Below are 57,671 nucleotides of genomic sequence, written 5' to 3'. Positions count from 1 at the left end.
AATGCCGCCAGCTTTTTTATTGCTCCCGGCCATTGCTGTCCCACAAATTTTGATGGTTCTGAGGTTTGACCGCGGAATCCATGGCCGTGGCCAGTCTATTGGTCTTGGAGATATGAAATCGCGCTGTATTCGCTGCCAAGGCAGCTTCCCACAGCGGCTCCGTAGCGTCCTCTGTGGGAAGCTGCCTTGGCGGCGAATACAGCGTGTCGCGCGTAAGCCGCCTGTTCCACATCTGTGGGACACTAGTGGCAGCCGGCAATTTTTTATGACCGCCGTCCATGGCGGTCACCCTTCGGGCCGTCGCGGGGCGACGTTAAAAATTGCTCCCGGCAATTTTTTATGACCGCCGTCCGTGGCGGTCACCCTTCGGGCCGTCGCACAGCAACGTTAAAAATTGCTCCCGGCAATTTTTTGCCCAGACCGTACAGGATGCCAGCCATGTCTCAGCCCTTCCCCACCATCGTCGGCCACCGCGGAGCCCGTGGCGAAGCGCCGGAAAATACACTGGCGGGCTTTCAGGTGGCGGTGGCGGCAGGGGCCGGAGAAATCGAGCTGGATGTGCGCCTTTCCGCCGACGGTCATCTGATCGTTCTGCACGACAGCGACCTGAAGCGCACCACCGGCCAGAAGGGCCACGCCCGGCATTTCACCCTGGCCCAGCTCAATCTGATGGACGCCCGCGTCAACACACCCGGCTGGCACAGTCCGGTAGCGGTGCCTTCCTTGAATGAAGTAGTGGCCCTATGCGGCCCGGCCATGCGCTTTCAGTTCGAGGTGAAGGGTGCCGACCGTGCCATCCTGCACCAGTTGGCTCATCAACTGACGCATATGATCGATCAGGACGGCCTGCGGGAGCGGGTTGTAATCACCTCCAGTCATACCGGCTTCCTGCGCATGGTGGCCACCATGGCTCCGCATCTTGATCGCGGCTATGTCAGTGAATACCGCTACCAACAGCCCACCCGTCGCGCGGCCGCGCTCGGCTGCCGCTGGTTGATGCCCCATCACAGCCTGGTCTCGCCGCGGCTGATGCGCAGTGCCCGCCGGCGCGGACTCAAGGTCTCCACCTGGACCGTCAACGATCTCAATGAAGCGGAACGGCTGGCCCGGCTGGGGGTGGACGGTATCATCACCGACTTCCCCACCAGCTTTCTGGCCCACTTTCGCGGCAAGGATCAGCGCCAGGTGGCGGCCCCCGCCGCCCAGGCTGAATTGGAGCCGAGCCTCAGGGATCCTTGAAGAAGTCGCGGATTTCCTGCTCCCTGGCCGTCGCGTCCCGATACCCCAGTTCGATCAGCTCACGGGTAAAACCGGGCTCGAACAGCAAATAGCTGAGCGCGCCGGCGCCCGGTGAACGGGTGGCGCCGGAACCGCGCAAGAAGAACCGCAACGTGCGTGGCAATTCGCGCGAGTGCCGGCCGGCTATCTCGTCGATGGGCTCGGAAGGATAAATCTTAAGGACATCCACGGGCCGCAGCTGAATGCCACGCTGGCGCCGCTGGCCGGCGTCAGTGGCGGTCAGGGTGTTGTTAATGCGTTCAAGGCGCTCGACGTCCCCTTCCAGGGTATCGACGAACACGCTGTTCAACACATGGCCAAGCACCTGGGCCAGGGACGGATAACCGCTGAGTGCCTGCTGCTGGCCCGGACTGTTGCCGCCGGACACGCCGATCACCAGCAGGCGATTGGCCCCCAGATGCAGCGCCGGGCTCACCGGAGCCAATTGGCGCACCGCGCCATCACCGTAAAAACTACCGTCCACCTGCTCCGCCGGAAACAGCAACGGAATCGCCGCCGACGCCAGCATGTGCTGCACGCCGATCACGGAGCGGCGCCCGAGGCGGCGGGCCCGGGTCCATTCCCGCAGGTCATCGGCGCCCTGGAAAAACGATACCGATTCGCCAGTGGCGTAACTGGACGCGGTGATCGACAACGCCCGCAGATGGCCCTTGTTCACGCTGTCGCCGATGCGCTGGAAGTTGATCAGCAAGCGCAGCAGTCGTTTCAGTGGCGTGTTGTCGAGCAAGGCGCTGCGGGTCTTGGCCTGGCCGCCGGTGGCGGCGGAAAACATCCAGCGCAGCAGGCTGCTGGTGAAAGCGAAAATATCGGTGCGGTAAACCTGCTCGGCGGTCATGTTGGACCACACCCGGTCCAGGCTGTGCACCGCGGTGGCGTAGTTGTGAGCACCGGCGGCCAGACCGGCGGCGTTGATGGCGCCGGCCGAGGTGCCGCAAATGATCGGAAACGGATTGGGTGATTGCGCCGGCAGCATTTCCGCCATCGCCCGCAATACGCCCACCTGATAGGCGGCTCGAGCGCCGCCACCGGACAAGATCAACCCCCGCACCGGGGGCGTTGGTGATGCCATGAATCGTTCTCCTTGAAGCGCCTCAGTATGCCTATGGCGTGCCTCAGCGTCATCCGCTGGCGTCACTGTTTCGGCTGTCTTATGCTGCCGTCGTGGCCGCCTTCCGCGGCCGCTGACGAGCACCCGCTAACATGGCATTACGCACCGCCCACGCCGATGATCTGGACGCTCTGTGCGCCCTGGAACAGCGCTGTTTCAGCAGCGATCGGTTATCCCGCCGCAGTTTCCGCCATTGGCTGCGGCAGAGCCCTTGCGGCCTGATCGTGGCGGAGGAAGAAGAGCACGGTCTGGTCGGTTACGCCCTGGTAATGCTGTACAACGGCACCCGCCTGGCGCGCCTCTACTCCATCGCGGTGGACGCCAGCCAGCGCGGCAAAGGGCTTGGCGAGCAGTTACTCGACGCCGCCGAACACTACGCGCACCGCCACCGCCGGCTTTACCTGCGCCTGGAAGTCCGCAAGGACAACGCCGCCGCCATTCGTCTGTATGAGCGGCGCGGTTATCGTCTGTTTGGCGAAACCGCCGACTACTACGAGGACCACCAGCACGCTCTGCGTTTCCAGAAGCGGCTGCATTATCGGCCGGACGGCGGCGAACGGCTGGCGGTGCCCTGGATCCGGCAGAGCACCGACTTCTCCTGCGGCCCCGCCTGCCTGATGATGGCCCGCGCGGCGCTACAGGGCGAACCGCCCAGTGACAGCGAGGAACTGCTGCTCTGGCGCGAAGCCACCACCATCTTCATGACCGCGGGCCACGGCGGCTGCCATCCGCTCGGCCTGGCCCTGGCCGCGCACCGTCGCGGGCTCGCCGCCGAGGTGTGGTGCAACCAGCGTGGCCCTCTGTTTCTTGATTCGGTCCGCGACCCGCATAAGAAAAGAGTGATGGAAACCGTCCACGATCACTTCGTCGAACAGGCACAGGCGCGGGCCATCCCGGTGTACTACGCGGAACTGAGCAGTGAGCGGCTGGATCAGGCGCTGGAAAACGGCGAGGTCGCCATGGTGCTGATCAGCACCTGGCGGCTGGACGGGCGCAAGGCGCCCCACTGGGTGGTGGTGGCCGGCGGCGACCGGGAATGCTTCTACATCCACGATCCGGACCCGGCGGAGGATCAGATTCCCCTGGACTGCCAGTACATCCCCATCGCCCGCGACGGCTTCGACAAAATGGCCCGTTTTGGGCAGTCTCGGCTGCGCACCGCAGTCATAGTAAAAGCAGTTAAGAGTTAATAGTGAATAGTTAACAGCGAAAAACAAAAAACAGGTAACCCTAAATCACTGTGGGAAGCTTGCTTGCAAGCGAATATTGTTAAACGCCTGAGCGAAACCATTCGCTTGCAAGCAAGCTTCCCACAGCGGCTAAAGATCAGGCTGTTCCGCGATCTTTTCTATTTCTTTCGCTGTTAACTATTCACTATTAACTCTTAACTGCTTTGTCTTTAGGTTTTCAGCACGTCCTTGCCCAGTGTTCCGGCTCGTTTGGCGCTTTCCTGGCGGGTGTTTTCCTCGCAGGCGTCGCGGTCGCCGCCGCAGATTTCGCAGCCGTCCTTCATGCCCAGCGTCGCCAGGCCGCCACAGGAGCCCTTGATCGGCTTGTTGGAGAAGATCACGCCAACGGCCATGGCGGCGAACAGGATGCCAATAACGACAAAGGTGGCAATCAGAGTGGCAAACATATCACTTCTCCTGTTTCTGGCTGTCCAGAACGGTCTGGAAAGCCGGGGTCAGAATTTCTTTCGGCCCCTCATGGGTTCTGACAATGAACAGCACCGGCAGTTCATGCTCGCGGGCGAAGGCCACGCCCTCTTCCGGCCCCAGCACGGTCAGCGCGGTGGCCAGAGCATCCGCCATCATACAGGACTTGTGCAGCACGGTAACCGATGCCAGATGATGAGTAACCGGGTAACCGGTACGGGGGTCGATGGTGTGGGAGAACAGCTTGCCGTCCTCCTCAAAAAAATTGCGGTAGTCGCCACTGGTGGCAATGGCGACATCGTGCAGTTTAAGCACTTTCTCCACTTCCCGCTTGCCCACTTCCGGGCGTTCAATGGCCACACGCCAGGGCTGACCGTAGGGCTTGGTGCCGGATGCCGCCAGTTCGCCGCCAACTTCCACCAGATAGTTGCTGATGCCGGCGCCTTTAAGCACCCCTGCCAGCTTGTCCACGCCGAAGCCCTTGGCGATGGAGGACAGGTCCACATACAACCCGCCGGGCTGAGTGGCCTCCCGGCCCTGGAGCGTCAGCCGTTGCCAGCCGATTCGCTTGAGCGCGGCCTGAACCTCCTCCTCCGCCGGCGGTTCGAAGCGGTCCGGATCCGGCCCGAAGCCCCACAGATTCACCAGCGGGCCCACCGTAACGTCGTAGGCGCCGTTAGTATCCCTGGACAGGCTCCGTGCCGCCGCCAACACCTTGGCGAAATCCTCCGGCAGGGTCTGAACGGTTCCCGCCTCCGCCTGATTGAAGCGAGACAGGTCTGAATCCGGCCGGTAGGTGCTCATCTCCTGGTTCACTTGTTCCAGGGCCGCTTCCAGCTCGGTTTTGAGTTTGGGAATGCCGTCACGGGGAGAGCCGGTGAACTTCACCGACCAGGTGGTGCCCATGGTCGGTCCGGACAATGCCGAAAGCCGCTGTTGAGCGTCGTCGCAGGCGCTCAGCACAAACAGCAGCAACAGCGTGAAGGGAATCAGAAAGAGACGGGATGTCATGGCTGCTCCGGGGACAGGGCCCAAACGCCAGTACGCAGTATCGGTAAACGAAGCCCGGCGGCCAGCCGGGCTATCATCTTGCCAGCAGGGCTGGCTCCTACAGGAACGTCGAAGCCCGCGGGAGCGGCTTTAGCCGCGAATGGCCCTGGGCGTGCAAGCGTGCCCGCGAATTGCCCCCGGCCCGGCCTTCCCTGGCCGGTCGTAAATCATGCTGCGATATGCCACTGGCATATCGGTGGTGGATGCCACCGGACTCGGATTCGCCATCCCTGGCGCGACGTCGGGAGTTTCGCCAACCCCCGGCCCGGCCTTCCCTGGCCGGTCGTAAACCATGCTGCGATATGCCACTGGCATATCGGTCATGATTTACCCGTCCATGATTTACCCACCAAAGTCATCGAGCAGGATGTTCTCGGGCTCCACGCCCAGATCTTCCAGCATCTTGATGACCGCGGCGTTCATCATCGGCGGACCGCACATGTAGTATTCGCAGTCCTCCGGCGCCGGGTGATCCTTCAGATACTGCTCGTACAGCACGTTGTGGATGAAACCGGTGAGGCCGGTCCAGTTGTCTTCCGGCTGCGGATCGGACAGCGCCAGGTGCCATTGGAAGTTGTCGTTCTCCTCGGCGAGTTGATCGTACTCATCGTTGTAGAACGTTTCACGCCAACTGCGCGCGCCGTACCAGAAGCTCATCTTGCGCTTGGAATGCAACCGCTTGAGCTGGTCAAAGATATGGCTGCGCATCGGCGCCATGCCCGCGCCACCACCGATGAACACCATCTCCGCGTCGGTTTCCTTGGCGAAGAACTCACCGAAGGGTCCGAACACGGTGATCTTGTCACCCGGCTTCAGGCTGAACACATAGGAGCTCATCAGGCCCGGCTGGATGCCAGAGGAGCCCGGAGGCGGCGTGGCGATCCGGATGTTGAACTTGAGAATGCCCTTCTCTTCCGGATAGTTGGCCATGGAGTAGGCGCGGATCACCTCTTCGGTGTTCTTGGTCTTCAGGTCGAAGAACTTGAAGTGCTCCCAGTCGCCGCGATACTCCTCGCCGATTTCGAAATCGGAGAAATTCACCTCGAACGGCGGTGCTTCCAACTGCACATAGCCACCGGCACGGAACGCCACTTCCTCGCCTTCCGGCAGTTTCAGTGTCAATTCCTTGATGAAGGTGGCGACGTTGTCGTTGGAGATGACCTCGCACTCCCACTTCTTCACGCCGAAGAACTCTTCCGGCACCTTGATCTTCATGTCCTGCTTGACGTTCACCTGACAGCTCAGGCGCCAGCCGTCGCGGATCTGCCCCTTGGTGAAGTGGCCTTCCTCGGTGGGCAGGATGTCACCGCCGCCATCGAGGACCTGGCACTTGCACTGGGCACAGGTACCGCCGCCGCCGCAGGCGGAGGACAGGAAGATACCCTGGTTGGCCAGGGTGCCCAACAGCTTGCCGCCGGCGGGCGCATCAATGCCCTTCTCCGGATCGCCGTTGATATCGATGTGCACGTCCCCGCTGGCCACCAGCCGGGAGCGCGCCACCAGAATCACCGCCACCAGCGCCAATACAATGGCGGTGAACATGGCGACGCCAAGAATGATCTCAAAACTCATAGTCTGGCTCTCCCCTTTCCCTTAAAGCTGCACGCCGGAGAACGACATGAACCCCAGGGACATCAGACCCACGGTGATGAAGGTAATGCCCAGACCCTTCAGACCATCGGGCACATCGCTGTACTTCAGCTTTTCCCGGATTCCCGCCAGCAACGTGATCGCCAGCGCCCAACCGGCACCGGCGCCAAGACCGTACACCAGGGACTCACCGAAAGCGTAGTCACGTTCCACCATGAACAGGGAGGCCCCCATGATGGCGCAGTTCACCGTGATCAGCGGCAGGAATACACCCAGAGCGTTGTAAAGCGCCGGCACATACTTATCCAGGGTCATTTCCAGGATCTGCACGATTGCCGCGATCACACCGATATAGCTGAGCAGCCCCAGGAAACGCAGGTCCAGAGTGGCCAGCGCGGGAATGCCGGTCCAGGACAACGCCCCTTCGTTGAGCAGGTAATGCAGGATCAGGTTGTTCACCGGCACGGTGATGGTCAACACCACGACCACGGCGATGCCCAGGCCGATCGCGGTGGAGATCTTCTTGGAGATAGCGATGAAAGTGCACATCCCCAGGAAGAAGGCCAGCGCCATGTTCTCGACGAAGACAGCGCGGACGAACAGACTCAGATAATGTTCAAACATGCGGCTTCTCCGTCAGAACGCGTCGCTGGTGCGGGTGTGCGGCTTCATTTTGAAGACGTCCTCTTCCACCTGCTCCGGTTTCCAGGCACGAATCGCCCAGATGAACAGACCAATCAGGAAGAAGGCGCTCGGCGGCAACAGCATCAGGCCGTTGGTGTTATACCAACCGCCGTCCACGGTGCGCTCCAGAATCTGGTAGCCGAACAGGCTGCCAGAACCCAACAGCTCACGGGTGAAACCCAGCCCCAGCAGGATCACGGAGTAACCCAGGCCGTTACCAACACCGTCGAGGAAGGACGGAATCGGCGGATTCTTCATGGCGAACGCTTCCACCCGGCCCATCACGATACAGTTGGTGATGATCAGACCCACGAACACCGACAGCTGCTTGGAAATGCTGTAAGCGTAGGCGCGCAGGAACTGGTCCACCACGATCACCAGCGAGGCAATGATGGTCATCTGCACGATCATGCGGATGCTGCCCGGAATCTGGTTACGGATACAGCTGACGAAAAAGTTGGAGAACGCCGTCACCGCCGTCAGTGCGATACACATGGTCAGCGTGGTGTTCAGATTACTGGTTACCGCCAGGGCGGAGCAGATACCCAGGATCTGCAGCGCGATGGGGTTATTGTCGAAAATCGGACCAAACAGGATGTCCTTCGTTTTCTCCGCCATTACGCTTCTCCTCCGTTGTCGGCCTCGACGGCGGCGGAACCGGCGCCGTCATCAGCCCCTTTCATGCGATCCAGATACGGACCGAACCCGTCTTCCCCGACCCAGAAACGCACCAGATTGTTGACACCTTTACTGGTCAGGGTGGCACCGGCCAGGCCGTCCACCTTGTGTTCGGCTCCGGCGGCACCGGAATCGACAGTGCCCTTGACCACCTGAATGGCCACGTCACCGCTGTCGTCATGCAGTTTTTTGCCCGGCCACAGACCCTTCCAGGCCGGGTTGTCCACCTCACCGCCAAGGCCCGGGGTTTCACCGTGCTGATAGAAGCCCAGGCCGGATACCGTCTCGGCATCCGCCTCCAGAGCCAGGAAGCCGTACAGCGTGGACCACAGACCGTAACCACGCACCGGCAGAATAATACGGCTCAGGTTGCCGTTATCATCCCGTGCCAGATACACCTCGGACACCTTTTCCTGACGCTTGATGCTGGCGATGTCCTGATCAGCGCTCAGACGCTCGCTTTCCGCCGGATCCTTGGCCGCTTTCAGCGGGTCATAGGATTCCGGTTTGTCCACGTACTCACCGGTTTCCAGGTCAACGAATTTGCGTTCGATGGTATCGAACGCCTTCTGCACGTCCATACCCGGCTGATACAGACCCGCGGCCTGGAGAATGTTCACCTGGCGGTCGAGTACCTGGTTTTTCTGCTGTACCGGTCGCAGTGACACGGCGGCGGTGGACACCACCACCGCGCACACCAGACAGACCAGCAGGGCGACCAGCAGCGTTCTGCCTACACTTTCGCTTTTTCCAGCCATTACGCGACTCCCCCGGTCCGACGCAGACGACGACGCACGTTCGCCTGGGTAACGAAATAATCAATCAACGGCGCGCACAGGTTGCCGAACAGGATCGCCAACATGATGCCTTCCGGGAAGGCCGGGTTGACCACCCGGATCAACACCGTCATCACACCGATGACAATGCCAAAGATCAGCTTGCCGGTATTGGTCATGGCGGCGGACACCGGGTCGGTGGCCATGAACACCAGACCAAAGGCCAGACCGCCCACGGTCAGGTGCCAGTACCAAGGCATGGCGAACATCGGGTTGGTGTCGCTGCCGATCAGGTTGAACACGGTGCTCATCGCCGCCATGCCCAGCAGCACGCCCAGCATGATCCGCCAGGAGGCGATCTTGGTGAACAACAGGAAGATCGCGCCCAGAGCGATGGCGATCAGGGAGGTCTCACCGATGCTGCCCTGGATACCGCCCAGGAAGGTGTTCATCCAGCTCAGGCTCTGGCCGCCATCCGCGCCGATCAGGGCGTTCTGGGCGAGGCCGGCGGAAAAGTCCAGATTGCCGCTGGCCGCCAGCGACAGTGGCGTGGCGCCGGAGAAGTTGTCCACCGCGGTCCAGATGGCGTCACCGGACATTTGCGCCGGATAGGCGAAGTACAGGAACGCCCGGCCCACCAGCGCCGGGTTGAGGAAGTTCTTGCCGGTACCGCCGAACACTTCCTTGCCGATCACCACGCCGAAGGAGACACCCAGCACCACCTGCCAGAGCGGAATCGCCGGCGGCAGGATCAGGGTGAACAGGATACCAGTGACGAAGAAGCCCTCGTTCACTTCATGGCCGCGTTTCCAGGCGAACAGGGCTTCCCAGAAGAAACCGGTCAGGTATACGGCGATCAGAATCGGCACATAGTAGACCAGGCCGTGGACCATGTTGGCCCAGAAGTTCTCCTGGCTGAAGCCGGTGAGCGCCGCCACCAGCTCGGTGCGCCAGCCCGGGATCGGGTCGAAACCGAACTCGGTGATTTGCAGGTTGGCCTGGAAGCCGGTGTTGTACAGGCCGAACAGGATCGCCGGGAAGGTGGCGAACCAGACCGTCATCATGATGCGCTTCAGATCAATACCATCACGTACGTGGGCCGCGGACCGGGTCACCGAGTCCGGGCTGTACAGCATGGTGTCGAACATCTCGTAGAAGACGTAGTACTTTTGCAGCTTGCCACCCTCGTGGAAGTGGGGGGCGATTTTGGTATCAAGGTAATTCCGCAGACCCATATCAGCTCTCCACTTCAATGGTGGTCAGGTTGTCGCGGAGGATCGGGCCATACTCGTATTTGCCGGGGCATACGAAAGTACACAGGGCCAGGTCCTCTTCCACCAGTTCCAGCGCGCCCAGGGCGGTGGCGCTGTCGGTATCCCCCACCACCAGCGCGCGCAACAGCTGGGTCGGCAGAATATCCAGCGGCATCACTTCCTCGTAGGCGCCGATCGGCACCATGGCGCGCTCACTGCCGTTGGTGGTGGTGGTGAAGTTGAAACGCTTGCCGGGCATCAGCCTGGAGAGGTAGATATTCATCACCGAGAAGCGGTTGGCGCCTGGAGAGATGTAACCCAGCAGCTCGCGCTCATTCCCTTCACGAAGCACGGTCACCTGATTGCACAGCCGGCCCAGGTACGCCACCGGGCCACGGGCGTGGTGACCATTGAGCACGGAACCAGAGATCACCCGGTTTTCGCCATCCTTGGTTTCGCCACGGCAGAAATCCTCGCTCTGCGCACCAACGCGGGTGCGCAACAGGCGCGGCGTTTTCACCTGCGGGCCCGCCAGAGCCACCACCCGCTCGCTGCTGATGCGGCCTTCGGTGAACAGTTTGCCGATAGCGATCACTTCCTGATAGCCCACGGTCCACACCCGTTTGTTCAGGCCGACCGGATCAAGGAAATGAATATGAGTCCCGGCATTACCGGCCGGGTGCTTGCCAGCGAAGCTCTCTTCGCGGATCTGGCCCTGGGCGAAGGACGGCAGCTTGGACTGAGCCGCCTTGCACACCCACACCGGCCCTTCGGTGAGACGAGACAGCACGGTCAGGCCGTGGCGGAAGCTCTGCTCGTTCTCCTGGATCACCACTGACGGATCCTGACACAACGGATTGGTGTCGATGGCGGTGACGAAAATGGAATTCGGCACGCTCTCCGGTGCCGGCACCTTGCCAAAGGGGCGGGTACGCAACAGAGTCCATTCACCGGAGTCGACCAACTGAGTCACCACGGCTTCACGGTCCAGGGAAGGCAGTTGATCCGGCTGGTAAGCGGTGAAGGTCACCTCTTCTTCCTGGTCGGCCACTTCGATGACCACGGACTGCAGGACCCGCTTGTGGCCCCGATTGATGGCGACCACCTTGCCTCCGGCCGGCGCGGTGTATTTCACGCCGTCGGTTTTTTTGTCCGTGAAGATCAACTGACCTTTCTTGACTTGGTCCCCTTCGCGGACTTCCATAGTGGGTTTCATGCCCACGTAGTCGCCGCCGAGCACGGCGACAGAACGGACCTGGTGGCCTTCCTCTATCGCCTGGCGCGGCGCGCCGGCGATGGGCAGGTCCAGTCCCTTCTTGATTTTGATCATAGTGTCTCGCCCACGTTGCGTGTTGCTGATGTCGGGCTGCGCCTTCCTCGGAAGCGCTGCACAGGCAGCGGATGGGGGAATTCGCGCAATAACCGGTAATAGCGTCAGGATCACCCGTGAATGAGGATTCAAGGGCCCGGCCCGTCGGCCGGCGCGCGACATTATAATGACCACATGAAAAGTATGCCAGAGAGGCGAGCCCCTCCGATGGTCCCGTATCGCTTCCCGATCGCTTCCCCGCCCCGTTTTACGCCGATACCGGCGAATTTCGGGAACGGACGAAAAAAAGCCCGCTAAAGCGGGCTTTCCGTGCCTGACTTATTCCGCCGGATACACCGGGTATTCCACCCCGGAGATCTGCTGCAGGATCCGCAGCACCTGGCAGCTGTAGCCGAACTCGTTGTCATACCATACGTACAGCACGCAGTGGCGGCCGTTGACGATGGTGGCCCCGGCATCGATGACGGAGGCATGACGGGAACCGACGAAGTCGGTGGATACCGCGTCCGGGCTGCTGACAAAGTCCACCTGACGCTGCAACGGAGAGTGCAGGCTCACCCAGCGCAGGTACTCGTTCATCTCCTCCAGGCTGGTTTCCTTCTCCAGGGTCAGATTCAGGATCGCCATGGACACGTTCGGAGTAGGAACGCGGATGGAGTTGCCGGTCAGCTTGCCGTTCAGGGACGGCAGCGCCTTGGCGGCGGCGGTGGCGGCACCGGTTTCGGTCAACACCATGTTCAGCGGCGCGGCGCGGCCACGACGAGGCCCTTTGTGGAAGTTATCCAGCAGGTTCTGGTCGTTGGTGTAGGAGTGCACCGTTTCCACGTGACCGTATTCGATGCCGAACTTGTCCTCGATGGCCTTCAACGGCGGCACGATGGCGTTGGTGGTGCAGCTGGCGGCGGAGATGATCTTGTCGCTGTCCTCGATCATGTCGTTGTTGACGCCGTGCACGATGTTCTTGAGGCTGCCCTTGCCCGGCGCGGTCAGCATCACACGGGCAATACCCGGACATTGCAAATGCTGGGACAGGCCTTCCTGGTCACGCCATTTACCGGTGTTGTCGATCAAGACGGCGTTTTCGATACCGTACTGGGTATAGTCCACGGACGCCGGATCGTTGGAGTAGATCACCTTGATGTAGTTACCGTTGGCGATGAGAGCGTTGTCCTCCTCGTCCACGGCGATGGTGCCGGCGAACGGGCCGTGCACGGAATCACGGCGCAGCAGGCTGGCGCGCTTCTGCAGGTCGCCCTTGCCGGACTCACGCACCACGATGGCCTTCAGACGCAGGCCATCACCGGAACCGGCTTTCTCGATCAGCAGACGAGCCAGAATACGGCCGATACGGCCAAAACCGTACAACACCACATCGGTGCTGCCAGCCAGTTCAGCTTTGCTTTCCACCGCTTCGGTGAGCGCTTCGCGGACGAAGTCTTCCACCGACAGGCCGCGATTGTCATTTTTGTACTCAACCGCCAGCTTGCCGATGTCCAGACGGCAGGGGCCCAGGTCCAGCTTGACCGCTTCCTGGAGAATGGGGAACGAATCCACCACGGACAGACCGCTGTCGGACAGGCCGTCTTCAATCTGCTTAACAAAACGGTGGGTCTTGAGAATCTGGATAACGGACTTGTTCACCAGGGAGCGACTATAGACCGTGGTGGTCACGTTCTTTTCCCGGTACAGCCGACCGATCATCGGAATCATCGCCTCGGCGATTTCCTCACGGTTTTTCCATCGTCCGAAGTGGTCTTCCAGTTTGTTCACGGATGAGCCCCTCTCAATTGGGTTCCTGGGGGCGCGCATAATAGCGCCTATGGGGGCGCATATCCACCCAATGCGGAGGCATTGGCCCTCTCCTTGGATCAGAAGAATCGCGGTCCGTGGACCATTGGTGTCCCACAATTCGCTGGCACGCTTACACGCAACACGCTGGCACGCCAAATCCAAGGCCCGCTTGCGGGCCTTGGGGGTATGAATTCAGAGCAACCCCGGGATGACCGGGTGTTTTCAAAGCGTGTTAGCGTGACGGCGTGTTAGCGTGCACGCGCGTCCTTTCACACCGGCTTGGCGCTGGGCCGCAGCCGCATCAGCCCTTCCTGGGCCACCGAGGCCACCAGAGTACCGTCCTGGCGGTAGATGGCGCCGAAGGTCAGCCCCCGGGCACCGGCGGCGCCGGGACTCTGGCAGTCATAAAGCAACCATTCGTCCACCTGGAAATCATCGTAAAACCACATGGCGTGGTCGATGCTGGCGCACTGGATGTCACTCTGCCAGAAGGTCATGCCATGGGGCTGCATGGCCGTGCCCATGAAACCGAAGTCAGAACAATAGGCGAGCAGCGCCCGCTGGGTCATACGATCGGCGGTGATCCTGTCGCTGACCCGGAACCAGAATCGCTTGAGCGGCTCCCGGCTTTCCGGCGCGAACAGGTCCTTGGGGGTCACCGGACGGAATTCCACCGGCCGCTCGCGCAGGAACGCGCCCCGGAATTGCTCGGGAATCTGCTCCACCACACGCATGCGGGCGCTCTCATCGCTTTCCAGGCTGTCCGGCGTCGGCACGTCCGGCATGGTGTCCTGGTGGCGGCCGCCCTCTTCCTCCACCTGAAACGACGCGGACAGACTGAAAATCGGCCGGCCATGCTGGATCGCGTTGACCCGGCGGGTGGTGAAGCTCTTACCGTCGCGGATCCGGTCCACATCGTAGATCACCGGCACCCGGATATCCCCGGGGCGCAAGAAGTAGGCATGCAGGGAATGGGCCGGCCGCTCCTCCGACACCGTCAGAGACGCCGCCAGCAAGGCCTGTCCAGCCACCAGGCCACCGAAAATACTGCGCTGGCCATTGGCCTCGGTCTGACCGCGAAACAGGTTGTCCTCCAACCGTTCCAGGGTAAACCGGTTCATTAATTCCGCGACGGACTCTCTCATAGCTCTCCCCAGCTTTGGTGCGCGCATAGGGGCGCAATAGTACCGCAAAACGCGGGGCGGGCTCTAAAGTAAAAGAAAGGCCGGACGCCGATAATGCAAAACCAGGCCCAACGCCCTGGCAAGCACTAACAACGCTTTTTTATGGTTCATCGCGGCTTAGCGGGAAGCGGCGCTTCAATCATGGGCACGGGTCTGTAACGGAAGGGGTTACCAAGCCGCTATATTCGCCAGCAAGCTGGGCTCCCACAGATCATGCCACGAAGCCGCTGTGGGAAGCTTGCTGGCAAGCGAATCTCCCAACACCAGAGGGCCGGAATTCGCCAGCAAGCGGGTCTCCCAAAGATCCGCCACGAAGCCACTGTGGGAAGCTTGCTGGCAAGCGAATCCCCCAACACCAGAGGGCCGGAATTCGCCAGCAAGCGGGTCTCCCAAAGATCTGCCACGAAGCCGCTGTGGGAAGCTTGCTGGCAAGCGAATCGCCAACGGCCCAGGGCATTCGCGACCAAGCGGAGCGCCACTCGGGCCTCTTCCCACAGCAGCGCTGTAGCCACCTCTGAAAGGGTATCTTCGAGGTAACCGAGGAATACGGGAAGCCGTCGCCGAGCAACGTTAAAAATTGCTCCCGGCAATTTTTTATGACCGCCGTCCATGGCGGTCACCCTTCGGGCCGTCGCCAAGCAACGTTAAAAATTGCTCCCGGCAATTTTTTATTTCCGCAATGCCCGCAGCCCCAGGTTTTGACTTTAGCGTCCGGCGCCCGGCGTCCGGCGTGTCCCTCCGCCCCGCCCCTGCTACAATGCGCCCGCGCTGGAGGCCCTTGATGACCCTGTTACCCGATTCTTCCCTGTTTTCCACTGGACGTGAACACTACCGCGACTGGCGCCATCCCGGCGCCGGTGGTCTGGCGGCGGTACTGGCGGAACTGGCCCGCCGCGAGGAGGGCCTGCTGTTGGTGGCCGCGCCGTCCAGCAACCGTGCCCAGCAACTGGCGGACTCCCTGTCCTTTTATCTGGCGGACCGGGAAGTGCCGGTGCGGCTGTTTCCGGACTGGGAGACCCTGCCCTACGATCTGTTCAGTCCCCACCAGGACATCGTCAGCGACCGCATCCAGGCGCTGCACTGGCTCGGCCAGGCCCGTGGCGGCGTTCTGGTGGTACCGGTGAACACCCTGATGCAGCGGCTGGCGCCGCCGATCCATATCAATGGCAATCATTTCCAGCTCAAGGTCAATGACACCTTCGACATGGAAGCCACCCGCCAGCAACTGGTGGCCTGCGGCTACCGGCAGCGCGACAACGTCTACGAGCACGGCGAGTTCGCCGTGCGCGGCGCCATCATGGACATTTTCCCCATGGGCGCGACGCAGCCGTTCCGGGTGGAACTGTTCGACCAGGACATCGAATCCCTGCGTCTGTTCGACCCGGAGACCCAGCGCTCCACCGGACAGGTCCAGGACATCAATCTGCTGCCGGCGGCGGAGTACCCGCTCAGCCAGGACGGCATCCGCCATTTCCGCGGCGCCTTCCGTGAAACCTTCGATGTGGAGCCCAGAAAAGTACCGCTCTATGAAGAAGTGTCCGAAGGCATCGCCAGCCCGGGGCTGGAATACTATCTGCCGCTGTTCTTCGATCAATTGGCCACTTTGTTCGATTACCTGCCGGCCAACGCCCGGGTGGTGGAACTGGCCGAATGCGAAGAGGCCGCCAACCACTTCTGGGACGAAGTCAATCAGCGCTATGAATCCCGCCGCCACGATATCCGCCGGCCGGTGCTGCCGCCGCACAGCCTGTTCCTGCGCCCGGACGAGTTGGCCGGCGCCTGGAAAACCCTGCCCCGCGCCCGGGTGCGCGACTCCGAACAGGCACTGACATTCAACCTGGCGCCCTCGCCCCGACTTGCCGCCGACCCGCGCAGCGGCAATGTACTGGCGCCCTTGCATACTTTCTCCGATGCTCACCCGGACACCCGCATCCTGGTGGTGGCGGAAACCGCCGGACGCCGCGAGGCGCTGCTCGAACTGATGCAAAAGGTCTCGATCCAACCGGCATTGAAAGAAGGCTGGCGGGACTTTCTCGACGCCCCCGAGCGCTGGAATCTGACCCGGGGCGAGCTGGACGCCGGCTTCTACGCGCCGGACCACGACCTGCTGGTGGTCAGCGAAAGCGAGCTGTACGGCGAACGGATCATGCAGCGCCGCCGCCGGCGCACCAGCGAGGACAGCGGTCAGGACCTGGCGGTCCGCTCCCTGGGCGAACTCACCATCGGCGCTCCGGTGGTGCACCTGGACCACGGCGTCGGCCGCTATCAGGGCCTGGTGCATATGACCGTGGATCATCAGCCCCATGAATTTTTGCTGCTGGAATACGCCGGCGGCGACAAGCTCTACGTGCCGGTATCCTCGCTGCATCTGATCAGCCGCTACGGCGGCGGCGAACACCCGCCACTGAATCGCCTGGGCAGTGAGCAATGGAGCAAGGCGCGGCAAAAAGCCGCGGAAAAAATCAACGATGTGGCGGCGGAGTTGCTCAACACCTACGCCCGTCGCGAGGCACGCGAAGGCCGGGCCTTCCCGCTGGAACAAGAGGATTATCAGCGCTTCGCCAGCGGCTTCCCGTTCGAGGAAACCCCGGACCAGGAAAACGCCATCAACGCGGTACTGGCCGACATGCAGCGGCAAAAGCCGATGGACCGGCTGGTGTGCGGCGATGTCGGTTTCGGCAAGACCGAAGTGGCCATGCGCGCCGCCTTCGCCGCCGTCCAGAACGGTACTCAGGTGGCGGTCCTGGTCCCCACCACCCTGCTCGCCCAGCAGCATTACGAGTCTTTCGTCGACCGCTTCGCCGACTGGCCGGTACAGATCGAGGTGCTGTCCCGATTCCGCGGCGCCAAGGAAAAAAGCCAGGTGCTGGAACGGCTTGCCGAGGGCAAAGTGGATATCGTTGTCGGCACCCATCAGTTGCTGCAGGAAAGTGTTGGCTTCAAGGACCTGGGCCTGATCATCGTCGATGAGGAGCACCGTTTCGGCGTGCGCCACAAAGAGCGGCTCAAGGAAATGCGCGCCGAGTGCGACATCCTCACCCTCACCGCCACCCCGATCCCACGCACCCTGAACATGGCGCTCAGCGGCATGCGCGACATCTCCATCATCGCCACGCCACCGCAGCGGCGCCTGTCGGTGAAAACCTTTGTACGGCAGCGGGACGACACCGCTCTCAAGGAAGCGATCCTGCGGGAGTTACTCCGTGGCGGCCAGGTCTACTACTTGCACAACGATATCGATACCATGAGCCGCGCCGCCGAACAGATCCAGTCGCTGGTGCCGGACGCGCGGGTCGGCATCGCCCACGGCCAGATGCGCGAACGGGAACTGGAAGCGGTGATGGGCGACTTCTACCATCGTCGTTTCAACGTGCTGGTATGCACCACCATTATTGAAACCGGCATCGACGTGCCCAGCGCCAACACCATCATCATCGAGCGCGCCGACAAGCTCGGCCTGGCGCAGTTGCACCAACTGCGGGGACGGGTCGGCCGCAGCCACCACCAGGCCTACGCCTATCTGGTCACCCCGTCCCCCAAGGCGATGACCAAGGACGCGCTGAAAAGGCTGGAAGCCATTGAACAAGCCACCGATCTGGGCGCCGGCTTCGTGCTTGCCAGCCAGGATCTGGAAATCCGCGGCGCCGGCGAACTGCTCGGAGAAGAACAGCACGGCAACATGGAAACCATCGGTTTCACACTCTATATGGAAATGCTTGAACAAGCGGTGGAGGCGCTCAAGCGCGGCGAGCAACCGGACACCGCCAAGCCATTGTCCGGCGGCCCGGAAGTGAACCTGAGGGTGCCGGCCCTGATCCCGGAAGACTACCTGCCGGATGTGTTCACCCGCCTGACCCTGTACAAGCGCATCGCCGGCTGCAAAACCGGCGACCAGTTACGGGAATTGCAGGTGGAAATGATCGACCGTTTCGGCCTGCTGCCGGAACCGGTGAAAACTTTGTTCCGCATCACCGAACTACGCCAACGCGCCGATGCCCTGGCCATCACCCGGGTCGACGCCAACGCCGCCGGCGGCAAACTGGAATTCGCCGAACGCACCCCGGTGGACCCGCTCACCGTGGTCAAACTGATGCAGAACGCGCCCAACCGCTACCGCCTGGAAGGCGCCCACACCCTGCGTTTCCAATTGCCGTCGGAAACCACCGATGAACGGGTCGAACTGGTGGAACAGCTGCTGGCGCATTTGGCGGGGAATGGGAAAGCGCCATAAAGAAGTTGATAGTTGACAGTGGACAGTTGACAGCTCGCGGAACAGGATGAACCAGTCTGAAAATAATGAGGCCGCGCCCAAAGTTTGGGCGTGGCCACATTACGTATAAACGATTAAATCCGACCATGGGCAGGGGCTGCGTACATGCAAACAGGCTATGCAAAAACGCAATCTCTTTTTCTTTTCGCTGTCAACTGTCCACTGTCAACTATCAACTGCATTTCCCGCCGCCACCGCGCTGGCCCAGGCCCATTGGAAATTGAAACCACCGAGCTGGCCGGTGACGTCGAGGACTTCGCCGATGAAATACAGGCCGGGAACGGTTTTGGTTTCGAAGGTTTTGGAGGAGACAGCGCCGGTGTCGACACCGCCGAGGGTCACTTCGGCGGTGCGGTAGCCTTCGGTGCCGGAGGGTTTGAAACACCAGCCCTTGAGCACGGCGGCGATGCTGGCCAGGCGCTCGTTGCTCTGATGCTGGAGCGGTCCTTTCCAATCGAAGTGCGCCACCAGGGCCGCCGCCAGACGTTGGGAAAAAAAGGCGCGCAACCAGCGCTCCACGGTTCCGTTGGGATGTTGCTTGCGTTCTTCCAGCAGAGCCGCGTACGGGTCCGCCAGCATCGGCAACCAGTCCACGGTGACATCGGCGCCCGCTTGCCAGAACGCGGACACCTGCAGCATGGCCGGCCCGGACAAGCCCCGGTGCGTGATCAACATGGGCTCGGAGAAAGATTGTCCCCCGGCTTCCGCTCGAACCTCGGCGCTGACACCACTGAGTTCCGCCAGCCACGCCTTGTCCGCCGGCTGCAATGTGAACGGCACCAGCGCGGCGCGTGTGGGCAATACCGGCAAACCGAATTGTTCCGCCACTTTATAACCGAACGGGCTGGCCCCCATGGAGGGAATGGAGAGGCCGCCGCTGGCGATCACCACCTTGCCGGCGCGCACCACGCCATCGTTGGTGCGTAGCGTGAAGCCGCCTTCCATTCGCCCTGATCCAGGTGTGCCCACCGGCTGATCGTTGATGTGGGTTACCGCCGTGTTCAGCCGGATCCTGACGCCGGCCCATTCGCACTCGGTGAGCAGCATCGCCACAATCGCTTTGCTGGAGTCGGCGCAGAACAACTGCCCCGGCGCTTTTTCCACATGCTCGATGCCGTGCCGTTCCACCAGCTCGACAAAATGCCAGGGCGTATAACGGCTCAATGCGGATTTGCAAAAGTGGGGATTGGCGGAAATGAAATGCGCCGGGGTGGTGTTCAGATTGGTGAAATTGCAGCGCCCACCGCCGGACATGAGAATTTTCTTGCCGGGTTTGTTGGCATGGTCCAGCACCAGCACCGAACCGCCGCGATAGCCGGCGGTGGCGGCGCACATCAGCCCGGCGGCACCGGCACCAATGATCACCACGTCGTACTGTTCCGCCATGCCGTTACGCCCTCCTTCATCGAAGCCGCGCAGCATAGCGGGATGCCGGCGGGGGTGCCAGAGCACGGATCGCGCTGACACGCAACACGCAACACGCAACACGCTAAAAACCCGGAACCACGAATCAGTGCCCTGTTCGCTGCCAAGGCAGCTTCCCACAGCGGCTACGTAGCTCTCTGTGGGAAGCTGCCTTGGCAGCGAATGACCACGGCATGTCTCTTGTCGCGCGCGAGTCGCCCCGTCATACCCAACCCCGCTAACCCCTCCCCGCCATATAACCAATCGATCCAAGCACCCTCTCCAAACCCGCGCTATGGTTTAAGCAAAGGGGCCGTGATCCGGCCCCGGAACCGCCCACAGCGGGCTTACCGGCCCCCGGGACGACAAGGAGAGCGTTGCCATGTTCGCTAACCTCGAACGGACCAACGTTGCCGAGCTGCACCTGCATCGTGATCCGCACTCCGGGCTGCGTGCCCTTATCGCCATTCACTCCACCCAACTGGGTCCCGCCGTCGGCGGCTGCCGCTGCCTGCGCTACGACGACGAAAACGCCGCTTTGGAGGACGTCACGCGTCTGGCCCGGGGCATGAGCTACAAGGCCGCCCTGGCCGGGCTGCCCCTGGGCGGCGGCAAGGCGGTGATTCTGGAACCCACGGACGGCTATGACCGGGGCGCCCTGTACCGGGCCTTCGGCCGCGCCGTGGACAGCCTCAATGGCCGTTACACCACCGCCGTGGACGCCGGCACCGGCCTTGAAGATCTGGACCAGGTGGCCCGTACCACCCGCCATGTCTGGGGCTACAGCGGTGACGGCCTGGACCCGTCGCCACTCACCGCTCTGGGCGTGTTCGCCGCCCTCGACGCCAGCGTCCGCCACCGCCTGCACCGCGACAACCTGCGCGGTCTGCACTTCGCCGTGCAGGGCGTGGGGCATGTGGGCAGCCGCCTCGCGCTGCTGCTGACCCGGGCCGGCGCCCGTCTCACCCTGGCCGACGCCGATGCCAAACGGGCCGGCGAACTGGCCGCCCGGCTGGGGGCCCGGATCGTGGCTCCCGACGCCATCTACGACGTGCCCTGCGACGGCTTCGTGCCCTGCGCCCTGGGCGCCGTGCTCAATCGCGACACCATCGCCCGGCTGCGTGCGCCGCTGGTGGCGGGCAGCGCCAATAATCAACTGGCCGGGGACGAGGACGGTGAACGGCTGCGCCAGCAGGACATCCTTTATGCGCCGGATTACGTCACCAATGCCGGCGGCCTGATCGACCTGGCCCTGGGACACGCCGGTGTCGGACCGACCCGCATCCGCCAGCACGTCCTGGCCATCGGCACGACCCTGACGCGGATCTTCCGTGAAGCGGAACAGGCCGGCTGGTCCACCAGTGCCACCGCTGACGATCTGGCGGAACAACGGCTCAATGGCCATCGTAACGTGGCCTGAGGAGGTGCTATGAGAACCGACCATGACCACCGTCGAGTGGCGGGTTACAAGACCATGGCGATGATCCGTCACTTCGATAAGAAAGCAGTGAACCTGCAACGCACCGGGCGGCTGGGCACCTACGCCTCCTGCCTGGGCGCCGAAGCGATCGGTACCGCCGCCGGGCTGGCGCTGACCCGGGACGATTACTTCGTGCCCTACTACCGCGACCACGCCACGCTTTATCTGCGCGGCGTGCCGCTGCATCAAATTCTGCAGTACTGGGGCGGCGACGAGCGTGGCAACGCTTTTCCCGCCGACAGCGACGCCCGCCGCGATCTGCCCTACTGCGTGCCCATCGCCACCCAACTGACTCAGGCCGCCGGCATCGCCAGTGCCGCCAAGCTGCGCCACAAACACGCCGCCGTGCTCGCCACCTGCGGCGACGGCGCCACCTCACGGGGTGATTTTTACGAAGCGCTCAACGTGGCCGGCGTCTGGCAGCTGCCGCTGGTGGTGCTGATCAATAACAATCAGTGGGCCATCTCCGTGCCCCGGGGACTGCAGACCGCCTGCGCCAGTCTGGCCGACAAAGCGGTGGCCGCCGGCATTCCCGGCGTGCAGGTGGACGGCAACGACCTGGATGCGCTGCTCAAGGTACTGGACGACGCCCTGGAACGGGCCCGTGCCGGCAAGGGCACCACCCTGGTCGAAGCGATCAGCTACCGACTCAGCGATCACACCACCGCCGACGATGCCAGCCGCTACCGCAAAGCCAGCGATCTGCACCGGGCCTGGCAGAACGAGCCGGTGCGGCGCCTGCGCGACACTCTGGCTGAATCCGGTCTGTGGGATGCCCAGCGGGAAACCGACTGGCAGCAACAGTGCGAGCGCACCGTGGAAGAGGCCATCGACACCTACCTGAATCTGCCCCCGGCCCCGGCCACCGACATGCTCGACTACCTTTACGCGGCTCTACCCGCCGCCCTGCGCGACCAGCGCGCCGCCCTGGCGGCGCTCAACCAGGAGGTGCGTCATGGCTGAACTGCAAACCCACGGCGCCCATGCGGTCCCCATGAATCTGCTGGAAGCGGTCAACCGCGCCCTGGTGCGGGCCATGGCCGAGGACGACAGTGTGGTTCTGCTCGGCGAGGACATCGGCACCAACGGCGGCGTGTTCCGCGCCACCGAGGGGCTCAAGGCACAATTCGGCTTCCGCCGGGTGATGGACACGCCGTTGGCGGAGAATCTGATCGCCGGCCTGGCCGTGGGCATGGCCAGCCAGGGGCTGAAACCGGTGGCGGAGATCCAGTTCATGGGTTTCATTTACGCCGCCCTGGAGCAGATCCTCAGCCACGCCGCCCGTTTACGTAACCGCACCCGCGGCCGGCTCAGTTGTCCGCTGGTGATAAGGGCGCCCTACGGAGGCGGCATTCACGCGCCGGAACATCACAGTGAAAGCACCGAGGCCCTGTTCGCGCATATCCCCGGCCTGCGTGTGGTGATGCCATCCTCGCCGTCCCGCGCCCACGGCCTGCTGCTGGCCGCCATCCAATGTCCGGACCCGGTGATCTTCCTGGAACCGAAGCGCCTGTACCGGCTGAAACGGCTGCCGGTGGTGGCGGACGGCGAGCCCTTGCCGCTGGATACCTGCTTCACCCTGCGCACCGGCGACGATCTCACCCTGATCAGTTGGGGCGCGGCCATCCACGAAACCCTGGGTGCCGCCGATCAACTGGCGGCGGAAGGCATCAACGCCGAAGTGATCGACGTGGCCTGTCTGAACCCATTGGACCGGGATACCCTGGTGGCATCAGTGAGCCGCACCGGCCGTGCCGTGATCGTTCATGAAGCCCCCAGGCACGGCGGCATGGGTGCTGAAATCGCCGCCACCCTCGCCAACCAGGCGCTGCTGCATCTGCGCGCTCCGGTGGAGCGGGTCACCGGCTATGATTGCCCGATGCCCTACTTCCAACTGGAGCAGCATTATTTGCCGAATGTGGAACGGATCGTGGCGGCGGCGAAGCGGACGCTGGTGTATTGATGAGGCGCTTGCACGCTTGCACGCCAAAGTATCAGCGGCCTTCTCCAAGTGAGACAACCGGAAATAGGCGCCTTACTCGGCAAGTATGGCGTGTTAGCGTGTTGCGTGTTGCGTGTTGCGTGCAAGCGCGACTGACCAGGGAGCACACTCATGAGCTACTTCACTCTGCCGGATCTGGGCGAAGGCCTTCAGGAAGCGGAAGTGATCGAATGGCACGTCAAGGAAGGCGAAGAGGTTAACGTGGACCAGGTGCTGCTGAGCGTGGAGACGGCCAAGGCCATCGTCGATATTCCGGCGCCGAAAGCCGGTGTCATCGCCCGCCGCTTCGTCGCCGAAGGCGATCTGGTGCACACCGGCGAGCCGCTGCTGGCGTTCGAGGGCGAGGAGGACACCAGCCAGAGCGTGGTCGGTGAGTTGGCCAGTGAACAGGACGGCGACCGTGATGATTTCATCATCGGCGCCGCCGCCGGCAACCGGGGCGGCCCGGGCGCGGCGCCGGCGATCCGTGCCCTGGCCCAGCATCTGGGCGTGGATCTGGCGCGTCTCAAGGGCAGTGGCCCCGGCGGCACCATTACCCTTAACGACGTGCAACAACACGCCAGGCTGAAACAAAGCCACGGCGACAGCACCCCGCTAAAGGGGGTGGCCCGTACCATGGCCAAAACCATGGCCAGCGCCGGCCAGCAGGTGGTGCCGGTCAGCCTGTTCGATCAGGTCAGCATCCGTCATTGGCGCGCCGGCACCGACATCATGTTGCGTCTGATCCACGCCATCGTCGCCGGTTGCCGGTCGGAACCGGCGGTCAACGCCTGGTTCGACGGTGATCAACTGAGCATGCGCAAAGTAGAAAAAATCGATCTGGGTATCGCCGTGGACACCCCGGACGGCCTGTTCGTGCCGGTGCTGCGCGATATCGCCAACCGCGACGATGACGACTTGCGCGAGGGCCTCAACCGGCTTCGTCGGGACGTGGAGCAGCGTAAGATCCCCCCTCGTGAACTACAGGGCGCCACCTTGTCATTGAGCAACTTCGGCACCCTCGGCGGCCGTTTCGCCACCCCGGTGGTGGTGCCGCCACAAGTGGCCATTGTCGGTGCCGGCAAGGCCTTCACACAGCCCGGATTCAACAACGGCGAGGTGTTCGAGGACAAACAACTACCGCTGTCGCTGACCTTCGACCACCGCGCCCTGAACGGCGGCCAGGCGGCACGCTTTCTGGCGGCCTTGCTGCAATCGCTGGCAAACTAGCTCGATACCGTTGCCATGCCAACCGGCACCTTACTCACTCCCGAAGACGCCATTCCGCTCCCCGCCGATGTACTGGGCAGTGACGATCCGGACGACATCATCGGCGCCAATATCGATGTGTTGAACGCGCTGTTTTCCGAGTACCTGGGGATCACCGATTCGAGGCGCTTTCCGACCCTTTTTACGCCGCCCAGGAGAGCGGGGACCTGTTCCGGCTTAACGCGGACTGGCTCACCCGATCGGACCGAGCGTATAGCCCAGACCCTCAACAACGAACCGGACTGCATGAAACGGATAAGAGCCCTGTGCTCCGAAGCGGGTCAGGAACTGGAACAGGTCACCGCCGGAGACCGCCTTTACCCGTCCCCTTCCAGCCAATCCTGGATCAGACGGCCGGCGGAACGCTTGCGGCCCGCGCTGATGTCCGCTCGCGGCACGTCATAAACCATACCGTATTGCTCTCGCAAGGCCCGCAACCACCGCGGAAAACGCCCCAGATTGCCCTTGCCAAGCCCTTCCATGCCCATGTCATTTCTTACCGGGCCTTTGCTGCCTTCCACGAAACGGCGGCCCTTGGCGTCCTCGATACGCAGTTCCCAATCCCAGTCCGGTTCCGGCATCAGATTCAACATCAGGTTGGGGGCTTGCCACCCCTGCCCGTCATTGCCTTCCTGGGGGATGCGAATCCGCACCTGCCAATCCTCCCCGGCCTCGAACGGCAATCCCAAGGCACGTGCCAGCATTGCGCTTTCGGTGGCTTCCCGGCGTGCGCGGTGGACCTCGGCCAGTCGCCCGGCCCATTGATGAAATTCCGTCTCCCGCGGCGCGCAATCTTCCAGTACCGCCTGAACCGTCTTGTGCAGTATGTCCAGGTGAGTCTCCCGGTTGGGAAACGCCATGTCACCGTCCAGCATGTCGCGGACCAGCTCGGTGCGCACTTCCGGATTCAGCAACGCGGTCAATACCATGCCCCAGAATCTCAGGTTCACGGTGTCGTAAAGATCGTCACCGTAGCGGCGGTCATGGCGATAGCGTAAATGACGCAGCAGCTGCAAAATCCGTTCGCCGTCCTTGGCAAAGGGAGCGAACTTCACTTTCTTTGCCCGCTGATTGGGCAGCGTGGTGTACTTGCCCAATTGGCTCACCAGCTTCAGACGGGTTTTAAGATCCGTCGCCGTGGACGTTTCGCCGATGGGCAGGGACCCGCTCTCGTCGAAGCCGAACACCAGCAGGTTGATATGCCGCTCACTGCTGTTGACCGGGTAGCCCCGATCCTGCAAGGGCAACACTTGCCGATAAGCGTCGCGCAACAACGGCAGTTCTTTGTTGGAGACCGCCGGGATGCCGCCCGCCACGCGCAGATAATGAAAATAGAAACGGGTTCTCTGGTCCGGCGTCAGGGCGGCCGGCAGCTTGGCGGCATGGGGCCCCAATAAATGATGATTTTGCGGCCAGAAATGGCCTTGCCGCTCCTGCTGCAACGCCTCATCTTCATCCGCTATGAACGCCCGGCACAGGGCTTCGATATCCGCTCCACTCATTTTCATCACATCCCTTTGTCGACGTCCTGGTGCGAAACCTTAGCAGATCCGTTGGGAAATGCCCCGGCACCATAGCTCTCGGCGCCGGATCAGGCGGGGCCGACCCGGGCCCGCACCGCCTCGGCCAGCGCCGCCACGGATAATGGCGAACAGCCTTCCGCTTTATTACTGAGCGTCACATAAGCCGGTTGCCCCGCGCCCACGGTACCGGCGATCACCTGTGCCAGGGCCTCGCGGGTTTCCGGGTCCGGATCCACCAGTTTGTCGAACGGCGAATACTGGTCCCGTGCCCTTTCATAGCCGTAAGCGCCGTGCTTCAGATTGAGGTTCCAGCGACATACCAGTGGGCCGGGCCAGAGCGCGCGCAGAATTGGCAGTTGCTCGGCAATCGGCGGCATCTTGCCATGGAGACCGAGGCAGTAGGTGGCGCCGGTATCCTTAAGGGCGTCCACGAAGGCCGGGGTCAGCCATTGCCGGTCGCGCACCTCCACCGCCACCACCGCCTCCGGGTAACGGGCCTTGAGCGCCATGGTGCTTCGCAACAGCGCATGCAGCCCTTCGGTCAGCCGTTCCATTTCAGTGAGCCAGTGGGAGGGTAACGGGCTGATCTGAAACACCAACGCCCCCAGCTTCGGCCCCAGGCCGGCTCCGGCCGGTTCGACCAACTCGGCCCGGGCGGCCGCCGCATCCAGAAAGTCAGGGTTGATCCTCTCTCCCTTGCCCCCGCTGCCTCGCAGCAGAGGATCGGTGACCCGGCTCGGCGCCTTGACCACGAAACGAAAATCATCGGGGACCCGCGCCGCGTGATCGGCGTATTGCTCCACGCTCAACGGCTGATAAAAGCCGCGATCCAGACCAACGGCACGAAACAGGGGATGTCTGGCATAAGCGCTCAGTCCCCGGCGGGACAACTGCTCTTCGCTGTAGAGTTTGTCCCAAACCAGCCCGGCCCAGCCCGGATAGTGCCAGGACGAGGTACCCATTCTGAGCGTCTCCGGCAAAGCCGCCGCCAGCGGGATCAGCGACGCTTCCGGTGTGGCCGCCCGTACTTCCGAAGGAATCGCACTGTCATCGGCAAACAGAGAACTTTGCATGATGCTCCCCTTTTTGCGGAAACGTTTCCTCACGCCGGTGATGAACTCCCGGGCAGCCGGCATACTGTTCACCGATCGACTTCAGTCCCTCGAAATTATTCTGGTTTCAGTAGTGCAGGTTCGGGACTCATGTTGCAAACGCCTGAGTAAACCTCATTCACTTGCAAGCAAGCTTCCCACAGCGGCTACGCGGAAAGGCCGTGGGAGACCAGCTTGCTGGCGAATACTGCCCCTCCGGCGTTCCCCCCTGCGCTTGCAAGGAATCTCCCACAAGGACGTCGTGGCCGCCAAGAACAACGCTACGGGACTGCGGCCGTGCCTTAGCAGTGCCCCGCCAGATCCGCCAGTACCCGGCACACTCCGGCCATGCCATCGTGAATTACCACTTCGATCTCGGCCATGGTGATCTCCCGGTCGGATTTGCCAGCGCCAGGGTTCACCACCAGGGACAGCATCGCATAGGGGATGTCCAGTTCCCGGGCCAGAACCGCTTCCGGCATGCCGGTCATGCCGACCACGTCGCAGCCGTCACGCTCCATGCGCAAAATCTCCGCGGCGGTTTCCAGTCGCGGCCCCTGAGTGGCGCCGTAACAGCCACCGTCGGTCCAGGCCAGGCCACTGACGGCCAGCCGTTCCTGGAGCGCGGCGCGCAAGGCGGCGTCGAACGGCCAACTGAAATCCACGTGCACCAGCGGCTCGTCCTTATCGTCGAACAACGTCATGTCACGGCCGTAGGTGTAGTCGATGATCTGATCCGCCAGCACCAGGGCGCCGGTGGGCGCTTTGTCGGTGATCCCGCCCACCGCGTTGACGGCGACGATGGCGCTGGCGCCCGCTTCCTTCAGCGCCACCATATTGGCCCGGTAGTTGACCTGATGAGGCAGCAACACATGGGGATCGCCATGACGGGCCAGGAACAGCACCTCGCGACCGTTGAGTTGTCCTTCCACCACCGGCGCCGACGGCTCACCGAAACGGGTGGTCAGGGTCTGGCTGCCGGTAATGCGCAGGTTGTCCATGCGCGTCAGACCGGTACCGCCAATGAATGCCAGCATCTCGCTTCCTTATTCTTCCACGGCGAAAATGCCGGGGGCGTTGCGCCAATAGCCCTTGTAGTCCATGCCCATGCCGAACAGGTAAAAATCCTCGGCCTCCAGCGCGGTGTAATCAGCCTTCAGACCCGGCCGCGCCTTGCGGTCGTGCACCTTGTCCACCAGCACGCAGGTTTTCACGCTGGTGGCCCCCTGGGCGTGGCAGGCATCGACGATCGCCAACAAGGTGGAGCCGACATCGAGAATATCGTCGAGGATGATCACGTCTCGCCCGGACAGGCTGGCACCCGGAGTGACGATCCACTCCACCTCCCCGCCCCGGGTGTCACCCAGATAGCGGGAAGCGTGCAGATAGTCCATTTCCAGCGGAAAATCCAGGCGCGTGAGCAAATGTCCGGCGAAGATCATGCCGCCGTTCATGATGGTGACGAACAGCGGGAAGCGCTCGCTGTAGTCCTCGGTGAGCTGAATCGCCAGTTTGCCAATGGCCGCTTCCACCTGATCCTGGGAATGGAGTTGGCGCGCATCGCGGCGCACCTGCATCAACTCCTGCTTTACCTCATCCGCGATGGGCATGCCGTGCCTCCTCGGCAGCCGGCGCCGATGGGGTATCCTGTTGATCGTCATCGCTGACCATGTGCAGAGTACGGGTCGGGAAGGCGAACTCGGCGCCATGCTGCTCGACGATCTCCATGATCTTCATCAGCACATCCTGCTTGATCTCATGGAAACGCACCCAGTTGGTGGTTTTGGTGAAGGTATAGATGAAGAATTCGATGTGCGAAGCGCCATAGGTATCGAAATTGACGATCAGGGTACGGGCGTCGGTTTCGATGTCATCGTGATCGATCAGCATTTGCCGGACCTCGGCGACAATGGCCGGCATTTTCCGCCAGTCCTGATAGCGGATACCGATCTTCTCGTTGATCCGCCGATTGAACATGCGCGCCGGATTCTCCAGCACGATGGTGGTGAACAACGAGTTGGGAATGTACAGCGGACGTTGATCAAAAGTGCGAATGCGGGTCAGCCGCCAACCAATATGCTCCACTGTCCCCTCGATGGTCCGGTCCGGCGAGCGCACCCACTCCCCCACTTTGAACGGCTTGTCCATGTAGATCATCATGCCGCCAAAGAAGTTGGCGAGCAGATCCTTGGCGGCGAACGCCACCGCCATGCCCCCGATACCACCGAAGGCGAGCACGCCGGATACGCTGTAGCCCAGCGCCTGCAGAATGATCAGCAAGGAGGTAATGATCACCGACACCCGCAACAGCTTGGACACCGCCGCCGCGGTGGTGGTATCCATCGGTTTCTTCATCCGGCCGGGGTCGGTCAGATTATGCTCGACGCCGGTGATCAGGCGATTGAAAAACATGGCGATGATGGCAATGAACGCCACCCGGCGGACCATGCCCACATGCTCGAACAAGGCGCTTTCGGAGACGTCGTAGAGCATCTCCGCCGCCACCGACAACCCGATCACCCAGGTCACCAGCCGCAACGGCAGACGCAGCGCCTCGATCAGCACATCGTCCCATTTGCTGGCGGTCTTTTCCCCCAGCACGGTGAGGATGTCCAATATCCGCATCATCAGGAAATTCAGCGATACGGTACAAAACACCACCACGAACACCTGGGTCAGCCAGATGATCGTTTGCGTTTCCGGGCCGGGCCACTGGAGCAACAGTTTCCAGTTCAGCAGGGCCTCCCAATTCATGCGTTTTCTCCTGACAATTGTTCGGCGATATCACAGGCCCGTTGGCGGCGGGCCGGGCTCATCGGCCGGCGCGGGCGCGCCCGCAAAGCACTGGCTGGCACCCCTTTCGGCAATGCTTGTTGCTCCAGCCAGGACAGCACCGCCAGGGCACCGGCGCGATCGTTGCATACCAGCACCATGTCGCAGCCGGCGTTCAGGGCCGCCCCCGCCCGCTGCGTATAATCTCCGGCCGCGGCGGCGCCGGCCATGGTCAGATCATCGGAAAAGATCACGCCCCGGAAGCCCAGCTCCTCGCGCAGCACTTTCTGTAACCAGTAGCGGGAAAAACCGGCGGGCTGGGCGTCCATGGCCGGGTAGCGCACATGGGCAGGCATGATGCCGTCCAGGCGCGGCGCCAGCGCCCGGAACGGCGCCAGATCGGCGGCCATTTCAGACAGCGTGCGCGGGTCCTCCGGCAATTCCAGATGGGAGTCGGCCTGGACATGGCCATGACCGGGGAAATGTTTACCGGTGGCGCTCATGCCGGCCCGCTGCATGCCGTCCAGAAAGGCATCCGCCAGGGTGATCAGCACGTCGACGTCATTGCTGAAGCTACGATCTCCAATCACCGTGCTGCGACCGTGATCCAGATCCAGCACCGGCGCGAAGCTGATGTCGATGTCCACGGCGCGCACTTCGTCGGCCATCAGTTCGCCGAGCAGCTCCGCGGCCTCGCGGCCAGCCCGGGGATCCTGCTGATAACGCCGTCCCAGCGTGCCCATGGCCGGCAGCCGGGTAAACCCTTCACGCAGGCGCTGCACCCGCCCGCCTTCCTGGTCCACGGCGATCAGTAATTCCGGCCGCAGCGCCCGCATGGACGCCACCAGATCACGTACCTGCAGCGGGTCCTGATAGTTGCGGCTGAACAAAATCACCCCGCCGACGGCGGGATGAACGAGTAAATCGCGCTCCTCACTGGTGAGCGCGACGCCTTCCAGATCCAGCATCAGCAAAGGCTGGGTGTTATTGGCCTGATTCATGTGATTACTCGGTGATGGAGACCCCGCACCCCAATGGCACGCGGTCGAACAAATCGATGACGTCGGCGTTACGCATGCGGATACAACCGTGGGAGGCGGGCTGCCCCATGGGCTCATGATCCGGCGTGCCGTGAATATAAATAAAGCGCCGGAAACTATCCACGTCACCGCCCTGGTTTTTACCCGGTTCCAGCCCTCCGAGCCAGAGAATGCGACTGAGCACCCAGTCCCGCTCCGGTTCCGCCGCGGCCCGTTCCGGTGTCAGGATCTCGCCGCTGAAGCGGCGTCCGCGAAACACCGCGCCCACGGGAAGCCCCTCGCCGATACGGGCACGCACCAGATGTTCCCCACGGGGCGTGCCGTTACTGCCGCTGCGCTCATCGGCACCGACCACCGCGGTGGAAACCGGATAACGACGCTGGCCGGCGCCATCGAGGGTCAGGGTCTGTTCGGCAAGGGAAATAATGATATGCATAGGACCAACGCGGGAAAGTTGACAGTGGATGGTGGACAGTTGACGGCGGAAACACAAACAACCTGTTCTTTAGCCGCTGTGGGAAGCTTGCTTGCAAGCGAATGGGTTCGCTCAAGCGTTTGCAATATTCGCTTGCAAGCAAGCTTCCCACAGCGGCTCAGGGTCACCTGTTTTTTGGACTGTCAACTATCCACTGTCAACTATCAACTGTCTTTTCAGTTGCCTTTTATCCCGCCCACCACGAAGGGCAGCAGATGCTGGGCGATATCGCTGGCGGACACCGAACGGTTGAAGTCCTTCTTGCTGATGGTCTGCAGGGATTCCATACCGGAAAGCGTGAAGATCACCGCCCCGAGGCTGAAGTGCACGCGCCAGAACAACTCCACCGGCGGCACATCCGGTGCGGTGCGGCGCAGCAAGGTGGTGAACTGGTTGAAAACATCGCCGTAATGCTTGCGCAGATAGGCGCGCAGATGGTCCTGCGGCTGGCTGTAGGCCTGGCCGGCCAGGCGGAAGAAGATCATGGCGCGTCGTGGCTCCTCGGTACCGGAGCCCAACGCCAGCCGCGATGCCACGGTCAACAGCCGCTCCAGACTGAGCGGACCGTCGTCCAGCTCCAGTTCCTTCAACTTCACCGACAACGCCTGGCAGAACGGCGTCAGATAGCGCTCGAACACCGCCTGGATCAGCGCCTCCTTGGAGCCGAAATGGTAGTTCACCGCGGCCAGATTAACACCGGCCTTGCCGGTAATCGCGCGCAGGCTGGTTTCCGCGAACCCCTTCTGGGCGAACAGCACTTCCGCCGTATCAAGGATGCGGCGCACAGTATCGGATTGAGACATGGAGACCTGCCGGGCTGAAAGCAAACGTTTGAAACATACGTTTGGCGGCGATCACCGTCAAGCAGAGGCCGTTATTCCGGGGCGCCCTTGCGTTTGAGTTTGCGGCTCCAGCGCTGGCGGGCATAGTGGCGCAGATTGGCCACATTATCGGTTTCGTCCATGATTTCCTGACCGAGGATGGTTTCAATGATGTCTTCCATGGTGACCAGGCCCACCCAGGTCCCCAGGTCATCGTAGACCAGGCCCAGGTGTTGCCGGTCACGCAGCATCTCACCAAACACCGTCTCGATGTTTGTGTCGGTGCGGAACAAGGCCATGGCACGGGCCAGTTCGCCCACGGTACGCTCGTCTTCCACTTCCAACAGATCGCTTTTGTGCACATAGCCGAGTGCTTCATCCTTGTCGTTCAGCACCGGATAGCGGGAAAAAGGCGTGGACACCAGGTGGTGGCGCACTTCGGCCACGGTCTGCTCCGGGCGCAGCGATTCCACCACCGTACGAGGGGTCATCACCTTGTCGACCCTGATGTCATGGAGGCTGAGAATATTGGCGATGACCCGCCGCTCGCCCTCATCCAGCGCCTGCTGCTCGTGGCCAATCGCCGCCATCGCCTTCAACTCCGCCCGAATGTCGGTATCCGGCTCGCCGTCGCCAATCCGCCGGGTAATCATTTTCGATAACCACACGAACGGCTTGAGTACCCAGATCATGACATTGAGCACCGGCGGCAGCAGCGGCGCCAGGGCGCGCCAGAATTTGGCGCCAATGGTCTTCGGAATAATCTCGGAGACGATCAGGATGGCCAGCGTCATGACCGCCGAGGCCACACCCAGCCAGGTTTCCCCGAACAGCACCGCCACCTGGGCGCCGACCCCGGTGGCGCCGGCGGTATGGGCGATGGTATTGAGCGTGAGAATGGCCGCCAGCGGGTCGTCGATGTCATCCTTGAGGTGCCGCAGACGTTCAAACAACTTGGGTTTGTCGTCCTTGAGACCGGCGATGTAGCTGGGGGTGATGGACAGCAGAGCGGCTTCCAGAATCGAGCAGAGGAACGAGAACCCCAAAGCAATGGCGGCGAAGATGATCAGTAACAACATGTCGCTCCCCGCTTACCATTCTCCATACTTACCATTCATCCATATAAGTACCGAACAAGCCAAGCAGTTCCTCTACCCGGTCGGCCGCCTTTTGCAGACGCTCCAGGTCACCGTCGGCCAGGGGCGCGTAAGGATCCTCGGCGCGCAGAGCCAGGGCGTTGGTTTCACCGGGAGGCGTGGCCCGGCGCGCCAGACCGGCGGCGCCCACCGCGGCGCGCAGCTCCAGATCCAGCCAGCATACCGGATCGGAGCGATCCCGCCGCGCCTGGGTCAACAAATGCATCTCCGGGGCGCGAACACCGGTATTGGCGAAAGCCTGCTCCAGGACAGCGAGGCTGATCAGGTCATCGTAACCGGGCACCTGGTAGGACTTGGCGGACTGCCGCGCCATGCCCACCAGCACCGAATAGAGATGAAACACCACCGCGCCACGCAGCGCCAGGCGGTGCCCCACCGAATCGCCGGCCTCGGCCCGTAGTGTCTTGAGCAGGTCGCGGGCGAAAAACAACCGCTCACGCAGACCGCTGATTTCGTTTTCCCGCACCATTCGGGACATGGTTATCTCCGGCTATTCGCTGCTAAAGCCAGCTTCCCACAAAGAGAACGACAAAGCCGCTGTGGGAAGCCAGCTTGCTGGCGGAGAGGGCCGCGCTGTTTCATGATCCGCGGGCGGAGGCCTTCTTCCTGGTGGCGGTTTTCTTCTTCGCCGCCGCTTTCTTCTTCGGTGCGGCTTTCTTTTCTTCCACTTCCCACTTGCCGTCCCGATAGAAGGCGTACCAGCCGGTGGGCTTACCCTCCTCCTCGGTCATCACGTACTGCTCCTTGGCCTTGCGGCTGTAGCGCAGTACCGCCTTGCGCCCCTCGGAGTCCTCGCCGGGGGCTTGCGCGAGATAACGGTGTTTGGGATCCAGTTGCTCCGCCACGGACTGGATCTCCTCCACCAGCGGCGCCCGGGTTTCCCGGTTCTTGGGGAACTTGCTGGCGGCCAGGAACAGGCCGGACGCACCGTCACGCAGCAGGTAATGATCGTCCACCTTTTCGCACTTGAGATGCGGCATCGGGATCGGGTCGGCACGGGGCGGCGCCGGCTCACCGTTCTTCAGCAGCTTGCGTGTATTGCCGCAGTCATCGTTGGTGCACTTGAAGAACTTGCCGAACCGGCCGGTGCGCAACTGCATCTCGCTGCCGCACTTTTCACACTCCAGGGTCGGACCATCGTAGCCCTTGATGCGGAACTCGCCCTGCTCCACCACGTAGCCGTCGCAATCCGGGTTGTTACCACAGACGTGCAACTTGCGTTTCTCGTCGATGAGGAAGGATTCCATCGCCGTACCGCATTTGGGGCAACGCTTCTTGCGGCGCAACTCCTGGGTTTCCGCCTCGTCATCGTCGGCCCGCACCGCCTCCTCGCCGGGAAGCAGATTGAGCGTGGCGGTACAGCGTTCCTTGGGCGGCAGGCTATAACCGGAGCAACCCAGGAAGACACCGGTGGAGCCGGTACGGATTTGCATCGGACGGCCGCAGGTGGGACAGGCGATGTCGGTGTCCGTGGGCAGATTCGCACGCATGCCGCCCTTGGCCTGCTTGCCACTGCCCTCGCCCTGAGCGGCCTCCAGTTTGGCCTGAAAATCCTGGTAAAAATCGTTGAGCACATCACGCCAGTGGCGTTTGCCCTCCGCGATCTCGTCGAGGGTTTCCTCCATCCGCGCGGTGAAGTTGTAATCCATCAGATTGGGGAAGCTTTCCACCAGGCGATCGGTGACGATATCGCCCATCTTCTCCGCGTAAAAGCGGCGGCTTTCCTGCCGCACATAACCGCGATCCTGGATCGTGGAAATGATCGAGGCGTAGGTGGACGGCCGGCCGATACCGCGCTTCTCCAATTCCTTGACCAGACTGGCTTCCGTGTAACGGGCCGGCGGCTTGGTGAAATGCTGGGTGGCGTCGACCTGATCGATCACCAGCACGTCACCCTGCTTGAGATCCGGCAGCACCGTATCTTCCTGCCCCTTGCGCGCCGCCGGCGGCAGGATCCGGGTCCAGCCGTCGAACTTCATGATGCGGCCCTTGGCCTTGAGCTCGTAACCGTCCGCCTCGGCGGTCAGCGTGGTACTCAGGTATTCCGCCGGCGGCATCTGGCAGGCGATGAACTGGCGGCGGATCAATTCGTACAGGCGCTGGGCATCGCGCTCCATGTCCTTGAGCGACTCGGAGGTGCGATTGACATCGGAAGGCCGGATCGCTTCGTGGGCCTCCTGGGCGCCTTCCTTGCTGGAATAGGACAGTGGTTTCGCCGGCAGATATTTCTCGCCCAGCTTGTCATCGATCCAGGCCCGGCACGCCGTCACCGCGTCCGCGCTCAGGTTGGTGGAATCGGTACGCATGTAGGTGATATGGCCGGCCTCGTAGAGGCGCTGGGCCATCATCATGGTTTTCTTTACCCCGAAGCCCAGACGGGTACTCGCCGCCTGCTGCAGCGTGGAGGTGATGAACGGCGCCGAGGGTTTCGACCGGGTCGGCCGCTCCTCGCGCTGGGAAATGGTCAGTTGGCCGGCGCGATGCAGTGCCTCACGGTGGCGCTCGGCGTCCTCTGCGTTGTTTGGCCGGAAGTTTTCACCCTGGTAACGGGCCACCTGCAGACGCAGTTGGTCCGCTTGCTGCTTGCTGTCGTGGGTGTCGGCGTGCAGCTCCCAGAACTCCTCCGGGGTGAAGGCGCGGATTTCCCGCTCGCGCTCCACCACCAGCTCCACCGCCACCGACTGCACCCGGCCGGCGGACAGGCCGCGGGCGATCTTTTCCCACAACAGCGGTGAGATCATGAACCCCACCACCCGATCGAGGAAACGGCGTGCCTGCTGGGCTTCCACCCGGCTCATATCCAGCTTGCCCGGTTCCTGGAACGCGGCCTGGATCGCCTTCTTGGTGATCTCGTTGAACACCACCCGGTCGAAACGGTCATCGTCACCGCCGATCACTTCCCGCAGGTGCCAGGCGATGGCCTCCCCTTCGCGGTCCAAGTCAGTGGCGAGATAGATGCGCTCGGCCTTGGCGGCCAGACGCTTGAGTTCATCGATGACCTTTTCCTTGCCGGGCAGGATCTCGTAGTGCGCCTTCCAGCCATGGTCCGGGTCCACGCCCATGCGGTTGATCAATTGGGACTGCGCTTTCTTCTTTTTATAAACCTCGCGCTCTTCCTTCGGCAGCGAACGGGTATAGGCCGCCTCCTTGGCCCGTTCCTGGGGCGTGGACTTCTTGCCGCCGCCGCTGACCGGCAGATCGCGCACGTGGCCCACGCTGGACTTGACGATGAAGTCATCGCCCAAATAGCGGTTGATGGTCTTCGCCTTGGCCGGCGACTCCACAATTACCAGGGACTTACCCATTACGTTCGTCACCCACAACTGAATTACCGAGAAGTCGGTCGATCCGGCCTTCGCCTTGCCGGGAAAGGCCGGATACGATGTCCAGGCCCCGTTTCGGGGGCCCTCAGGGGCGCCTATTTAGACAGCGGCGCTAACGTCCGGTCAAGCTTCGGGGGGCCACAATCCCTTTTGGGGGCCTTTCAGCGGGCCTTGACCCGCATCAATCGACCGCTTCCCGGGACCGGGCTATACTCGATAAAAAGCGTTCGAGGGAGATCGCCGTGACCGCTCCGTATCAGAAAATTCTTGTCGCCATCGACTGCAGTGACGAGTCCGCCGACATCCTGTGCCGTGCCGCCGGGGTACTGGAGGGCAACGCCTCCGGCGAGTTGCACCTGATCCATGTGATCGAGCCGCTGGCACTGGCCTACGGCGCCGACGTGCCGATGGACGTCACCGACCTGCAAAGCGGCCTGGTCAAACAGGCACGCGAAACCGCCCTGGAATACGCCCGCCAGTACCAGATCAGCGAGGACCGCATCCATGTGGAACTCGGCTCCATCGAGAAGACCATCGTCGACAAGGCCGATGCCCTGGGCGCGGATCTGATCGTGGTGGGCAGTCATACCCGCAGCGGTCTGGCTCTGTTGCTGGGTTCCACCGCCCGCGGTCTGGTGCCCGGCGCCCATTGCGACGTATTGGCGGTGAAAGTCCAGCGCAAGGACAAGAAATCGGACTGACGGTTCGCGGCCTGATCGGTCCGTGAGCCATGCGACTGGCCGGCCAGCGGGCCGGCCGGGTTTTCACTATGTCATCGCCGGGCCGGCGCGGGGGTGGTCATTCCAACGGCACAGCAGCGCCGCCAGCGCCCGCGCCTGTTCACGCAGCGCCGCCAGCTCCCGCACGGTTTCCTTCTCGCCCTGATAAAGCGGGATCTTGCGCAGAGCCGCTTCCAGTTCCGCATCCGGCGCCGCCAGGCGCTGCACCTCCACCGCCCAGCGAATCTGATGCACCAGCATGTGAAACAGCGCCAGGCGGGTTGCAAGACTGAACAAGGCCAAGCTCGGCGCATCGAAATCAGCGAAGGACAAACGCGCCAGCACCGCCGGTTTCGCCTGATCCCCCTCCGCCACCTTCAAGGAGGCGCTGCGCGGCGTCTCCAGCAATAGCGACAACGCGCCGAACACTTCTCCCGGAGACACCCGGTAGACCACCGGCGGCGGTGAGCCTTCGCCAAGCACCCACAGTTCGCCGCGCAGCAGAAAATAAAGCCCGCGGGCCTCGGCACCGGCCTTGATCACCAGCTCGCCCGGAGCGGCTTCCAGAATCCGGGTAGCGGCCAGCAACAAGGCACGCTGATCGGCATCATCACGGGACACTTCATTGAAAAACGGCACGCCGGAAAGTAACGACGCCACCCTCGCCTGCTGAGAACGTTGCCATTCGGCCTGATTCATTTCTCCCCCAACCCACGGCGGCCCCACAGTCTTGGAACCGCTTGTCCGCACGCCATTCGCTGCCAAGGCAGCTCCCACAAAGGAAACTACGAAGCCGCTGTCGGAGCTTGCTTGCAAGCGAATGGGATAGGTCCGGGTGTTTGTATTATTCGCTGGCAAGCCAGCTTCCCACGGAGAGGTGCCACAAGCCACCGTGGGAGCTGCATTGGCAGCGAATACAACACCACGACGGCGCCTCCCCCCGGGAAGCGCCGAGCGCATAGCCTAGCCTGGATGGCCATGCAAGGCGAGTGGAGAGCGCTTTGTAACAACATCGGGGATGACAAAAATACTGGACATATTGTACTGTTCGTATTATCAGTACTCCATTCCCGTCGTGGCGACCCACAGGAGACCGACATGAGCAGCAAACTGACCCTCCGCCAGCAGCAGGTACTGGATTGCATCCGTGACTCCCAGGCGGACACCGGCATGGCCCCCACCCGGGCGGAAATCGCCGAACGAATGGGGTTCCAGTCCAAGAACGCCGCCTCCGATCACCTGCGGGCTCTGGAGCGTAAGGGCTATATCCGCCTGCACAGCGACCGCTCCCGCGGCATTCAGCTTTTGGAGTCCGCCCTCGGTGACGAGGACGAGCTTCCGGTGGTGGGCAAGGTGGCCGCCGGCACCCCGATCGAAGCGGTGGAAAACGTGCAGCGCACGGTACCGGTGCCGCGAGGACTGTTTCGCCAGCGGCCCACCTACCTGCTCCAGGTGCAGGGCGACAGCATGATCGACGCCGGCATCTTCGACGGCGATCTGATTGCCGTGCGCAAGAGCGAAACGGCCCGTTCCGGTGAAATCGTGGTGGCCCGCATCGGCGAGGAAGTGACGGTGAAAACGTTGCGGCTGAACAAATCCGATGCCACCTTGCTGCCGGCCAACGAAGACTACGAACCGATTCAGGTGCCCGCGGATCAGTTGATCATCGAAGGTGTGTTCGTCGGCCTGATCCGCGATCCGAACGCGCATTAAGAGCCATTCGCCGCCCCCGAAGAGACAACATGCGTTAGTGCCGGTTAGACTACGCACGCATTTGCGTTTTCTCCATGGCGCCCGTGGTCCTGTTGTCGCCACATTGATGGCCAGGGAATGAAAGGCCACGACCTTCCGTAGACGCCATGGAGACACCCTGAGACGTACCCTGAGACAGAGTTTCCATGAACAGGACGGTCAGGACCAAGGATAAGAAGCACAGTGATAACGGCGACATCAGTCGACGTGCCAGGGAGGGTCGGGCATCCCAGCGGATGCCAAGCGCCGGGGGCGCATCACGGGTTCTCTCACGGCATGCCCGCCGTGTTCTCTGTGCCTGTGGTTTGTTATTGCTGAGTAGCTTTGCCATGAACGACACCCGTTTGCTAGCACCCTGCCCGTCCTCACCCAATTGCGTGTCCAGCCTGGCCACGGATGAACGGCACCGGGTGGCGCCTCTTCCCGGCTACGCCGACCGTGCCGGCAGTCTGAAACTGCTGCGCGAAGTGCTGGCCACCCTGCCCCGTGTCAGTTTCGAACAGGTAGGGCCGGCACGCTTGCAGGCCCGCTTCACCAGCCGCGTGCTTCGCTTCGTTGATGACGTCACTTTCTATGTGCACGAGAATGGCGGTATTGAAGTGCGCTCCGCCTCGCGGGTCGGATACTACGATTTCGGCGCCAACCGGCGCCGGGTGGAGGATCTGCGTGAGCGGCTTGAGGAACGGCTGGGCGGCCTGACGCCGGTTCAGGGCCAAGGCGCCGGATGAGTATGCCGGGATCCAATACGTTTCCGTCCAGCGAATGTCCAGCCGATGAGTGCCAATGGGCCGATATCGGTGTCAACCTGACCGACCGTCAATTCGCCGAAGACCGTGAAGCGGTGTTACAACGGGCCCGCGAGGCCGGGGTAACCCGTCTGTTGTTGACCGGCACCAACGTCGAGGAATCCCGGCAAGCAGTGGCGTTGTGTCAACGCTACCCGAACCAGGGCCTGTTCTGTACCGCCGGCCTGCACCCACACAGTGCCCGCTTCTGTAACGACGACGTCCTGTCGGAATTACGGGAACTGCTGGAGCAACCGGCGGTGGCCGCGGCCGGCGAGATGGGCCTGGACTTTAATCGGGATTTCTCCCCACGCCCGGATCAGGAGAACGCCTTCGAGGCACAGCTGGCGCTGGCGGTGGACCATGGCAAGCCGGTCTTTCTGCACCAAAGGGATGCCCATGACCGCTTCCTTCCAATACTGAAGGCCTGGCGGGACCGTTTGCCCGCCGTGGTGGTGCACTGCTTTACCGACCAACGCCGCCCGCTATTCGACTATCTGGACCTGGACTGCTTCATCGGCATCACCGGCTGGGTCTGCGACGAACGGCGCGGACGGGAGCTGGCCGAACTGGTGCCGCACATTCCCGGTAACCGGTTGCTGCTGGAAACCGACGCGCCTTACCTGCTGCCCCGGGACTTGCCGGAACCGCCGGCGAAAAAACGCCGCAATGAGCCCTGCCTGCTCCCCTGGATCGGCGCACGGGTGGCGACCCTGCGGGGGGAAACAACGCAGGCTCTGGCCCGACAAACGCTGGCCAACACCCTGGCGTTTTTGCAACGGGACTGGCCGGCCGCGCTGACACACACTACGCCGACACACCCTTAGCCCTTAGCTGCTAAAGCCATTGTGGGAAGCTTGCTTGCAAGCGAATTCTTTGGATAAAAGTAACAATTCGCTTGCAAGCAAGCTTCCCACAGCGGCTTCGTGGCCCAGAGTGGATTCGAAGCGATCAGACCAACCGCTCACCCATCAGAAACGCGCGTACGTCCAGCAGTCCGAACGGCCAGGCCAGCTCCTGGTCGCCCCGGCGCAATACCGGAATACGCTCACCGTACCTGACGATCAGATCGTCGTCCTCGGCAATGTCGATGGCCTCGATGGCCAGCATCGGATCCACGGTCAGCAGCATGTCCCGGGCCCGCTCACACAAATGGCATCCCAAGGTGGTGTAAAGCGTGACGCTCATGGTGTCTCTCCGTGACGAATGGCAAAGCAATGGTGCAACCCGTGACGGCGAAAGTCCTCCGGGGTGCTCCATTGGGTAAGGTCTTCCACCTGATACCAGCGACGAATGCTTTCATCCATCTCGAAGCGGCGGAAGTTGCAGGAAAAGTACAGGACACCGCCGGGCTCGAGCCTTTTGAGAATACGGCGGATCAATTCGCCATGATGCTCCTGGACCACGAAATCCTGGCGGCTTTTGTTATTGGAAAAGGTGGGCGGGTCACAAAACACCACGTCGAACTGCTCGCGGCAGGTTTCCAGCCAGCCCATCACATCGGCCCGTTCCAGCGGGTGGGCGTCACTGGAAAAGCCGTTCAGGGCCAGGTTGCAGGCGGCCCAGTCCAGATAACGGCGCGACGCATCCACCGTCACCACCCGGCGGGCACCGCCCACCAGGGCATGAACGCTGGCGGCACCGGTATAGGCGAACAGATTCAGGACGCGTTTGCCGGCGGACTCCTCAGCCAGCCGCAGCCGCATCGGCCGATGATCCAGGAACAGGCCGGTATCCAGATAATCATTGAGATTCACCAGCAGATGGGCACGCCCTTCGCGCACCACCTTGTATTGGCCCCGGCTGTCCAGCTTCTGATACTGACTGTGCCCTTTCTGCCGCTCACGGGTGCGCAGATGAACCTGCTCCCGGTGCACCGCCAACGCCGAGCGCACCGCGCTCACCGCCCACTGGCGGCGCTCCTTGGCCTTTTCAGGGTCAATCGAGGACGGCGCCTTGAATTCCTGTACAAGCGCCTGATCGCCATAAATATCCACCGCCACATTGAACTCCGGCAGATCACGATCATAGAGGCGATACGATTGAATATCCTCACGCTCCAGCCAGCGGCGCAGGTGTTTACCGTTCTTGCGCAGCCGGTTCAGCAGCGGCACCGCCCCCTCCGGCGGCGCGAAACCGGGCTCCGCCGCCACCCGCAGCGGTGACTCCGCCACCGGCGGCCGTGGGCGGTAGACGCGGATATAGTTCTTCAGCGGGCCGTTGAGCAGGCGATACTGGCTTTGCAGCGCCATGCCGCAACGATCCAGAGTGGTGACATCGGTGCCCAACAGCACCGCGGTCCAGTTGAGTGCCCTTTGCCCCATCAAACGACCAAGACCGGCGTGCAGCCAGGCGGAACGCTCCCGTTCTTCCAGGCGCTCGCCCCAGGGCGGATTGGTCACCAGCAGACCGGTGTCGCCCAGGTCCCGCTGACGCAGGGCGCCCAGTTCGCGCCGCTCCAGGTGTAGCAGGCGCCGTACCCCGGCCCGCTCGGCGTTATCCATGGCGAACTGAATCGCCCGGTTGTCCACGTCGAAGCCCTTCAGCGGCGGTAACGACGGCAGCTTATGCAAGGTGGCGGAGGCCTCTTCGCGCAGCCCTTCCCACAACGCCCGCCGGCACCCGCGCCAGGCCATGAAGCCATAGTCCTGACGCAAGGCGCCCGGCGCCACGCCGCCGGCCATCCAGGCCGCCTCGATCAGCAGGGTGCCGCTACCACAGAACGGATCCAGCACCATGGAGGGACGGTCCGGATGGTGCCAACCACCGGCTCTGAGTATGCCGGCGGCCAGATTCTCGCGCAGCGGTGCGCGGCCGCCGGCCAGGCGATAGCCGCGCCGATGCAACGGCGTGCCGGCCAGATCCAGCCACAAGTGGGCCTGATTCTCGTCCAGACGCCCGCGCACACAGCATGCCCCCAGTTCACTGTCCGAGACACGCAACGATGGCGGCAGCGCCCGCGCCAACCGCCGGGTGCTGATACGGTTATCACCACGCACGCCCTTGCCGTGCTCAAGATTGAGGAACAGCGGCGCGCCGGCCGCCACCAGGGCCGGCCAGTCCAGCGCCGCCGCCAGTGCTTCGGGGGCTTCCTCCGCGCTGATCTCCAGGGTCACCAGCGGTAGCAACACCCGCTCCGCCAACCGCGACCACAGGCATACCCGCAGGCCGTCTTCCTGGCGCCCGTCGATGATGACATGGGCGTTACCGGTCTCTGTTACGGATATGCCCAGCTCCACCAGTTCCTCGGCCAGCAGCGGGGCCAGGCCTGGCAGGCAAGTGGTCACGAACTCCATGGGAAATGCCTCATCGGTGTTTGCACAGCTTGGTGCCTCGGAACAATTATCAGCCAAATCAATGGGATGGGCTAACTTTCACGAAACCGTCAAATATGCGGCATCCGTTTAACCACGCCGTCACATATTGCCGTTCGTTATTCGACACGGGCGGCCCCCTTTCCCATACTCGAAGAATGGTTTGCGCGATAACGAGCGCGGACCAAGGCACTACCAACACCTGATCACTCGTGCTCGCCACCGGCATCACGGGCCTTTGAGCCAGGGGATTAATGCCCGGAATACGAATCCGGGCGGACAGATGGCTCGCCCCGCCGGAGAAGATTCCGTATGGAATCAGGGCGGCGCATTGTGACACAGAGAGGATCAGCAGGATATTCCCAGTCATTACGATGAAGGAAAGAGGAAAGTGTCCATGAAAAGACAGAAACGGAGTCGTGAGGAGCGGGCCTACAGCCGCGGATACCAGGCCGGTTACAAAGGAAAATCCAAAGACTTTTGTCCCTTCGACGCTTTACAGGCGCGCAGCAGTTGGCTGAACGGATGGCGTGAAGGACGCGTTGATCAATTACATGGCCTGGTGGGTGTCGCCGGCATCCACAACCTCAAGGATCTCCGCTGAACGTAAGGGGGAAATGAACCGGATATGATGAACCGATAAAGCAACCCGTTCTCCACAGCGCCGGCGCTCTTGGCGCCGACCCCATAGGGCCCCACCCGGGCCCTTTTCTTTGCCTGGCATTTTTGTTGAAGACGGCGGCGCTGGCCGGGACTTCTGGCAACACCGTCTTTCCCGTGTAAGATGACCCGGTATCCAAGGAACCGGATGGGGTCCACCATGCCGCCGTTGAAAATCCTCGCCCTACTCTGTGGCGTACTCGTTCTGACCGCCTGCGATCCCGGCTCCGTCGATGAGCAACTGAGTCAGTTGGACGCCGAACAGAAACGCTATCAGGAACGTTTGGCGGAAGTACCGGACGATACCGTACGCGAACAGCTATCCCGGCTCGTCGATACCGCCTTCTGGATGCGCCGGGCCGAACTGCGGCAAAGCCTGCCGCCGGCAACCCCGGAGTACGCCTCCCCATCGCTCGCGATCCTCGCCGACTACCGCTCCCCCCAGGCTATGGCCGACAATTATGTGCGCGGTTTGTTGATCGAACACAACCCGAGACTAATGCCGGAACGGACCCAGATCGTGCTGCCGTTCGACTACCCCTTCGAGCATGCCCTGTCGTGGACAGCCGCCACACTCTCCGACGGCACCCGGCTGACGCCAACGGCAAGCCGCCCCGGCATGATCGACCGGCCCGCTATCTATCAGGAACGCCGTTCCGGCCTGCGCACCGTAATGCCGGGCAACCAGGAAGCACCGCCGGTGGCAATGCTGCAGGGCCGGCTTGCCCTGACCGTGCCAAGAGGCGTTGAACACCTTGCCTTCGAGGCAAACCAGCAGGGGGAAAGCCGTACCGTCGGCGACATCGAGGTGACCCTGGTTTCGGTGGATCATCACCAGGCCACGGTGGCGGTGAAAACCGATGCGGACAGCGCCTTCCCCGGCGGGGACTCGGTGATCCTCAACGCCCGCGATGATAGCGGACGCACTCTGGCCACACTGGGGGTGAACACCGGGCCACCGGGTCTTGAAGCGGCCATGCTGGATCTGCTCGACGCCACCATTGATGATGCCATCGATGGCAACGGGATCGACCCGGAGAGCGTGAAGTCACGGGTGGAAGCCCGCCAACAGGCTCTGCGTGAAGAACATGGCGACACGTCTTACCATCAGGCCACGTTCGCCGGGCCCATCGCCGAACTGGAGGTTCTGCTGGTGGGGGTGAACGGTTATCAGCACCGCGAAGAAACGCTGACGCTCACCCCGGTGCAATTCCAGGCCGCCACCAATACGCCTACTCCGATCGCCATTCCCACCACCGCCACGGTGTACGATCCGACGCTCCGGCGTTTCGATGAGACCCGGCCCTGGGAGTGGCCGCCCGACCGTTTGAGCCGGATCATCACCGTTTCCCTGGTGGGTCTTGGCGAGGTGGCCGGCCACCAGGAGACACCCGCCTCGGTGCGGTTCCATTACCCCTCCGTGCCCAGCGACCACTTTATTTCCGCTTTTGATCGTTTCGAGAAACTGATCGAGGTGGCCTTCCTGGACTCCGAGGGGGAGCTGATTCCGTTACCGGACGAACAGGACCAGCGCGAGCAATGGTTTCGCTTCACCGTGAACCGGTTGGAGTACCATCCCCAAGCCTTTCCGACCCCGCCCGCGCGGGTTCGCGGACGTCTGCTGATCAATCAGCGTCCGGAGATCCAATCCCGGTGGGTGCGGGCGCAGGCCCTCCCGGAAGGGGCCCGGTTACTCGATAATATGTTCGTCACCGCACCCTCACACGACAATCGCCAGTTGCTGGTGTTGGCGCAGGATGACAGTGGACGTTACCTCAAGCATCTCGCCACCGTGGGCTACCATTATCACCGCGACCAGTCACGACCTCCGCAATGGGCGCACCATTTTTACGGCACGCCGGAGCGCTTGTTACTTGTGCGCCCCGGCCGCGAACAGCAGGTCGAGTATCACTTTGACGTGGCACTGAAACAGTAAGCCGGATACCACCGAGCCGGACTAGCGCTTACCTGCCCTCGGCCAGGCCCGGGCGATCTCGCCGATCAGTTCCGGGCCCCGGTAAATCAGGCCACTGTAGATCTGCACCAGATCGGCACCGAGACGCCGCTTTTCCAGGGCATCCTCGCCACTCATGATGCCGCCGACACCGATCAACGGCACGCGGCCATTCAAGCCGCGGCTGACCACGTCCAGCGCGCGGTGAGCGATCGGTTTCAGCGGGGCACCGCTGAGGCCACCCTGCTCGTCACCCTGTGGCTCGCCGGCGACAAGAGGCCGCTCCAACGTAGTGTTACCGACACAGACCCCGTCAATACCGTGCCGCACGAAGGCTTCCGCCATGGACGCCAGTTCCTCGTCGCTGTTGTCCGGAGCGATCTTGACCACCAGCGGCACCTTCCAGCCGTTACGTTGATCCAGCCTGGTCTGTTCCTCGCGCAGGGTGCCCAGCAGCGCGTTCAGCGCCTCGCCATGCTGCAGCTCGCGCAGGCCCGGTGTGTTCGGCGAGGACACGTTGACCACCAGATAGCTGGCCAGGGCATGCACCTTGCGCTGGCAGTGCAGGTAGTCGTCCACCGCCTGCTCCATCGGCGTGTCCTTGTTTTTGCCGATATTGATGCCGAGCACGCCGTTGTAGCCGCTGCCACGGACCGCTTCCACCAGGTAGTCCACGCCTTTGTTATTGAACCCCATACGGTTGATCACCGCGCGGGAGCGGGGCAAGCGGAACAAACGCGGCCGCGGATTGCCGGGCTGCGGACGTGGTGTCACCGTCCCTATTTCGAGAAAACCAAAACCCAGATCCGCCAGACCCCGGACGCAGTCTCCGTTCTTGTCCAACCCCGCCGCCAGCCCCACCGGATTGGGGAAGTCCAGCCCCATCACCCGCACCGGCCGGTCCGGTATCCGGCCCGGATAGAACTTGCCAGCGCCATGGCGCAGGGCCGCCAGAGTAAGATCGTGGCTGCGTTCGGCGGACAGGGAAAACAACAGGGGGCGAGCGAGGGAGTAAAGCATGGGCGTTCCGGTTCCTTCGTGGGCGACAACGGCCGGGATTATATCGGGAACCAAGCCGTCCTGCCCGGTTTGCGAAGCCGGCATTCGCTGCCAAGGCAGCTTCACACAGAGGAAGCCACGCAGCCGCCGTGGGAAGCTGCCTTGGCAGCGAACTCTGGGGCAGCAGTAGTCTCTCGTTTTATCCTACCTCCGGTCAGGCAAGGCGGAGGGCAGGAAATCCCTCTCGTCCGGTAACGTTTCCGGAAACACCAGCGCGCCGGCTGCGCCAGTCTCGGTGAAGCGCAAATGGTAGCGCCCCTCGCGCAGGTCGTGATAGGCATCCAGAGCGGTCCACACCGCCGGAATCCGAGGATAGCATTTGCTGTAGGCCAGGCTGACCCGCCACAGCGCACCGCTGAGGTCGTACTGGTCCGCCGCCGCGATTTGCCAGCTGTCCTCGTCGATATAGAAACGGCGGCGCGAATAAATGTGCCGCTCGCCTTCCCGCAGGCGTCCTTCCACCACCCACACCCGGTGCCGCTCCCAACGGGTTCGTGCCGGATTCAAATGCCCCCGGCGCAGGAGTTTACCCTCCCGCTCCAGATCGATATGGAAATCGTTGTTGTAAGGGATGAAGCGTTCCACCGGCCGCGGATACAGCAACCGCCAGTGGTACTTGTCCAGGGCCCCGTTGAACAGATCCGCGTCGTCGACGGTGCGCAGACCGTCACTGCCGGCCAGCACAGCGTCGTAAGCGATTTCCGGCGCCCGGCGCACGCGCTGCCGCCCCACATCATAGCCCCAGGACTGGCGTGGCATCCGCGCCGGGTCGAGGGTGTCGTACATCAACACCGCGCCGCCGGCCAGCCGCGCCGGCGCCAGGATCCGCGAGTAGTAGTACAGATAGCGGGGCCCGAGGCGCTCGCCGTTCAGGCGCTGATCGTAATAGGGGAAGTACAGACTTTGTCGTGCACTGACGCGGCGATAGCCACCACTGGCGCGCACCGACAGCTGGCTGGACTGGCGCTCCATCAACACACCCCGCCAGCGCAGCACATGATTCCACATTGCCTGGCGGCCACGGGCGCCGGCATCGCCGTGCGGTATGGGGAACGGGATACCGCCAAAGGCCCCGGCCACCCCGCGCCCGGAAAGCTTCGCGCGCACCGCGTTAAGAGCGGTATTGCGATAAACCCACTCCGGCGCCGTCGCGGTGCGGCGGCTGCGGTAGACCGGCAGGTAAAAGCTGTCGGGATAGCGGCGAATCATCGCCGCCACCCCTTGCGGCAGGTCGGCCTCGTATTGGTTCAGGTTGCCCGCGTCAATGCGCAGCAAAGGCTGATCCGTCGCCGGGGCCCGGCAGCCATCACCGCGCCATCGGGGAATCGCCAGCGGCGATGAGGACGGCTCGGTATTGCCGGCCCGTTCACCCCCCAGCGGGGTCAGGTCCGCGGACAACCGCCGGGCGTCCTGCTCACTCACCGCCGCCGAGGCCGGCTGCACCGCCAGCCCGACGATCAGCCCGGCCAGCAAGAGCAACGGATAGCGTTTCATCAGGCCCCGAGAATACGATCCAACACTTCCGCCAGATTGGCGGAGGCCCCTTCACGCACCTCGTTCAAGGCCGTGCGCAGCGACGTCGACAGGTCCTCCCGCAGACGATCCAGCCGCGCCGCGCCGTTACCAAGCCGGGCGGCGATTTGTGGATTGATGGCATCCAGTGTCTTCAGCGTCTCGGCGAACAGGCGATGGCCGCTGCCGTCCTCGGCGTGGAAGGCCGAGGGGTTGCCGTTGACCAGGGTACCGATCAGCGCTCGTACCCGGTTGGGCTGGGTCCATTCGAAGGCGGGGTGGGACATCAGCGCCCTCGCCCGCGCCACGGTGGCCGGCCCGGGCACCGCCGCCTGTACCGCGAACCACTGGTCCATCACCAGCTCTTCGTCCCGCCAGCGCTCGGCGAACTGCTCCAGCGCCGGCCCGGCGCCGTCCAGGGCATTGCTCACCAGAATCCCCAGGGCTCCGATCTCCTCGGTCATGCAGGCGGCATCACGGAAGGTCCGCCCTAACTCGTCGGCGATACCGTCGGCTTCGGCCAGGCCCAGGTAGGACAGGGCCAGCAGACGCAGACGGCGTTTGCCCATGGCATCACCGTCGGCGCGATATTCCGGCTCATGCAGGGACTCGGCCAGGCGCCACCAGTCCTCGCTTAAAGCCTGCCCCAAAGCCACCTTGAACGCATGGGCGGCGCGGTGCACCCGGCCCGGATCCAGCGGCGAATGACGGTCGCCGATGGCGGTCTCGGTGGGCAGGGTCAGCAGCAACGCGGCCTGGGCCGGATCCTCGGCGGCACGCCGGATCACTCCCTCCAGGGCCGGACGCAGCCGTTCAAGTTGCTGCCCGGCGCTCTCACCCTGCTCGATCATTCGCGCCAGCGCCGAAAAGTACAGACGTTGGGCCGCATCCCAGCGGCAGAAGCCGTCGCTGTCGTGAGCCAGCAGCGTCCGCAGTTGGGTTTCGTCGAAGTCGTAGCGCAGGATCACCGGCGCCGAGAACCCGCGCAGCAGGGAGGGCGTCGGCTGGATCGGCAGCGGGAACGAGAAAGTCTGCGTGGCCCGCTCCAGAATCACCACGGTTTCGGTGTCACCCTGGTCGTTCAGCGCCAGCGGTTTACCTTGCGGATCCAACAGCGCCAATTTGACCGGAATCATCAGCGGCTGTTTGTCCGCCTGCCCCGGGGTCGCCGGGGTATGCTGGCTCAGAGTCAGGCTGTAGAGGCCATCCACATAGGTGTCCTCGGCACTGACGATGGGGGTACCGGCCTGACTGTACCAGCGTTTGAACCCAGTCAGGTCCCGCCCGGACACTTCCTCCATGCAGGCGACGAAGTCATCGCAGGTCACCGCCTGTCCGTCGAAGCGCTCGAAGTACAGATCCGTGGCGCGGCGGAAATCCCCGGCGCCCAGCAGCTCATGCTGCATGCGCACCACTTCCGCGCCTTTTTCGTACACGGTCAGCGTGTAGAAATTGTCGATCTTCTGATACTGCGCCGGACGCACCGGGTGGGCCAGAGGGCCCTGGTCTTCCGGGAACTGGTGATTGACCAGGAAATTCACATTCTCCACCCGCACCACCGCCCGCGAATTCATATCCGAGGAGAATTCCTGATCCCGGAATACGGTGAAACCTTCCTTGAGGCTAAGCTGGAACCAGTCCCGGCAGGTGACCCGGTTACCGCTCCAGTTGTGGAAGTACTCGTGGGCCACCACCGATTCCACCCGCTCGAAAGCGGCGTCGGTGGTGGTGGCCGGATGGGCCAGCACACAGGCGGTGTTGAAGATGTTGAGGCCCTTGTTTTCCATCGCGCCCATGTTGAAATGGCTGACGGCGACGATCTGGAAGATGTCCAGGTCGTACTCACGGCCGTACACCTTTTCATCCCAGGCCATGGCTTTTTTCAGTGACACCATGGCGTGGTCGAGTTTGTCCAGATCCCGGTGTTCAGCGTAAAGATGCAGGGCCACTGCGCGACCGGAAGCAGTGGTAAAGGTGTCCTTGAGGCAGGCCAGATCGCCGGCCACCAGGGCGAACAGGTAGCAGGGCTTGGGGAACGGGTCTTCCCAGGTGACCCAGTGCCGGCCGCTCTCCTTGTCATCGTTGCCCTCTTCCCCACTGGCCACCGGGTTACCGTTGGACAACAGCAACGGGTAGTGCTCGCGGTCGGCCCGCACCGTGGTGGTGAACCGGCTGAGCACGTCCGGGCGATCCGGGAACCAGGTGATGCGGCGGAACCCTTCCGCCTCGCATTGCGTGCAATACATGCCGTTGGAGCGATACAGCCCCTCCAGAGCGGTGTTCTTTTCCGGTTCGATGCGAACCACCGAGGTCAATTCGAAACGCTCCGGCACCGCGAACACGGTCAGGCGGCCCTCCGCCTCGCGATAGCGGGAAGCCGGCAACGGCGCACCGTCCAGACTCAGTGACACCAGTTCCAGGTGCTCGCCGTCGAGCACCAGGTCTTCCGGTTGGTCTTCCCGGGCCGGATTACGCTCCAGCGTCAGGGTGGCGGTGACCAGGGTGTGGCCGTCACGGATATCCACGTCCAGATGGGTACGCGGGACCAGATAGGCCGGCGGCAGATAGTCCGCCAGGCGGGTAACATTGGCCGGGCTGCCATCACGCATCAGTGCTCTCCTTTCCGCTCGGGGGCCGGTTGCAGATCCACTGGCTGATCACTGTCCGCTTCACTGCTTTTGCAATGGGAAGGCACATAACCGGTACGCTCTTCTTCAGGCAGGTTCCTGGCTTCCCAGGCGATGATGGCCTGCAGGCACAGTTCCCGCTGCTCGGCGGAAACCTGGCGGCCATCGGGCCAGCGCCCCAGTTCCACGGCACGACGCAGGCCGTGCCACACTTCCAGGGTCATGGAATCAATCAACTGCTCGAAATTGGAAAAATTCATCATCCCTCTCGGGTTGTGACATGGTTGGGACGGCGGTCGGCCATCAATTATGGTTCATCGTGGTGGTGTTGTCGGCCTTGGAGACATAAAAAGGCCGCTACAACGCCGCTGAGGGAAGCTTGCTTGCAAGCGAATCATGGGGCCCGGAAGCCCTTCGCTTGCAAGCAAGCTTCCCACAGCGACTTCGTGGCCCCTTCCGTGCCAGCGGTGGTCCACCCGCTTTACTCCGAGACGAACCTCAATTATCCCCCGGACGGGTGCTCCAGCCCAGTTTGGAACGGCAGGCCTGGTAGAAATCGTGCCCCGGCGGGTGGATCAACTGCAAACGATGGGGCTTTTTGCGAATGGCGATGACGTCGCCCAGTTGTAATCGCACTCCGGAAGTGCCGTCGCAGCTCACCAGGGGGTTCACTTTCTCGGTGGTGATCTGGATCTTGATCTCGCTGTTACCGTCCACCACCAGGGGCCGGCTGGTCAGGGTATGGGGGTTCATCGGCACCAGCACCATGGCATCCAGACGGGGATGCATGATCGGACCGCCGCCGGACAGAGCGTAGGCGGTGGAACCGGTGGGCGTGGAGATGATCAGGCCGTCGGAACGCTGCCCATAGACGAAATGGCCGTCGATGATCAGCTCGAAGTCGATCATGTGGACACTGTCACCGGAGAGCAGCACCACGTCATTAAGCGCGCTGCCCTCGCCCATCACCAGATTGCCGCGCCGTACCTCCATATCCAGCAGGAAGCGACGCTCGGTGGTGTATTCACCGTCCAGCACCTGACCGACCCGGGATTCGATTTCCGAAGGCAGAATATCGGTGAGGAAGCCCAGATGCCCCCGGTTCACCCCCAGCACCGGCACATCGTAACGGGCCAGGGTACGGGCCGCGCCGAGCAGGCTGCCGTCGCCGCCGACCACGATCACCAGATCACAGGATTCGCCCATCTGAGCGGCGCTGGCCGCCTGCAGTCCCATTTCCGGGAGACTGCCGGCAATGCCCTTTTCCAGAATGACAGTGCAGTCACGACCGTGCAGAAAGTGAATCAGCTGGCGCATGGAGTACAGCGCCTGCTCGCTTTCGGAACGGGCGATCAGGCCGATATTGCGAAATTTGTCTTGCGCCACATTAGTCCCGGGTTGGGCCCCAGCCCCGGATCCCCGGGACGGGCTATTCGAGATACTCGTGCAGAGGGTCGGCGTTACCATTGAGGCCGCCTTCCAGCACGAACACGTCCAAGCCTGCGTTTTTTAACAAAAATGCCGCCGTGGCGCTACGCCGACCGGTATCACAGTAGGCCACGTAGGCCTGTTTCGGGTCCAGCAACCGCGACTTCAGGCGCAGCACATTCAACGACATATTAGCGGCTCCGGACAGCCGATGGCGGTCAAACTCGTCGCCGGTGCGCACATCCAGCCAGCGGGCGCCGGCGGCGATCTTCTCCCGGGCCTTGTCCACCGGCAGGGTGTGGATGATCGGTTCCCGCAGCAGCGCGTCGAAATCGTCCCGCCCCAGACGCATCAACACCCCGTCCGTGGCCATGGTGATGGTGGCGTTACGCGGTGTGCCGGACAGCAATGCCTCCTCACCGAACCACTGCCCTTCCTCCAGCATCGCCACCGGCGTCGCCACTCCGGGGTTACCCAGTTCGATGGACACCTCGCAGACCCCTTCCTTGATGATGTAACAGCAATCCGCCTCCTCGCCCTGGCGGATGATCACCTCACCTTCCTTGCAGCGGCGGGCATGCAGGCGGCGGAAGATTTCCAGAATGTTGGCTGGTGGCACCCGGTGGAACAAATTGGACTTCAGCAACCGGATCATCCAGTCACGGTCATGCTGATAAGCAGCATTGGCGTTGATGTCGAGAATCACGTAACCGGCGGATTGATCCCAGGACAAGATGGTGTCCAACCGGAAACTGTCGAAACGCACCACGCTGACTTCGGTCAGCGCCCGGGCGTCATCCCGGCGCGGCTGGAAATGACCAAGCGGGTGCCAGGAGGTAGCATCCCCCGCCCGAACCACGCTGCGCTGGCCGCTCTCGTTGAATAGCTCCACATCACCGCTGAGCAGATAAATGGTGACGTTATCACGATCCCCCTGACGGAACAGAATGTCGCCGGGTTCGTAACGACAAACCTCCTGCTGGTCCAACAACCAGTCGAGCTGATCATTGGACAGCGCATTGACCGGCACGAACGCCTGCAATAAACGCTTATCGATGGATTCTTGAGCCATGAATGGCTTCCCCCCTTATTATTCGATCGCGCGAGTCCCCCCGACCCTCACGATCCGGTATGGCGCTTAAGGAACCTCTAAACAACGTCATGCCGGACTCAATCCGGCATCTCCCTCCACGAAGCCGCGGGCCATGCCGAGGGAGGTCCCGGGTCAGCCCGGGATGATGGGTGTTTTTCAGGGGCTCCCTGGCGGATTCTTGAAGCAAGATACTTACCAGTTCGCGGCATAATTACCGGAACTTGAGCACATTATCGATGGCGGCATCCGAACGGCAGTGCGGACAGCGGTTGGAATTGCAATCGGAGACGCCCGGCTTGAACTGATTAGGCACGTCCACCCGGATCACTCTTTTGCCACAGGCACGCGCCTCCGGCCCCACCGCCACCTGGCATACCGGATTCTCATAGTGAGCCAGCCAGGCACGGTAGTGATCCTCGGTCACCAGGCATTTACGCGCCGCGAACGCCAACGGGTTTTCCATGTAATCGGAAATCTGGTCAGCACCGATGGAGACGTGGCCGGCACCGGGATGGAAGGCAATGAAACTGAGGCCCAGGCTCTCCAGTTTGCGCAACATCTGCTCGCCACCGGCGTTACTCACTTTCATCTGTTGGTGTTTGAGACCAGCCACGTCCTTGCGCAGTTGGGCGATCAGATCGTCCCGGTTGAGCACCTCCATTTCCTTGCTGTGCAGTTCGTCGGCCAGCCGCGCCCGCTCTTCTTCCAGGCGCTGCTCCAGTTCCAATTGATACTGCTGACGCAGGCGCTCCGTTTCCCCCCCCTGCTGACGGTCCTGTTCCTGCTGATCCCGGCGCAACGACGTCACTTGATCCTTGAGTGAACCGCTCTGCTCGCGCAGCGCCGCGTTCTGGGACTTCAGGGTCTTGAATTGCATCAGCACCTTTTCCAGCTGCGTATTGAGAATTTCCTCTTTCTGCTGCTGGGCATAGCGCAGTTGCGCCATTTCTTCCTTCTGCCCGCTCTCCAGGGTGTGAATACGCAGACGCAATTCCTTGATGGTGCGGGCCAGCCTTACCCGCTCCGGGTCCGGATCAGTGGCGCCCAGCGTGGGAATTTCCTCCTCGGACAGCATCGGCGGCACCGTGGGCGGCGGCAGGCCCTCGTCCATTTCCAGGCCCATCTTCGGCCCGCGCTGGCGCAACAGATCCCGCACCGCGACGAAGTCGTTGGCGCCGGGCTTCATCGATGGATCCCACAATTGGTCCTGGTGCCACGCCACCGGGCACTGGCTGCGGCAGGCCAGCCGGATCGGACCGCTGCCCATGTCCGGGCCAGGGCCGCCGTGCTCGGCCAGATGGCGCAACGGAATATTCCAGGTGGTATCGGCCATGCCGTCTTCGTCGAAGCCGATCAGAAACAACACCAGCGCCTTGACCTTCAGCTGCCCGTTGACCAGACAGTAGGCACCACGCATCTCTTTGCGAGCGAACTCCGGCACCCCCACCATGCCATCCAGAATCGCCTCGAAATCGGCGTGGAGCATGCTTTTGGTGATGCGGTGCTCGGCAAAGAACACTATTGCTTCAGAGGTAACGGAGGACCCCGCCATCTCGCCTTCCCCGGATCATGTCCTTATCGTTTTATCCGCCTCGCGAACCGTCAGGTGACCAGGCTCGTCACAATCCGCCGATCGCGGGCAGCTACGACAAAAGTGTGAACCGGCTTTTAGGTAAAAGAAAGGGGTTGCTCGGGAAAGGTAATCAGAACGCTGAGTGCTTCACAGAATCGGGAGGGGTTGGCCCATCGGGCCGGAGGGGGGACGACGGGGGATCAGAGCTCCACACCGTCGTCATCGCTTTCCCAGTCGCCTTCCACCAGCTCTTCCAGGGTCTCCAGCCAGAGCTTTTCCTGCATCCGTTCTTCGAAGTAATGATCCATGGTTATTCTCCTTTACGTTTCATTCTGTATTTTCAAATCAAAGATTGTCGGATCAACTTTAGCGTCCCCTTGGTGACCCTTTCATGACAGGGGTCAAAAGGCGCTTACAGGATAAGAACATCAGGAGAGGGGGAAGTTCCGCGGTGGCCCGGCGCCACAAAAGAAAAAGCCGCATCGAAATACTCGATGCGGCCCCTTAATACATGGAAAAAGGCTAAGATCATGAAAAATGTTGGCGGAGCGGACGGGACTCGAACCCGCGACCCCCGGCGTGACAGGCCGGTATTCTAACCAACTGAACTACCGCTCCGAACTTTCCGTGAAAGAGTGGCCTATAAGCCGTCCTTTCGGGAAACTGGTGGGTGGTGACGGGATCGAACCGCCGACCCTCTGCTTGTAAGGCAGATGCTCTCCCAGCTGAGCTAACCACCCGCATCGCGTTGCGAAGTGGGCGCCATTTTAGGGATTGGCCCCGGAGTGTCAACGGCTTTCTGCGAAAAAACCTGCCGTTCGTTCATATTTTCGTCGCACTGTCGAATAAACGCCCATTTTGGCTGCATTTCAGCCGGAATCCGCCTCCGATTCGCGCTCTTCGATCCAGGCCCTGGCCTGCTCCAGAGTGAAGCGCCCGGGCACGGTGTGGCCACTGGGCTCGGCCACCAGGTAATGACTGATCTTTAATTGCCAGGTAGCCGGATCCAGCTCCCCTTCCTCCATGATGGTGTAGCCGGTGCGCCCCCAAGCGAAGCCGTTACCGATCACGCCGCGCCCTCCTCGCCGTCATCCTCACCCACCACCCGGTCGACAATCAGATCCGCCAACCCTTCCACCGACAGACTGCGGGACTGATCAAACCAGTTATGGGTCCACCCGGTCATGCCGGTGATCAGCCGTCGCATGATGAACGGGTCGGCGCGGAAACGGCCTTCCTGGTGCAGATCAGTGAGCACATCCAACCAGAGCTGCTCATAGATATCCCGCAGGGCCAGCGCCTCGCGCTGTTTGTCGGTATTGAGGCAGCGCCACTCGGTGACCATCACCGTCATCGCCTCGCTGGTATCACCGACAATGGCGGTCAGTTCCGCGCGCACCAGCGCCCGTAACCGCTCCACTGGCCGCTCCTCGGCGGCGATGGCGGCGCGCAGACGCTCGGTATTGAAGTGGATCACCTCCTCCATCACCGCGAACAGGATGTCTTCCTTGGTCTTGAAATGGTGGAAGATGGACCCGCTCTGGATCCCCACCACGGCGGCGATATCGCGCACCGTGGTGCGTTCATACCCCTTGTCACGAAACAGTTGGGCGGCGGCGCTGAGCAGGCGCCCCCGCGGACTGTCGTCGATGCCGTGTACAGCGCGTGCTTGTGTCATTGGTTCCTCCTGATCGGCCGGCATTATACCCGGGCCGGACGCCGGACGCCGGACGCCGGACGCCGGACGCCGGACGCCGGACGCCGGACGCCGGACGCCGGACGCCGGACGCCGGACGCCGGACGCCGGACGCCGGACGCCGGACGCCGGACGCCGGACGCCGGACGCCGGACGCCGGACGCCGGACGCCGATAATGCAAAACCAGACCCAACGCCCTGGCAAGCACTAAAACGCTTTTTAGGGTTCATCGCGGTTTGGCGGGCCACCGCGCTTCAATCATGGGCACGGGTCTGTAACGGAAGGGGCTACCAAGCCGCTATATTCGCCGGCAAGCCGGTCTCCCACGGATCATGCCACGAAGCCGCTGTGGGAAGCTTGCTGGCAAGCGAATATCCCAACACCAGAGGGCCGGAATTCGCCAGCAAGCTGGCCTCCCACAGGTCCGCCACGAAACTGCTGTGGGAAGCGGCCCGGGCGGCGCTCCGCTTGGCCGCGAATGCCCTGAGCCGTTG

General features: G+C 62.5%; 48 protein-coding genes and 2 tRNA genes. 13 read left to right on the top strand and 37 right to left on the bottom strand.

Translation table 11 applies throughout. The annotated features are described in order from the left end of the window. Positions 1-438: 438 nt before the first annotated feature. Positions 439-1,239 carry a glycerophosphodiester phosphodiesterase gene (locus E0L37_RS14850; protein WP_133492499.1) on the top strand — a complete coding sequence of 267 codons (801 nt, stop codon included), beginning with the start codon at positions 439-441 and terminating at the stop codon, positions 1,237-1,239. On the opposite strand, the gene E0L37_RS14845 is transcribed toward E0L37_RS14850, so the two are convergent. Next, complete coding sequence (locus E0L37_RS14845; protein ID WP_133492498.1) at positions 1,226-2,368, bottom strand: patatin-like phospholipase family protein; 1,143 nt, start codon at positions 2,366-2,368, stop codon at positions 1,226-1,228. The two genes, E0L37_RS14850 and E0L37_RS14845, sit on opposite strands and share 14 nt — an antisense overlap. 131 nt (positions 2,369-2,499) lie before the next feature. Here E0L37_RS14845 and E0L37_RS14840 point away from each other — a divergent pair, with 131 nt between their 5' ends. After that, positions 2,500-3,597: a GNAT family N-acetyltransferase/peptidase C39 family protein gene (locus E0L37_RS14840; protein WP_133492497.1), complete on the top strand. Its 1,098-nt coding sequence runs from the start codon at positions 2,500-2,502 to the stop codon at positions 3,595-3,597. Positions 3,598-3,806: 209 nt separating this feature from the next. Here E0L37_RS14840 and nqrM read toward each other — a convergent pair whose 3' ends face one another. The 10 genes from nqrM to tesB all read right to left on the bottom strand — a co-directional run bounded on the left by nqrM (position 3,807) and on the right by tesB (position 14,359). After that, complete coding sequence (gene nqrM, locus E0L37_RS14835; RefSeq protein ID WP_133492496.1) at positions 3,807-4,043, bottom strand: (Na+)-NQR maturation NqrM; 237 nt, start codon at positions 4,041-4,043, stop codon at positions 3,807-3,809. A gap of 1 nt (position 4,044) precedes the next feature. Continuing rightward, positions 4,045-5,073, bottom strand: coding sequence for an FAD:protein FMN transferase (locus tag E0L37_RS14830; RefSeq protein ID WP_133492495.1), 1,029 nt, complete (start codon positions 5,071-5,073; stop codon positions 4,045-4,047). A gap of 381 nt (positions 5,074-5,454) precedes the next feature. Further along, on the bottom strand, positions 5,455-6,684 hold the full coding sequence (nqrF, locus tag E0L37_RS14825; protein ID WP_133492494.1) for an NADH:ubiquinone reductase (Na(+)-transporting) subunit F: 1,230 nt from the start codon (positions 6,682-6,684) through the stop codon (positions 5,455-5,457). 21 nt (positions 6,685-6,705) lie between these two features. Then, positions 6,706-7,326 (bottom strand): NADH:ubiquinone reductase (Na(+)-transporting) subunit E, encoded by a 621-nt coding sequence (nqrE, locus tag E0L37_RS14820; protein ID WP_133492493.1) that lies wholly within the window; start codon positions 7,324-7,326, stop codon positions 6,706-6,708. A 12-nt stretch (positions 7,327-7,338) separates the two neighbouring features. Further along, on the bottom strand, positions 7,339-8,004 hold the full coding sequence (locus tag E0L37_RS14815) for an NADH:ubiquinone reductase (Na(+)-transporting) subunit D (RefSeq protein ID WP_014994190.1): 666 nt from the start codon (positions 8,002-8,004) through the stop codon (positions 7,339-7,341). Then, entirely contained in the window at positions 8,004-8,822 is an 819-nt protein-coding gene (locus E0L37_RS14810) for a Na(+)-translocating NADH-quinone reductase subunit C (RefSeq protein WP_133492492.1), read from the bottom strand. The genes E0L37_RS14815 and E0L37_RS14810 overlap by 1 nt, the downstream gene beginning before the upstream one ends. Next, positions 8,822-10,075, bottom strand: a complete 1,254-nt coding sequence (locus tag E0L37_RS14805) for an NADH:ubiquinone reductase (Na(+)-transporting) subunit B (RefSeq protein WP_133492491.1) — start codon at positions 10,073-10,075, stop codon at positions 8,822-8,824. The genes E0L37_RS14810 and E0L37_RS14805 overlap by 1 nt, the downstream gene beginning before the upstream one ends. Position 10,076: 1 nt before the next feature. Then, on the bottom strand, positions 10,077-11,423 hold the full coding sequence (locus E0L37_RS14800; RefSeq protein ID WP_133492490.1) for a Na(+)-translocating NADH-quinone reductase subunit A: 1,347 nt from the start codon (positions 11,421-11,423) through the stop codon (positions 10,077-10,079). 318 nt (positions 11,424-11,741) lie between these two features. Then, positions 11,742-13,193: a glyceraldehyde-3-phosphate dehydrogenase gene (locus E0L37_RS14795; RefSeq protein ID WP_133492489.1), complete on the bottom strand. Its 1,452-nt coding sequence runs from the start codon at positions 13,191-13,193 to the stop codon at positions 11,742-11,744. A gap of 290 nt (positions 13,194-13,483) precedes the next feature. Continuing rightward, on the bottom strand, positions 13,484-14,359 hold the full coding sequence (gene tesB, locus E0L37_RS14790; protein ID WP_133492488.1) for an acyl-CoA thioesterase II: 876 nt from the start codon (positions 14,357-14,359) through the stop codon (positions 13,484-13,486). An 820-nt stretch (positions 14,360-15,179) separates the two neighbouring features. Here tesB and mfd point away from each other — a divergent pair. Continuing rightward, entirely contained in the window at positions 15,180-18,629 is a 3,450-nt protein-coding gene (gene mfd / locus E0L37_RS14785; RefSeq protein WP_133492487.1) for a transcription-repair coupling factor, read from the top strand. Positions 18,630-18,833: 204 nt separating this feature from the next. Here mfd and E0L37_RS14780 read toward each other — a convergent pair whose 3' ends face one another. Continuing rightward, positions 18,834-20,054 carry an NAD(P)/FAD-dependent oxidoreductase gene (locus E0L37_RS14780; protein ID WP_240687479.1) on the bottom strand — a complete coding sequence of 407 codons (1,221 nt, stop codon included), beginning with the start codon at positions 20,052-20,054 and terminating at the stop codon, positions 18,834-18,836. Positions 20,055-20,454: 400 nt separating this feature from the next. Here E0L37_RS14780 and E0L37_RS14775 point away from each other — a divergent pair, with 400 nt between their 5' ends. The 4 genes from E0L37_RS14775 to E0L37_RS14760 all read left to right on the top strand — a co-directional run bounded on the left by E0L37_RS14775 (position 20,455) and on the right by E0L37_RS14760 (position 24,763). Next, on the top strand, positions 20,455-21,492 hold the full coding sequence (locus E0L37_RS14775) for an amino acid dehydrogenase (RefSeq protein ID WP_133492486.1): 1,038 nt from the start codon (positions 20,455-20,457) through the stop codon (positions 21,490-21,492). Between the two features lie 9 nt (positions 21,493-21,501). Further along, a complete protein-coding gene (gene pdhA / locus E0L37_RS14770; RefSeq protein WP_133492485.1) occupies positions 21,502-22,515 on the top strand; it encodes a pyruvate dehydrogenase (acetyl-transferring) E1 component subunit alpha in 1,014 nt (337 codons plus the stop codon). After that, positions 22,508-23,515, top strand: a complete 1,008-nt coding sequence (locus E0L37_RS14765; protein ID WP_133492484.1) for an alpha-ketoacid dehydrogenase subunit beta — start codon at positions 22,508-22,510, stop codon at positions 23,513-23,515. The genes pdhA and E0L37_RS14765 overlap by 8 nt, the downstream gene beginning before the upstream one ends. A 150-nt stretch (positions 23,516-23,665) precedes the next feature. Continuing rightward, positions 23,666-24,763, top strand: coding sequence for a dihydrolipoamide acetyltransferase family protein (locus E0L37_RS14760; protein WP_133492483.1), 1,098 nt, complete (start codon positions 23,666-23,668; stop codon positions 24,761-24,763). Between the two features lie 356 nt (positions 24,764-25,119). Here E0L37_RS14760 and E0L37_RS14750 read toward each other — a convergent pair whose 3' ends face one another. From E0L37_RS14750 to topA, 11 genes are all read right to left on the bottom strand, one after another. Then, a complete protein-coding gene (locus tag E0L37_RS14750) occupies positions 25,120-26,304 on the bottom strand; it encodes a hypothetical protein (protein WP_133492481.1) in 1,185 nt (394 codons plus the stop codon). 89 nt (positions 26,305-26,393) lie between these two features. Continuing rightward, positions 26,394-27,398, bottom strand: coding sequence for a DUF72 domain-containing protein (locus E0L37_RS14745; RefSeq protein ID WP_133492480.1), 1,005 nt, complete (start codon positions 27,396-27,398; stop codon positions 26,394-26,396). 320 nt (positions 27,399-27,718) lie between these two features. Then, a complete protein-coding gene (locus tag E0L37_RS14740) occupies positions 27,719-28,453 on the bottom strand; it encodes an S-methyl-5'-thioinosine phosphorylase (protein ID WP_133492479.1) in 735 nt (244 codons plus the stop codon). Positions 28,454-28,462: 9 nt separating this feature from the next. Beyond that, positions 28,463-29,026, bottom strand: a complete 564-nt coding sequence (locus tag E0L37_RS14735) for a hypoxanthine-guanine phosphoribosyltransferase (protein ID WP_133492478.1) — start codon at positions 29,024-29,026, stop codon at positions 28,463-28,465. Then, positions 29,010-30,170, bottom strand: coding sequence for a mechanosensitive ion channel family protein (locus E0L37_RS14730; RefSeq protein ID WP_133492477.1), 1,161 nt, complete (start codon positions 30,168-30,170; stop codon positions 29,010-29,012). Before E0L37_RS14730 ends, E0L37_RS14735 begins: the two co-directional genes overlap by 17 nt. Continuing rightward, on the bottom strand, positions 30,167-31,189 hold the full coding sequence (gene nagZ / locus E0L37_RS14725) for a beta-N-acetylhexosaminidase (protein WP_133492476.1): 1,023 nt from the start codon (positions 31,187-31,189) through the stop codon (positions 30,167-30,169). Before nagZ ends, E0L37_RS14730 begins: the two co-directional genes overlap by 4 nt. A 4-nt stretch (positions 31,190-31,193) precedes the next feature. Beyond that, a complete protein-coding gene (locus tag E0L37_RS14720) occupies positions 31,194-31,664 on the bottom strand; it encodes a L,D-transpeptidase (protein ID WP_133492475.1) in 471 nt (156 codons plus the stop codon). Between the two features lie 215 nt (positions 31,665-31,879). Further along, positions 31,880-32,506: a TetR/AcrR family transcriptional regulator gene (locus E0L37_RS14715; RefSeq protein ID WP_133492474.1), complete on the bottom strand. Its 627-nt coding sequence runs from the start codon at positions 32,504-32,506 to the stop codon at positions 31,880-31,882. Between the two features lie 71 nt (positions 32,507-32,577). Beyond that, a complete protein-coding gene (locus tag E0L37_RS14710) occupies positions 32,578-33,603 on the bottom strand; it encodes a CNNM domain-containing protein (RefSeq protein WP_133492473.1) in 1,026 nt (341 codons plus the stop codon). 28 nt (positions 33,604-33,631) lie between these two features. Beyond that, positions 33,632-34,159 (bottom strand): hypothetical protein, encoded by a 528-nt coding sequence (locus tag E0L37_RS14705; RefSeq protein ID WP_133492472.1) that lies wholly within the window; start codon positions 34,157-34,159, stop codon positions 33,632-33,634. A 100-nt stretch (positions 34,160-34,259) separates the two neighbouring features. After that, positions 34,260-36,986, bottom strand: a complete 2,727-nt coding sequence (gene topA / locus E0L37_RS14700; protein WP_133492471.1) for a type I DNA topoisomerase — start codon at positions 36,984-36,986, stop codon at positions 34,260-34,262. A gap of 260 nt (positions 36,987-37,246) precedes the next feature. Between topA and E0L37_RS14695 the strand changes: the two genes are divergently transcribed. Next, positions 37,247-37,705, top strand: a complete 459-nt coding sequence (locus E0L37_RS14695; RefSeq protein WP_133492470.1) for a universal stress protein — start codon at positions 37,247-37,249, stop codon at positions 37,703-37,705. 66 nt (positions 37,706-37,771) lie between these two features. Here the strand turns inward: E0L37_RS14695 and E0L37_RS14690 are convergent, their stop codons facing one another. After that, positions 37,772-38,422: a cyclic nucleotide-binding domain-containing protein gene (locus E0L37_RS14690; RefSeq protein WP_133492469.1), complete on the bottom strand. Its 651-nt coding sequence runs from the start codon at positions 38,420-38,422 to the stop codon at positions 37,772-37,774. 399 nt (positions 38,423-38,821) lie between these two features. On the opposite strand from E0L37_RS14690, the gene lexA reads away from it, so the two are divergent. The 3 genes from lexA to E0L37_RS14675 all read left to right on the top strand — a co-directional run bounded on the left by lexA (position 38,822) and on the right by E0L37_RS14675 (position 41,087). Next, positions 38,822-39,436 (top strand): transcriptional repressor LexA, encoded by a 615-nt coding sequence (gene lexA, locus E0L37_RS14685; RefSeq protein WP_022994437.1) that lies wholly within the window; start codon positions 38,822-38,824, stop codon positions 39,434-39,436. Between the two features lie 368 nt (positions 39,437-39,804). Next, positions 39,805-40,203 (top strand): DUF1499 domain-containing protein, encoded by a 399-nt coding sequence (locus E0L37_RS14680; protein ID WP_022994436.1) that lies wholly within the window; start codon positions 39,805-39,807, stop codon positions 40,201-40,203. After that, positions 40,200-41,087 (top strand): TatD family hydrolase, encoded by an 888-nt coding sequence (locus E0L37_RS14675; protein WP_370450551.1) that lies wholly within the window; start codon positions 40,200-40,202, stop codon positions 41,085-41,087. The genes E0L37_RS14680 and E0L37_RS14675 overlap by 4 nt, the downstream gene beginning before the upstream one ends. Positions 41,088-41,211: 124 nt before the next feature. Here the strand turns inward: E0L37_RS14675 and E0L37_RS14670 are convergent, their stop codons facing one another. Further along, positions 41,212-41,448 (bottom strand): glutaredoxin family protein, encoded by a 237-nt coding sequence (locus E0L37_RS14670; protein WP_133492468.1) that lies wholly within the window; start codon positions 41,446-41,448, stop codon positions 41,212-41,214. Then, positions 41,445-43,556: a bifunctional 23S rRNA (guanine(2069)-N(7))-methyltransferase RlmK/23S rRNA (guanine(2445)-N(2))-methyltransferase RlmL gene (gene rlmKL / locus E0L37_RS14665; RefSeq protein WP_133492467.1), complete on the bottom strand. Its 2,112-nt coding sequence runs from the start codon at positions 43,554-43,556 to the stop codon at positions 41,445-41,447. The genes E0L37_RS14670 and rlmKL overlap by 4 nt, the downstream gene beginning before the upstream one ends. Before the next feature lie 415 nt (positions 43,557-43,971). Here rlmKL and rmf point away from each other — a divergent pair, with 415 nt between their 5' ends. Both rmf and E0L37_RS14655 read left to right on the top strand, forming a co-directional pair. Beyond that, positions 43,972-44,178 (top strand): ribosome modulation factor, encoded by a 207-nt coding sequence (gene rmf, locus E0L37_RS14660; protein WP_022994432.1) that lies wholly within the window; start codon positions 43,972-43,974, stop codon positions 44,176-44,178. Between the two features lie 204 nt (positions 44,179-44,382). Continuing rightward, positions 44,383-46,170 (top strand): hypothetical protein, encoded by a 1,788-nt coding sequence (locus E0L37_RS14655; RefSeq protein WP_133492466.1) that lies wholly within the window; start codon positions 44,383-44,385, stop codon positions 46,168-46,170. A 21-nt stretch (positions 46,171-46,191) separates the two neighbouring features. Here the strand turns inward: E0L37_RS14655 and E0L37_RS14650 are convergent, their stop codons facing one another. The 11 genes from E0L37_RS14650 to E0L37_RS14600 form a co-directional block, all read right to left on the bottom strand. Then, a complete protein-coding gene (locus tag E0L37_RS14650) occupies positions 46,192-47,208 on the bottom strand; it encodes a quinone-dependent dihydroorotate dehydrogenase (RefSeq protein WP_133492465.1) in 1,017 nt (338 codons plus the stop codon). A gap of 183 nt (positions 47,209-47,391) precedes the next feature. Beyond that, positions 47,392-48,741 carry a DUF1329 domain-containing protein gene (locus E0L37_RS14645; protein ID WP_133492464.1) on the bottom strand — a complete coding sequence of 450 codons (1,350 nt, stop codon included), beginning with the start codon at positions 48,739-48,741 and terminating at the stop codon, positions 47,392-47,394. Beyond that, the gene (pepN, locus tag E0L37_RS14640; RefSeq protein ID WP_133492463.1) at positions 48,741-51,368 is read right to left on the bottom strand and encodes an aminopeptidase N; all 2,628 of its coding nucleotides are present in this window, start codon (positions 51,366-51,368) and stop codon (positions 48,741-48,743) included. The genes E0L37_RS14645 and pepN overlap by 1 nt, the downstream gene beginning before the upstream one ends. After that, entirely contained in the window at positions 51,368-51,649 is a 282-nt protein-coding gene (locus E0L37_RS14635; RefSeq protein ID WP_133492462.1) for a YeaC family protein, read from the bottom strand. Before E0L37_RS14635 ends, pepN begins: the two co-directional genes overlap by 1 nt. Before the next feature lie 235 nt (positions 51,650-51,884). Then, positions 51,885-52,772 (bottom strand): NAD(+) kinase, encoded by an 888-nt coding sequence (locus E0L37_RS14630; RefSeq protein WP_133492461.1) that lies wholly within the window; start codon positions 52,770-52,772, stop codon positions 51,885-51,887. A 43-nt stretch (positions 52,773-52,815) separates the two neighbouring features. After that, entirely contained in the window at positions 52,816-53,886 is a 1,071-nt protein-coding gene (locus E0L37_RS14625; RefSeq protein WP_133492460.1) for a cyclic nucleotide-binding domain-containing protein, read from the bottom strand. Between the two features lie 232 nt (positions 53,887-54,118). Then, positions 54,119-55,459: a hypothetical protein gene (locus E0L37_RS14620; RefSeq protein WP_133492459.1), complete on the bottom strand. Its 1,341-nt coding sequence runs from the start codon at positions 55,457-55,459 to the stop codon at positions 54,119-54,121. A 562-nt stretch (positions 55,460-56,021) separates the two neighbouring features. Next, positions 56,022-56,098: transfer RNA gene (locus E0L37_RS14615), tRNA-Asp, on the bottom strand. A 46-nt stretch (positions 56,099-56,144) separates the two neighbouring features. Then, positions 56,145-56,220 (bottom strand) — tRNA-Val (locus E0L37_RS14610). A 129-nt stretch (positions 56,221-56,349) separates the two neighbouring features. Then, a complete protein-coding gene (locus tag E0L37_RS14605) occupies positions 56,350-56,550 on the bottom strand; it encodes a hypothetical protein (protein ID WP_133492458.1) in 201 nt (66 codons plus the stop codon). Next, positions 56,547-57,158 carry a TetR/AcrR family transcriptional regulator gene (locus tag E0L37_RS14600; protein ID WP_133492457.1) on the bottom strand — a complete coding sequence of 204 codons (612 nt, stop codon included), beginning with the start codon at positions 57,156-57,158 and terminating at the stop codon, positions 56,547-56,549. The genes E0L37_RS14605 and E0L37_RS14600 overlap by 4 nt, the downstream gene beginning before the upstream one ends. Positions 57,159-57,671: the final 513 nt, after the last annotated feature.

Source organism: Alcanivorax sp. 24 (genome assembly GCF_004360225.1).
Taxonomy (GTDB): Bacteria; Pseudomonadota; Gammaproteobacteria; order Pseudomonadales; family Alcanivoracaceae; genus Alloalcanivorax; species Alloalcanivorax xiamenensis.
Note: the sequence above shows the minus strand (reverse complement) of the source record. Positions and strands in the feature narration are given on the sequence as shown.

Bases quoted from the DNA above. Each gene is read 5' to 3' on its own strand.
- E0L37_RS14690 (WP_133492469.1), bottom strand. From the start codon at position 38,422: ATGAATCAGGCCGAATGGCAACGTTCTCAGCAGGCGAGGGTGGCGTCG.
- E0L37_RS14730 (WP_133492477.1), bottom strand. From the start codon at position 30,170: ATGAATTGGGAGGCCCTGCTGAACTGGAAACTGTTGCTCCAGTGGCCC.
- E0L37_RS14635 (WP_133492462.1), bottom strand. From the start codon at position 51,649: ATGATGAATTTTTCCAATTTCGAGCAGTTGATTGATTCCATGACCCTG.
- pepN (WP_133492463.1), bottom strand. From the start codon at position 51,368: ATGCGTGATGGCAGCCCGGCCAATGTTACCCGCCTGGCGGACTATCTG.
- E0L37_RS14705 (WP_133492472.1), bottom strand. From the start codon at position 34,159: ATGTCCCGAATGGTGCGGGAAAACGAAATCAGCGGTCTGCGTGAGCGG.
- E0L37_RS14850 (WP_133492499.1), top strand. From the start codon at position 439: ATGTCTCAGCCCTTCCCCACCATCGTCGGCCACCGCGGAGCCCGTGGC.
- E0L37_RS14650 (WP_133492465.1), bottom strand. From the start codon at position 47,208: ATGCTTTACTCCCTCGCTCGCCCCCTGTTGTTTTCCCTGTCCGCCGAA.
- E0L37_RS14670 (WP_133492468.1), bottom strand. From the start codon at position 41,448: ATGAGCGTCACGCTTTACACCACCTTGGGATGCCATTTGTGTGAGCGG.
- E0L37_RS14765 (WP_133492484.1), top strand. From the start codon at position 22,508: ATGGCTGAACTGCAAACCCACGGCGCCCATGCGGTCCCCATGAATCTG.
- topA (WP_133492471.1), bottom strand. From the start codon at position 36,986: ATGGGTAAGTCCCTGGTAATTGTGGAGTCGCCGGCCAAGGCGAAGACC.
- E0L37_RS14675 (WP_370450551.1), top strand. From the start codon at position 40,200: ATGAGTATGCCGGGATCCAATACGTTTCCGTCCAGCGAATGTCCAGCC.
- nqrM (WP_133492496.1), bottom strand. From the start codon at position 4,043: ATGTTTGCCACTCTGATTGCCACCTTTGTCGTTATTGGCATCCTGTTC.
- E0L37_RS14745 (WP_133492480.1), bottom strand. From the start codon at position 27,398: ATGCAAAGTTCTCTGTTTGCCGATGACAGTGCGATTCCTTCGGAAGTA.
- E0L37_RS14735 (WP_133492478.1), bottom strand. From the start codon at position 29,026: ATGCCCATCGCGGATGAGGTAAAGCAGGAGTTGATGCAGGTGCGCCGC.
- E0L37_RS14655 (WP_133492466.1), top strand. From the start codon at position 44,383: ATGGGGTCCACCATGCCGCCGTTGAAAATCCTCGCCCTACTCTGTGGC.
- E0L37_RS14800 (WP_133492490.1), bottom strand. From the start codon at position 11,423: ATGATCAAAATCAAGAAGGGACTGGACCTGCCCATCGCCGGCGCGCCG.
- nqrE (WP_133492493.1), bottom strand. From the start codon at position 7,326: ATGTTTGAACATTATCTGAGTCTGTTCGTCCGCGCTGTCTTCGTCGAG.
- E0L37_RS14750 (WP_133492481.1), bottom strand. From the start codon at position 26,304: ATGAGTGGAGCGGATATCGAAGCCCTGTGCCGGGCGTTCATAGCGGAT.
- E0L37_RS14775 (WP_133492486.1), top strand. From the start codon at position 20,455: ATGTTCGCTAACCTCGAACGGACCAACGTTGCCGAGCTGCACCTGCAT.
- lexA (WP_022994437.1), top strand. From the start codon at position 38,822: ATGAGCAGCAAACTGACCCTCCGCCAGCAGCAGGTACTGGATTGCATC.
- E0L37_RS14815 (WP_014994190.1), bottom strand. From the start codon at position 8,004: ATGGCGGAGAAAACGAAGGACATCCTGTTTGGTCCGATTTTCGACAAT.
- E0L37_RS14830 (WP_133492495.1), bottom strand. From the start codon at position 5,073: ATGACATCCCGTCTCTTTCTGATTCCCTTCACGCTGTTGCTGCTGTTT.
- E0L37_RS14715 (WP_133492474.1), bottom strand. From the start codon at position 32,506: ATGTCTCAATCCGATACTGTGCGCCGCATCCTTGATACGGCGGAAGTG.
- E0L37_RS14780 (WP_240687479.1), bottom strand. From the start codon at position 20,054: ATGGCGGAACAGTACGACGTGGTGATCATTGGTGCCGGTGCCGCCGGG.
- E0L37_RS14720 (WP_133492475.1), bottom strand. From the start codon at position 31,664: ATGCATATCATTATTTCCCTTGCCGAACAGACCCTGACCCTCGATGGC.
- pdhA (WP_133492485.1), top strand. From the start codon at position 21,502: ATGAGAACCGACCATGACCACCGTCGAGTGGCGGGTTACAAGACCATG.
- E0L37_RS14740 (WP_133492479.1), bottom strand. From the start codon at position 28,453: ATGCTGGCATTCATTGGCGGTACCGGTCTGACGCGCATGGACAACCTG.
- E0L37_RS14710 (WP_133492473.1), bottom strand. From the start codon at position 33,603: ATGTTGTTACTGATCATCTTCGCCGCCATTGCTTTGGGGTTCTCGTTC.
- mfd (WP_133492487.1), top strand. From the start codon at position 15,180: ATGACCCTGTTACCCGATTCTTCCCTGTTTTCCACTGGACGTGAACAC.
- E0L37_RS14625 (WP_133492460.1), bottom strand. From the start codon at position 53,886: ATGGCTCAAGAATCCATCGATAAGCGTTTATTGCAGGCGTTCGTGCCG.
- E0L37_RS14645 (WP_133492464.1), bottom strand. From the start codon at position 48,741: ATGAAACGCTATCCGTTGCTCTTGCTGGCCGGGCTGATCGTCGGGCTG.
- nagZ (WP_133492476.1), bottom strand. From the start codon at position 31,189: ATGAATCAGGCCAATAACACCCAGCCTTTGCTGATGCTGGATCTGGAA.
- rmf (WP_022994432.1), top strand. From the start codon at position 43,972: ATGAAAAGACAGAAACGGAGTCGTGAGGAGCGGGCCTACAGCCGCGGA.
- E0L37_RS14805 (WP_133492491.1), bottom strand. From the start codon at position 10,075: ATGGGTCTGCGGAATTACCTTGATACCAAAATCGCCCCCCACTTCCAC.
- E0L37_RS14760 (WP_133492483.1), top strand. From the start codon at position 23,666: ATGAGCTACTTCACTCTGCCGGATCTGGGCGAAGGCCTTCAGGAAGCG.
- nqrF (WP_133492494.1), bottom strand. From the start codon at position 6,684: ATGAGTTTTGAGATCATTCTTGGCGTCGCCATGTTCACCGCCATTGTA.
- E0L37_RS14680 (WP_022994436.1), top strand. From the start codon at position 39,805: ATGAACGACACCCGTTTGCTAGCACCCTGCCCGTCCTCACCCAATTGC.
- E0L37_RS14600 (WP_133492457.1), bottom strand. From the start codon at position 57,158: ATGACACAAGCACGCGCTGTACACGGCATCGACGACAGTCCGCGGGGG.
- tesB (WP_133492488.1), bottom strand. From the start codon at position 14,359: ATGAGAGAGTCCGTCGCGGAATTAATGAACCGGTTTACCCTGGAACGG.
- E0L37_RS14810 (WP_133492492.1), bottom strand. From the start codon at position 8,822: ATGGCTGGAAAAAGCGAAAGTGTAGGCAGAACGCTGCTGGTCGCCCTG.
- E0L37_RS14620 (WP_133492459.1), bottom strand. From the start codon at position 55,459: ATGGCGGGGTCCTCCGTTACCTCTGAAGCAATAGTGTTCTTTGCCGAG.
- E0L37_RS14840 (WP_133492497.1), top strand. From the start codon at position 2,500: ATGGCATTACGCACCGCCCACGCCGATGATCTGGACGCTCTGTGCGCC.
- E0L37_RS14845 (WP_133492498.1), bottom strand. From the start codon at position 2,368: ATGGCATCACCAACGCCCCCGGTGCGGGGGTTGATCTTGTCCGGTGGC.
- rlmKL (WP_133492467.1), bottom strand. From the start codon at position 43,556: ATGGAGTTCGTGACCACTTGCCTGCCAGGCCTGGCCCCGCTGCTGGCC.